At 60.9% G+C, this 57,671-nt stretch carries 39 protein-coding genes (1 of these 39 running past the window's edge); 27 read left to right on the top strand and 12 right to left on the bottom strand.

What is annotated here, in order from left to right:
• Positions 1–252 carry the beginning of a M14 family metallopeptidase gene (locus tag AC3RLQ_RS19300; protein ID WP_493030274.1) on the bottom strand. The gene continues 435 nt to the left of window position 1, outside the view, so only the first 252 of its 687 coding nucleotides appear in the window; it begins with the start codon at positions 250–252; its stop codon lies beyond the left edge, outside the window.
• A 209-nt stretch (positions 253–461) separates the two neighbouring features.
• Here AC3RLQ_RS19300 and AC3RLQ_RS19295 point away from each other — a divergent pair, with 209 nt between their 5' ends.
• From AC3RLQ_RS19295 to AC3RLQ_RS19285, 3 genes are all read left to right on the top strand, one after another.
• A complete protein-coding gene (locus AC3RLQ_RS19295; protein ID WP_422319637.1) occupies positions 462–848 on the top strand; it encodes a BlaI/MecI/CopY family transcriptional regulator in 387 nt (128 codons plus the stop codon).
• On the top strand, positions 845–3,007 hold the full coding sequence (locus AC3RLQ_RS19290) for a M56 family metallopeptidase (RefSeq protein ID WP_493030273.1): 2,163 nt from the start codon (positions 845–847) through the stop codon (positions 3,005–3,007). The genes AC3RLQ_RS19295 and AC3RLQ_RS19290 overlap by 4 nt, the downstream gene beginning before the upstream one ends.
• Before the next feature lie 115 nt (positions 3,008–3,122).
• Positions 3,123–4,685, top strand: a complete 1,563-nt coding sequence (locus AC3RLQ_RS19285; protein WP_493030272.1) for a sialate O-acetylesterase — start codon at positions 3,123–3,125, stop codon at positions 4,683–4,685.
• Positions 4,686–4,829: 144 nt separating this feature from the next.
• Here the strand turns inward: AC3RLQ_RS19285 and AC3RLQ_RS19280 are convergent, their stop codons facing one another.
• The 4 genes from AC3RLQ_RS19280 to AC3RLQ_RS19265 form a co-directional block, all read right to left on the bottom strand.
• Positions 4,830–5,711, bottom strand: a complete 882-nt coding sequence (locus AC3RLQ_RS19280; RefSeq protein ID WP_493030271.1) for a TerC family protein — start codon at positions 5,709–5,711, stop codon at positions 4,830–4,832.
• A 117-nt stretch (positions 5,712–5,828) separates the two neighbouring features.
• The gene (locus AC3RLQ_RS19275; protein ID WP_493030270.1) at positions 5,829–7,202 is read right to left on the bottom strand and encodes a tetratricopeptide repeat protein; all 1,374 of its coding nucleotides are present in this window, start codon (positions 7,200–7,202) and stop codon (positions 5,829–5,831) included.
• Between the two features lie 44 nt (positions 7,203–7,246).
• The gene (locus tag AC3RLQ_RS19270) at positions 7,247–7,408 is read right to left on the bottom strand and encodes a hypothetical protein (RefSeq protein WP_184339791.1); all 162 of its coding nucleotides are present in this window, start codon (positions 7,406–7,408) and stop codon (positions 7,247–7,249) included.
• Positions 7,409–7,489: 81 nt separating this feature from the next.
• Entirely contained in the window at positions 7,490–9,742 is a 2,253-nt protein-coding gene (locus tag AC3RLQ_RS19265) for a heavy metal translocating P-type ATPase (protein ID WP_493030269.1), read from the bottom strand.
• 72 nt (positions 9,743–9,814) lie between these two features.
• Between AC3RLQ_RS19265 and AC3RLQ_RS19260 the strand changes: the two genes are divergently transcribed.
• Positions 9,815–10,417: a lysophospholipid acyltransferase family protein gene (locus tag AC3RLQ_RS19260; RefSeq protein ID WP_493030268.1), complete on the top strand. Its 603-nt coding sequence runs from the start codon at positions 9,815–9,817 to the stop codon at positions 10,415–10,417.
• Between the two features lie 122 nt (positions 10,418–10,539).
• Here AC3RLQ_RS19260 and AC3RLQ_RS19255 read toward each other — a convergent pair whose 3' ends face one another.
• Both AC3RLQ_RS19255 and AC3RLQ_RS19250 read right to left on the bottom strand, forming a co-directional pair.
• The gene (locus tag AC3RLQ_RS19255; protein WP_493030267.1) at positions 10,540–11,970 is read right to left on the bottom strand and encodes a sulfatase; all 1,431 of its coding nucleotides are present in this window, start codon (positions 11,968–11,970) and stop codon (positions 10,540–10,542) included.
• 37 nt (positions 11,971–12,007) lie between these two features.
• Entirely contained in the window at positions 12,008–12,646 is a 639-nt protein-coding gene (locus tag AC3RLQ_RS19250; RefSeq protein ID WP_493030266.1) for a 3-keto-disaccharide hydrolase, read from the bottom strand.
• A gap of 141 nt (positions 12,647–12,787) precedes the next feature.
• Between AC3RLQ_RS19250 and ahcY the strand changes: the two genes are divergently transcribed.
• From ahcY to AC3RLQ_RS19230, 4 genes are all read left to right on the top strand, one after another.
• On the top strand, positions 12,788–14,191 hold the full coding sequence (ahcY, locus tag AC3RLQ_RS19245; protein ID WP_422319654.1) for an adenosylhomocysteinase: 1,404 nt from the start codon (positions 12,788–12,790) through the stop codon (positions 14,189–14,191).
• Positions 14,192–14,933: 742 nt separating this feature from the next.
• On the top strand, positions 14,934–18,125 hold the full coding sequence (locus AC3RLQ_RS19240; RefSeq protein ID WP_493030265.1) for a PAS domain S-box protein: 3,192 nt from the start codon (positions 14,934–14,936) through the stop codon (positions 18,123–18,125).
• A complete protein-coding gene (locus tag AC3RLQ_RS19235) occupies positions 18,122–18,574 on the top strand; it encodes a response regulator (RefSeq protein ID WP_493030264.1) in 453 nt (150 codons plus the stop codon). Before AC3RLQ_RS19240 ends, AC3RLQ_RS19235 begins: the two co-directional genes overlap by 4 nt.
• 1 nt (position 18,575) lies before the next feature.
• A complete protein-coding gene (locus AC3RLQ_RS19230; RefSeq protein WP_493030263.1) occupies positions 18,576–22,079 on the top strand; it encodes a PAS domain-containing hybrid sensor histidine kinase/response regulator in 3,504 nt (1,167 codons plus the stop codon).
• A 194-nt stretch (positions 22,080–22,273) separates the two neighbouring features.
• Here AC3RLQ_RS19230 and AC3RLQ_RS19225 read toward each other — a convergent pair whose 3' ends face one another.
• Together AC3RLQ_RS19225 and AC3RLQ_RS19220 are read right to left on the bottom strand one after the other, a co-directional pair.
• Positions 22,274–23,350 carry a zinc-binding metallopeptidase family protein gene (locus AC3RLQ_RS19225; RefSeq protein WP_493030262.1) on the bottom strand — a complete coding sequence of 359 codons (1,077 nt, stop codon included), beginning with the start codon at positions 23,348–23,350 and terminating at the stop codon, positions 22,274–22,276.
• A 746-nt stretch (positions 23,351–24,096) separates the two neighbouring features.
• Positions 24,097–25,641, bottom strand: a complete 1,545-nt coding sequence (locus AC3RLQ_RS19220; RefSeq protein ID WP_493030261.1) for a serine hydrolase domain-containing protein — start codon at positions 25,639–25,641, stop codon at positions 24,097–24,099.
• A 171-nt stretch (positions 25,642–25,812) separates the two neighbouring features.
• On the opposite strand from AC3RLQ_RS19220, the gene AC3RLQ_RS19215 reads away from it, so the two are divergent.
• The 12 genes from AC3RLQ_RS19215 (at position 25,813) to rpmB (ending at position 40,916) form a co-directional block, all read left to right on the top strand.
• The gene (locus AC3RLQ_RS19215) at positions 25,813–27,429 is read left to right on the top strand and encodes a formate--tetrahydrofolate ligase (protein ID WP_493030260.1); all 1,617 of its coding nucleotides are present in this window, start codon (positions 25,813–25,815) and stop codon (positions 27,427–27,429) included.
• A gap of 45 nt (positions 27,430–27,474) precedes the next feature.
• A complete protein-coding gene (locus AC3RLQ_RS19210; RefSeq protein ID WP_493030259.1) occupies positions 27,475–29,595 on the top strand; it encodes an ABC transporter substrate-binding protein in 2,121 nt (706 codons plus the stop codon).
• Between the two features lie 41 nt (positions 29,596–29,636).
• Positions 29,637–30,902, top strand: a complete 1,266-nt coding sequence (locus AC3RLQ_RS19205) for a hypothetical protein (protein ID WP_493030258.1) — start codon at positions 29,637–29,639, stop codon at positions 30,900–30,902.
• 4 nt (positions 30,903–30,906) lie between these two features.
• Positions 30,907–31,779: an ABC transporter ATP-binding protein gene (locus AC3RLQ_RS19200; protein ID WP_493030257.1), complete on the top strand. Its 873-nt coding sequence runs from the start codon at positions 30,907–30,909 to the stop codon at positions 31,777–31,779.
• A 42-nt stretch (positions 31,780–31,821) separates the two neighbouring features.
• Entirely contained in the window at positions 31,822–32,292 is a 471-nt protein-coding gene (locus tag AC3RLQ_RS19195; RefSeq protein ID WP_493030256.1) for a hypothetical protein, read from the top strand.
• A gap of 8 nt (positions 32,293–32,300) precedes the next feature.
• Positions 32,301–32,501, top strand: coding sequence for a hypothetical protein (locus AC3RLQ_RS19190; protein WP_461524952.1), 201 nt, complete (start codon positions 32,301–32,303; stop codon positions 32,499–32,501).
• Between the two features lie 318 nt (positions 32,502–32,819).
• The gene (locus AC3RLQ_RS19185; protein WP_493030255.1) at positions 32,820–35,507 is read left to right on the top strand and encodes a valine--tRNA ligase; all 2,688 of its coding nucleotides are present in this window, start codon (positions 32,820–32,822) and stop codon (positions 35,505–35,507) included.
• 994 nt (positions 35,508–36,501) lie between these two features.
• Positions 36,502–36,909, top strand: coding sequence for a DoxX family protein (locus AC3RLQ_RS19180; protein WP_493030254.1), 408 nt, complete (start codon positions 36,502–36,504; stop codon positions 36,907–36,909).
• Between the two features lie 357 nt (positions 36,910–37,266).
• Positions 37,267–38,133 (top strand): carbon-nitrogen hydrolase, encoded by an 867-nt coding sequence (locus tag AC3RLQ_RS19175; protein WP_493030253.1) that lies wholly within the window; start codon positions 37,267–37,269, stop codon positions 38,131–38,133.
• Positions 38,126–39,178, top strand: coding sequence for an agmatine deiminase family protein (locus AC3RLQ_RS19170; protein WP_422319688.1), 1,053 nt, complete (start codon positions 38,126–38,128; stop codon positions 39,176–39,178). The genes AC3RLQ_RS19175 and AC3RLQ_RS19170 overlap by 8 nt, the downstream gene beginning before the upstream one ends.
• 150 nt (positions 39,179–39,328) lie before the next feature.
• Entirely contained in the window at positions 39,329–40,573 is a 1,245-nt protein-coding gene (locus AC3RLQ_RS19165; RefSeq protein ID WP_493030252.1) for a hypothetical protein, read from the top strand.
• Between the two features lie 79 nt (positions 40,574–40,652).
• Complete coding sequence (gene rpmB / locus AC3RLQ_RS19160; protein WP_395732180.1) at positions 40,653–40,916, top strand: 50S ribosomal protein L28; 264 nt, start codon at positions 40,653–40,655, stop codon at positions 40,914–40,916.
• Between the two features lie 430 nt (positions 40,917–41,346).
• On the opposite strand, the gene AC3RLQ_RS19155 is transcribed toward rpmB, so the two are convergent.
• From AC3RLQ_RS19155 to AC3RLQ_RS19145, 3 genes are all read right to left on the bottom strand, one after another.
• Positions 41,347–41,952 (bottom strand): hypothetical protein, encoded by a 606-nt coding sequence (locus AC3RLQ_RS19155; RefSeq protein ID WP_493030251.1) that lies wholly within the window; start codon positions 41,950–41,952, stop codon positions 41,347–41,349.
• 193 nt (positions 41,953–42,145) lie between these two features.
• Positions 42,146–42,895 (bottom strand): hypothetical protein, encoded by a 750-nt coding sequence (locus AC3RLQ_RS19150; protein ID WP_493030250.1) that lies wholly within the window; start codon positions 42,893–42,895, stop codon positions 42,146–42,148.
• A 102-nt stretch (positions 42,896–42,997) separates the two neighbouring features.
• The gene (locus tag AC3RLQ_RS19145) at positions 42,998–43,720 is read right to left on the bottom strand and encodes a sensor histidine kinase (protein ID WP_493030249.1); all 723 of its coding nucleotides are present in this window, start codon (positions 43,718–43,720) and stop codon (positions 42,998–43,000) included.
• 302 nt (positions 43,721–44,022) lie between these two features.
• On the opposite strand from AC3RLQ_RS19145, the gene AC3RLQ_RS19140 reads away from it, so the two are divergent.
• From AC3RLQ_RS19140 to AC3RLQ_RS19110, 7 genes are all read left to right on the top strand, one after another.
• The gene (locus tag AC3RLQ_RS19140; RefSeq protein WP_493030248.1) at positions 44,023–44,916 is read left to right on the top strand and encodes an ABC transporter ATP-binding protein; all 894 of its coding nucleotides are present in this window, start codon (positions 44,023–44,025) and stop codon (positions 44,914–44,916) included.
• Complete coding sequence (locus AC3RLQ_RS19135; RefSeq protein WP_493030247.1) at positions 44,913–45,758, top strand: ABC transporter permease; 846 nt, start codon at positions 44,913–44,915, stop codon at positions 45,756–45,758. The genes AC3RLQ_RS19140 and AC3RLQ_RS19135 overlap by 4 nt, the downstream gene beginning before the upstream one ends.
• Complete coding sequence (gene panC, locus AC3RLQ_RS19130; protein WP_493030246.1) at positions 45,755–46,603, top strand: pantoate--beta-alanine ligase; 849 nt, start codon at positions 45,755–45,757, stop codon at positions 46,601–46,603. Before AC3RLQ_RS19135 ends, panC begins: the two co-directional genes overlap by 4 nt.
• A 130-nt stretch (positions 46,604–46,733) precedes the next feature.
• The gene (locus AC3RLQ_RS19125; protein ID WP_493030245.1) at positions 46,734–47,063 is read left to right on the top strand and encodes a hypothetical protein; all 330 of its coding nucleotides are present in this window, start codon (positions 46,734–46,736) and stop codon (positions 47,061–47,063) included.
• A 909-nt stretch (positions 47,064–47,972) separates the two neighbouring features.
• Entirely contained in the window at positions 47,973–51,029 is a 3,057-nt protein-coding gene (locus AC3RLQ_RS19120; protein WP_493030244.1) for a DUF1553 domain-containing protein, read from the top strand.
• A gap of 411 nt (positions 51,030–51,440) precedes the next feature.
• Positions 51,441–53,648: a copper-transporting P-type ATPase gene (locus AC3RLQ_RS19115; RefSeq protein WP_493030243.1), complete on the top strand. Its 2,208-nt coding sequence runs from the start codon at positions 51,441–51,443 to the stop codon at positions 53,646–53,648.
• An 84-nt stretch (positions 53,649–53,732) separates the two neighbouring features.
• Positions 53,733–57,488, top strand: a complete 3,756-nt coding sequence (locus AC3RLQ_RS19110; RefSeq protein ID WP_493030242.1) for a protein kinase domain-containing protein — start codon at positions 53,733–53,735, stop codon at positions 57,486–57,488.
• Positions 57,489–57,671: the final 183 nt, after the last annotated feature.

Here is a 57,671-nt window from a genome sequence, read left to right as displayed (position 1 = left end):
CAGCCCGCTGTGGCTGTGCCGCGTGCCCAGCGTGCGTCCCGAGGGGTTGCAAATTGGAAAAAAATGCAGCTCATAGTCATGCAGTTCCTCCGGCCTCTCAGCAGCCCACTCGATGAGTTCATGCGTGGCCAGCGTGCCCGCCTCTTCATCCCCATGAATGCCCGCGAAGATGCCGATCTTCATGCCATGGCCCGTTTTCACGGGCTTGCTGACACTCTTGGGGAGGAAGCTGCCTTGTTCTCTGGAATCCATTTCAATCATCAGTCATGAGGCCGGAAGCGCATGGTCCACGCTGAATCGCATGCCTGCCCGCGACCTGCAAATGGGATGAAAGCGTCAGGGTTTCAAGCGCTGACTTCCATCATCATCCAGCACCCCAGTCATCGGTCGTCCGGCATGGCCTGCTGAAATTTCAACATCACCCTTGACGAATCGCCAAAGGTGTTGAAAAATCAACACTCATGTGGGACGAAAAACATTCCAATGAGTTGAGCCGCCGCGAGCGGCAGGTGATTGAAATCGTGATGAAGCACGAACGGGTTTCCGCTCGTGAGATCGAGGAGAAGCTGCCGGACGCGCCGACTTACTCGGCGGTAAGATCGATCTTGCGCCTGCTCGTCGAAAGAGACCTGCTGGTGAAGACCCAGGAAAACGGACGGGATTGGTTCTCGCTTCCTGTCTCGACCAAGAAGGCCAGGGCGGGCGTGCTGACTCGAATGGTGAATCAGCTGTTCGACAATTCTGTCGGCGAGGCCGCACTGGCCCTTCTTGGACAGCGAAATGTGAAACTCAGCGCTGAAGAGGCGCAAAAGCTTATTCAACTCATCGAGGAGGCACGCAAGCCATGAACACTTTCATCAATCATGCTCTGCTGACGCTGTCTCTGCATAAAGGTCTGGCTCTCCTCGTTTCCGCCTTCATCACCAGCGCTGCAGTCTTCTGCGTGGCAGCGGCGGCTGCCATGGGGCTGCGACACCGCTCCGCCCGGTCACGCAGCGCGGTTTGGCGGCTGGGTGTCGTGGCGCTGTTGATTGTCGGCGCATGGAGGCTGATGCCCGATCTGACGCCGCCAGTGGCTGTCATGGAATGGCAGGTGGACGTGACTCCGGTGCTTCAGCTCGAAACGACCGTGGTGGACCTGCCGCTCTTCGAACTTCCGGAGAAAAGTGCATGGGAAAAGATCGCAGATGGTTTTGACAGATGGGCGGTGTGTTTCTGGCTGGGCATGGCGGCACTGTGGTTCTGTCTCCGTGTAGTTGGGGTGTTGTTGGGTCTGCGTGCCCTCAGCCGGCGCTGCAGTGCCGCATCGCGAATGATGCAGAAAATCGGCAGCGAAGCCGGACTGCCAGACGGGACGGCATATCGGTTGGCGAGTGAGCTGACGTCACCCATGCTCACAGGCTGGCGCAAACCCGTCATCTGGCTGCCCGCCGAATCCGCCTCGTGGGATGAGAGCCGCCTTAGCGCAGTGCTTCGACACGAGGCCGCGCACTGGCAGCGCGGTGATTGGCTGTGGCAGTGGCTCTCTCAGGCCGTGCTCTGCCTCTGGTGGTGGCAGCCACTGGCCTGGCTGGCGCGGAAACAACTCCGCATCGAAACAGAGCACGCGGCGGATGACCTGGCTGTGAGCGACGCCGAGCATGCGCCGGAGTATGCACGCACTCTCGTCGAAATCGCCGCAGGCCTGCCCTCACGCATGAAAAGCGGTCTCGGCGTGACCATGTTCGGCAACGACGGTGTGAAGCAGCGCGTGCAGGCCCTCATCAAGACAAACCGCTGGCGCGGTCGCATTGGCATGGGCGCTCTGAGCGTGCTTGCAGTCGTTGTTGTTTTGCTGGCGGTGCTGGCGGCCACGAAGGTGGAATTCGTGCCGCAGCAGCCGGTGTATCGCAGCACGGCAAAGCTGGTCTCGGGCATAAAATTGGAGGCGAATGATTCCCTCAGTTGGCAGGAGCAAATGCAGGACTTTTACGGCACGATCATCGAAACGCTCGAAAGCTCGCAAATGCAGCACAGAGCGGCGGAGCGTGTGCGCGTTTTGAATCCCAAGCTGGCGGATCACAAAGTGGAAATCCACGCATCCCAGACCAAGGGCAGCGGCATCATTCAAGTCATGGGGACGGGTGATGATGCGAAGTATACGCATGTTTATCTCGATGCGCTGCTGGATGAGTTCATCGCCTTTAGACAAAGTGTTCGCGAGCAGGCGCAAGGGAAGGTCTTGAAGACGTTCTTGGAGGAGACGGTGAAAAAGCGGAAGATGATGGAGGATAAAATGGAGGCCCTGGAAGTTTTTCAGCGTGAAAACAACCTGACCGCCGTCACCAATGGCAACGACAAGGCGGCGCAGCTTCTAGGGACTCTCCAATTGCAGCGGGAGCAGGTGCGCACCGAAATTCTGGATCTGGAACTCGCCGAGACGGACATCTCGGCCTTCTATCAGTCCCTGGGCAGGACTTCGGAACGTCATTTATCGGAGATGGACCAGATTTATCTCAAGACGCAGGCGGAGATCTTTGTGCTGCAAAACGATCGCGACTATCTGCTGAAGAGCCACAAGGCGGATCATCCCGAAGTGGTCGCTGTCGATGAAAAAATAGCCAGGGCGAAGCATCTGATCGAGTCAGCTTCGCAGCAAATTCAGCAGGGCCTGCAGGCAGGCATCCTCTCCCTGAAACGCAAGCTGGATATTCTCGACAAAAAAATCGAGGAAGAGCGTGCCGTTGCTTTGGATCTGGGATCCAAGATAGCGAATCATGACAAACTCAAAACTCAGGCCGATACGGCCCGGGAGGCCTATCAAAAGGTCTCTGAACGTTTGGAGCAATTAGCAGCGATGCCTGTCAATCAGTCCGATTACGTCACCATCATGGAGCGTGCCTCACCCGCCACCGCCCAGACCACCAGCAGCATGCTCCCCATCTGGAAGCTGTGGACGCCGGAGAAAAAAGCTGAAAAACAGATGGATGTGAAGAAAGCCAGGACGGCGCAGGCCACCGTGAAATGAACCATGCCTCCGAAGCTGGTTCAAGCGGGTGGCTCAGGCCTGACTCAGGAAGATGGAAACTTTGTTGAAACCCAGCCTCGGGCTGCGTTTGTTCCGTCCTGCTTTTTACCCATCCATGAGACTCCTCTCACTTACCACTCTCCTTGCTGCGCTGGCATGTACTGCCCGCGCTGAACTCAAACTCCCCGCCATCATTGGCGACAACATGGTTCTGCAGCAGAAGCAGACCAATCCGCTCTGGGGCTGGGATGCTCCCGGCACCGAAGTGACGGTGAAATTTGGGGATCAAACCAAGACCGCCAAGGCCGGCGCCGATGGCAAATGGACCGTGAAACTCGATCCCGTGCCTGCCAACGCGAAACCCGCGACGATTTCGATCAAAGGCACCACCGCCAAGGAGCTCAAAAACGTGCTCGTCGGCGAGGTGTGGATCTGCTCCGGGCAGTCCAACATGCAGTGGAATGTCGGTTCCAGCTGGGATTCTGATCTGGAGATCGCCACCGCGAAGTACCCGAACATCCGCCTCATCACCGTGCCCAACGTGGGCACTCAGGAGCCGCAAAAGGACTTCAAGGGCGAGTGGAAAGAGTGCTCGCCTGCAACAGTCGGCGGCTTCAGCGCCGTCGGCTTCTTCTATGGCCGCGTCCTGCACAACATGCTCGACGTGCCGGTGGGCCTGATCAACAACGCCTGGGGCGGCAGTGCTGCCGAAGCCTGGGTGAATCGCGGCGAACTCGAAAAAGACGCCCGCTTCAAGCTGCTGATGGAAAACACGAAGAAGAACGAGGCCTTCCTCATTTCCCCCGCAGCCAAGACCAAGTATGACGCCGATCTCGCCAACTGGAAGAAGCAGGCGGATGAAGCCAGGAAAGCCGGCAAACCCTTCACCGCCCGCGCTCCTGCCCCACCTGATGCCTGGCTGCGCGGCAATGCCCGCCCCGGCAACATCTACAACGGCGCACTCCTCCCCACCATCGGCTACGGCATCAAAGGAGCCATCTGGTATCAGGGCGAAAGCAATGCCGGACGTGCCTACGAGTACGCCAGCCTCTTCCCCTTCATGATCCAGAACTGGCGCAATGAGTGGAAGCAGGGAGATTTCCCCTTCTACTGGGTGCAGCTGGCCGACTTCATGGCCGAAAAAACCGACGCCGAGCAGGCCACCGCCAGCTCATGGGCCGAATTGCGCGAGAGCCAGACGAAAACCCAGAACGCCATCAAAAACGGCGGCCAGGCCGTCATCATCGACCTCGGTGAAGCCAATGACATTCACCCGAAGAACAAGCGTGACGTGGCCGAGCGTCTCGCCCGTCTGGCGCTCGTGAAGGACTACGGCATGAAGCTGCCTTATCGCAGCCCCGAGTTCAAAGCCGCCGAGTTCGCGGGAGACAAAGCCATCGTGACCCTCGACACCTTCGGCAGCAGCCTGCGCACGGTGGATGTTCCGGAAGTGAAGGGTTTTGTGGTCTGCGGCGAAGACAAAAAATGGGTCTGGGCCCAGGCGAAAATCACCGGCAAAGACAAGCTCGAAGTCAGCGCCAAGGGCGTCGCCAAACCCGTGGCTGTCCGCTACGCATGGTCCGACAATCCTGTCTGCAATCTCTACAGCATCGACGGCCTGCCAGTGACACCCTTCCGCAGCGACGACTTCGAAATGCTCACCAAGCCGAAGCAGTAACTGACAGGCTTCGCCCACCGCGAGGTAGGGCGGCTTGTCCTCAAGCCGCCTCCGAGCGTCTCCACGCTCGCTTTCCGTAAATCTGTAACGGAAAACGCTATCACATGATTCACGGAGTCCCCCGGCCTCAAAGCCGGGGGATTCTTATTTTCGGGTCACCGCTGACCACACGGCACGAAACGGCCAGGAGATCACAGAAAAGACAGCCCCGACCACACCAGAAATCAATCGTGCAGGCAGCAGCAGCAGGCGCATCACCGGGCGCACCACGCCTTTGACCGCTGCATTTTTCTCATAAGCCAGGTGCACCAGGATGATGCCAATGATGCCGGCAAATTTAACCGCCTTCGCAATGTGGTAATGTCCACCCGCCTCGCTGATGAGGCTGACACCCCCGATTTCAACGACCTGTTTGACGCTCTGGTCCCAAAAGAGTTCCATCCCCAGCAGCAGACCCACAAAGCCCACGAGCAGAAACGCCGTGTGTTCCAGCCAGGGCTGCCGTGCCAGCAGTTTGATGCAGTAACCGGCCACCAGTCGAAGTGTGATGATGCCGAGTGTCACGCCGACATAAACCAGCACCTTGCTGTCACGTGCGAAGGCCACGGCGGCAACGACGTTGTCAAAGCTCAGGCTCAGATCGAGAAAAGCGATCATCGCAATCGTTTTGCCAAAGCTGTGCTGGGCTGCCTTCACCGTCCCGTCCTCATCACCTTCCTCCTGCTCCGCAAAATGCGCGCACATCAGCCACACGAGGTAGAGCGCACCCACCAGCATCAGCCAGTGGTTGTCCATGATGATGCTGGCGGTGAGCAGCGCCACGATGCGAAAGCCATAGGCCCCGATGTAGCCGATGTTCATCGCCGTCTTGCGCTGCTTTTCATCCAGATGGGATGCCATCGCGGCGATCGCCAGCGCGTTGTCCACGGAGAGCAGCCCCTCGATCAGAATCAGGGCGAGTACGACGGGCGCACCGTCTTTGATTGTGGTCCAGACGTCGGTGGCAGCGAGAAATTCGAATATCATCAGCCCGCAAGATGGCGGACGCATCCCGGCTTTCCAGTACCAATTGGAGGCAAACAAAAAACACCCCGTTTCGGAATGCGAAACGGGGTGTCAGCAGGGGTGACCTGAAATGATCAGTTATGAGTAGGAGGACTCTACTCGGTGCGCCACATCCCGGTAGCCGTAGTCGGCGTTGTAGATTTCCTTCAGCGCGTCGAGGCTTCCCGCCTTGTCGCCCATTTTTTCCAGCACGTTGGCCAGCTCGTAGAGCACCTCTTTTTTGGTGGCGTCCATGACGAGAAGCTCCTTGGAGGCCTCCAGCAGCGAGGTTTTGGCCAGGTCGTTCATGTTTTTGCGCTCAAAGCAGCGTCCCAGCATGAGGATCGCCTTGATGCGCATGTTGGGGTTCGACTTCGCCTGCTGCAGCTCCGGCAGCGCCTCGCCGTACATGCCTGCGTTGAAATAGGCCTGACCCAGTTCGTAGCGCAGTCCTTTGTCGGTCGGGTTGCGGTCCACACGGGTCTTGGCCTCGCTGATGACCACGCTCGCACGCTGGCGGCGGATTTCGGCCAGCTGCGCGCGTTTGTCGTCAATGTCGGGCGCATCAGGATCGTTTTCGATCTCGCGCTCATAATCCGCGATCTTCTGTTCCTGCACCTTGTCGCGCAGGATTTCCACCTTGCGCTGCAGGGCCACGTCACCGGCGTTCAGAGTCAGGGCGTAATCGTAGAACATCAGCGCTGTATCAAGCTGGCCGAGGCGCTCATACAGATCCGACATGCGCTTGACGATGACGATGTTCCCCTGGTCGGCGTTGTACTGCTCGATGGTTTCTGCCAGGAACTGCTCCATCTGCTCCTGCGTCATGCCCTGGCGGCTGAGCATTTCCAGCTTGGCGGCCTCGCCGGAGTCCTTCATCGCATCCTTGAAGTTCGCGGAGCCCCAGCCCTGATTTTTGATGGAGCTTTGCGCGGCGGCGTTCTTTTCCCCCTGCTTGGCTTCCATGTCACGTGGATTGACCACGGAGATCAGGCGGTACACCTCGGCGGCCAGCTCCGGCTGCTTGTGCTCCATGTAGTGCTGCGCCAGCTTGTGCATGTGCTTGGTGTTCTCAGGATGGCCTGCGCGGATGGTCTCCAGGGCAAACGCGGCCAGATCCGGGAAATTCATCTTCATCGCGATTTCATAGAGCTGCTCGTTCGCGTTGAGGTTGAAGGGGTCCTTGCGGAACACGTTCTCTTCCATGTCCGCGATGGCCTCGGCCGGCTCTTTTTTGGAGCTGGGCTTGAAGCCGCCCAGGCCAAAACTGAACTTCTTGCCGCCGCTGCCACCGGTGGCTTCGCCTTCAGCGCTGCGCAGCAGTTTGCGGCCGTCCAGAAATCCGACGTTGGCCGTCACGATGGGCAGCACCTGGTCGATCACATAATCCCAGTTTTTCCGCTCGGCGGAGATAAGGGCTTTCTTCCAAAGGGCTTGGTACTTGGGGTCGAGTTCTGCTTCCTGAACGATCATAATGCTTGGGGTTCTTGACGTGTTTGAATGAAAGTGGGCGGCGGTTATTTTTTCCCGCCGCCAAACCATGCGGCGATGCCACGCAGCTCCGCACCCGTTCCTTCTGTCAGACCCTTCATGCTGAATCCGTGCTCAAAGAGCACCATCCAGACAAAAGTGGCGACGAGGAAAGCGAGGGTCCAGAGGACTTTGGAGAGAATGCGCATGCCAGAATTTTGAATACTCTATGAAGAAAAGGGGGGAATCGTCCAGCACGGAGTTACGCAGATGAAAAATGGCAGGCGGCTTCATTCCTTCTCAAACAATAGCCGCAGGCTGTTTAAGCATACCACCACCGTGCTGCCCTCATGCGTCAATACGCCCAGCGTGAGGGGCACGATGCCGAACAAGGACGCCACCGCCATCACGATCACGCTGCCCAGGGAAATGACCAGATTTTGCTGAATGATGCGCCGTGCTTGCTGGCTGATGCGCCGTGCGGACAGCAGTTTTTCGATCTTGTCCTGCATCAGCACCACGTCGCTCTGCTCCAGCGCGGCGTCGCTGCCTCGCGCACCCATCGCCACGGATACGTAGGCGGCCGCCAGGCTCGGTGCGTCGTTCACACCATCCCCGATCATCGCCACCTTGTGGCCGGCCAGCGTCAGTTCCCGGATCGCGGCCACCTTGTCCTCCGGGTGCAATCCGGCGCGCACCTCGGCGATGCCGAGTTTCTCCCCCACCTCGATCGCCGCCGCCCGGCGGTCTCCGGTCAGCATGATCGTGCGCACGCCATCGGCAGCCAGTTTTTCCAGCACGGCCCGGCTCCCGGCCCGGATCTCATCCTTCAGCAGCACCCGTCCCACGATCTGTTCATGCACCACCCAGACCTCGCTGAAGCCCAGCGGTGCGTCCGGCACCCCGGCCAGCACCTCCCCCAGGGCGCTGTCTTTGACGAGTTCGCGCCTTCCCACGTAGCTCAGCCCTGCGGCGGTGCGCCCACGCAGCCCCTGGCCTGCGATGGATTGAAACTCGGCCAGTTTTTCCATCACGATGCCCTGCGCCTCGGCATATTGCGTGACCGCACGCGCGATGGGATGGTTCGAATTCGCCTCCAGGCTCGCGGCGATCCGCAGCACGTCCTGCTCCCGGCCTGCGGGAAAGCTTTCGATCTTCGTCACCTTCAGCTCGCCTTCCGTCAGCGTCCCCGTCTTGTCCATGGCGATGACGTCCACCTCCGCCAGCTTTTCAATCGCAGCACCGCCACGAAACAGCACGCCGCGCCGCGCCCCCCAGGCGATCGCCGCCAAAATGGCCGAAGGTATCGAAAGCACCAGCGCGCACGGGCTCATCACCACCAGCAGTGTCATGGCGCGGTAAAACGAGGACTTGGATGCCGCGGTGTTTTCCAGCGGCGAAATGCCAAAGCCCAGCCACCACACGAAAAACATCAGCGCCACCACCCCCAGCGTGAGCAGCGTGTACCGCGTGCCAAAGCGGTCCGTGAACCGCTGGCTCGGCGCGCGCAGATGCTGCGCGGTCTGGATCATCGTGATGATTTTTGCCAGCGCGCTTTGCGTGGCCAGTCGGTCCACACGCACCTGCACCATCCCCCATTGGTTCAAAGTGCCCCCGTAGATGGAGGCACCCTTCTCCTTGGCAATGGGCAGCGCCTCACCGGTCAGCGTCGACTCATCCGCCGCCGTCGAGCCCTCGATCACCGTGCCATCCACGGCGAAGAGCTCGTCCGGCTTCACCACGATCACATCGCCCACCTGCAGCGTCTGCACGCCACGGTCAGCCGTCGTCCCGTCGGGTTGCAGCACATGCGCAAATTTGGGGGCCGCCTTCGTCAGCGCATTGATCTCCCGGTGCGTGCGGAACATCACAAAATGCTCCAGCGCACCCGAGGTCGAAAACAGGAACAGCAGCAGCGCGCCTTCCTCCCACGCGCCGATCGACACCGCACCTGTGGCCACGGCCAGCATCAGGAAATGCACATCGAGCCGTCCCTCGCGCATGTTTTCCCAGGTGTCCTTCGCCGCATCCCAGCCGCCGGAAATCAGCGAGATGGCGAACAAACTTTTTGGCAGCCAGGCCGGTGCGGAAAAGAAACGCTCGGTGATGTAGCCCGCCACCAGCGTCACGGCACACAGTCCCGCCTGCAGCGCCAGCACGCGCCACTCATTGTCGCTCTCCTGCTCCATCTCATCCGGCTCCGGCCAGGCAAAGTCGCGCCATTTCCAGAACTTCGGCGCCGTCGGGCAGGAAGGTTTTTCGAGCACAAAGGCCCCGTCCGCCTTCTGCTGCACATCCAGCATGCCGCTGCTCGGTGGCACCTGCCCGTTTTGCTTCAGCCACCGGGCGTCCACCGCCCGCAGCACCTCGGAGAGCTTCGCCTGCAGCAGTTCGCCATCCACCTGACCCAGGGTGGCCATCTCGACTCGTTTCGACTCTGGATTCAACCGGATCGATTCAATAGCCGGCTCTTCCATCAGGAACTCGGCCAGCGCTGTCATCCAGGTGGATGAGTCGGGAGGGGCAGGTGTGGAATTAGGCATGCGCGTGAAAGTGAATCACTACGAACAAGCAAGCCGCGTGACAACCTCTACTTCTTCGCACATCTTCTGCACATGATTCGCAGTCTCATCGCCGGATCGCTGCGTGTGTTCTCCGGTTCCGTCGCCCGCTGGCAGGGTTGCGCGCCGGAGCTGGTGCAGCGGGTTTACTTTGCCAATCACACCAGCAACCTCGACGGGCCAGTGCTCTGGGCCTCGCTGCCTGCCCCCGTCCGCGCAGTCACGCGCATGGTCGGTGCCAAAGACTACTGGTCGGTCGGCCGCGTGCGTCCCTTCCTGGCCTGCCATGTGTTCAATGCCGTGCTCATCGAGCGCAAAAAGCCCACACCAGAGGCCAATCCGCTGCTCGAAATGGTCCAGGCCATGGGAGACCGCCACTCCCTCATCCTCTTTCCCGAAGGCGGCCGCCAGAACACTCCCGAGCCGCAGCCCTTCAAGCCCGGACTCTTCCACCTCGCCAAAAAGCGGCCCGATGTGCAGCTCGTCCCCGTGTGGATGGAAAACCTCAACCGCATCCTCCCCAAAGGCGAAGTCCTGCCCGTCCCCGTTCTCGGCAGCGTCACCTTCGGCGAGCCCATCCGCCTTCAAGAGGACGAATCAAAGCCCGACTTCCTCATCCGCGCCCGCGAAGCCGTACTGAAACTGCGCCAGCATTAATCCCGTACGTTGGGTGTGTTTGGCGCGCATGGCATTCCTACGCTCCACGAGTCTCTCCGCCAAACCGCCCGACTCTGGAGGTGCCGAGTCGCTGTGTCGCTCCCACACGTCCCCAGAAGCAATCACCTCTTGGCGATCGGCGGCAGCCTCTCCGCCAGCCGCGCCCGCAAATCCTTCAGCACCTCCGCATGCTGCGGATCACTCGCCAGGTTCGCGTACTCTTGAGGATCATTCTCGTGATCGTATAGTTCAACGCCGCTCTTGCCCTCATCCCACTCCGTGCAGCGCCAGCGCGCCGTGCGGACCGTCCGCCCCCAAAATTCAGCATTCGCACCCCGCCGCGCCTGAGTGAAAGCCCCCTCATGGATCGCCCCAGCGGGATCATTCAACAACGGACGCAAACTCAGCCCCTGCACCTGTTTGGGCGCAGGAACCCCACAGAGTTCACAAAGCGTGGGATAGACATCCAGCAGCTCGATCAGCCCCTGGCTCTGCCGCCCGCCCGTCTTCATGCCGGGCGTGTGCATAATAAACGGAACGCGAGCACTCTCTTCAAACAGACTGCGTTTGTGCCATAGGCCGTGCTCACCCAGATGCCAGCCGTGGTCGCTGGTGAAAAGGATGATCGTGTTGTCATCCAGCCCCATCTGCTTGATCGCCTCCAGCAGCCGTCCGGCCTGCGCATCGACGTAGCTCACACAGGCCAGATATGCACGGATGGCCGCCCGTCTCTGCTCCGGCGTGGTGGTCAGCGCATAACCCGGCACCGCCCCATTCCGCGCCGGCGCAGGGATGTCCGCCTCGTCATCGGCCGGAGCCTCCGGCAGCGTGATGCTCTCCAGCGGATACAGGTCAAAATACTTCGCCGGAGCCACCAGCGGCAGGTGCGGGCGATGAAATCCGACCGCAAGAAAGAACGGTTTGTCTTTATCACGTTTGCCCAGCCATTCGATGGCCGTCTTGGCGAAGTTGCCATCCACTAGCTGATCATCTTCGCCAGGAATTTCCTGCCAGCCGAGTCCCTGCTTCTTGCCACTCTTAACCTTCACGCTGCTTTCACGCTTCGGTGGATACGGCAGCTCGTTCTTGAACGGCGTCCCAAAGTCCCACGCCTGCGGATCGTCCATGCTTTCCAGGCCAGTGGGCACCCCGAGATGGAAAATTTTCCCGCAGCGCGCCGTGGCATAGCCGTTGTTGCGGAAATGGTGCGGCAGCGTCAGCACCTCGGGAATGTTCGTGTACAGATTGTCCTCGTTGTTCGTGACCCGCGTCGTGTTCGGCCGCAGCCCGCTCATCATCGACGAGCGCGAAGGATTGCAGTGCGGAAACTGGCAGTAGGCCCGGCTGAACAGCACGCTGCGCTTCGCCAGCGCATCCAGATTCGGCGTCTTCGCCTGCGGATGCCCATAACAGCTCAGCGTCGCCGCCAGATCGTCCGCCATGAGCAGCAGGACGTTCGGGCGCTTGGTTTCAGCGGAAACTGACCACGTCGTGCACAGCAGGCATGAAAAGATCAGCAGCAGAGGTTTCAAGGAGGATTGGCTCGGGCGCATGCCTCGCTAAACGCTGCGCTGGCTTCCGCCTATCGGCCTACTTCAGCTCCTTGATCCGCACATTCCGATACCACACACGCAGCGCTTCATCTTGAAAAGCGATGTGACCCACGTTCGGCCGGTCCGCCATCTTGATGTCGTCCAGGCTGGCATCGATGACCTGCTCCCCATTGAACACCACCTTCACGCTGCGGCCTTTGACCGTGATCGTATATCGGTTCCACTCACCAGCGGGTTTGACCATGTTCTTGGAAGGGCCAATGCCACCCACAATTCCGCCGCAGTCATGATGCCCCGGTTTTTCGAGACCATAGGTGTCCAAAATCTGCACCTCAAAGCCCGTTTTCACCGGCTCCTTCATGTCGCCCACGCGCATGAACACGCCGCTGTTGCCCTTGGCGTTGATCTTGAATTCCAGGTCCAGCACGAAGTCGCCGTACAACTTCTCCGTGGCGATGTAGGCATCATACCGCTGCCAGCCTTTCTCTCCCTCACGCGGGTGCAGCGAGACACTGCCATCAGCCTCCACGACCCAGTTCCCCGTCGTTTTCCAGCCCGCGAGGTCCTTGCCATTGAAGAGCGGGACGAAACCAGCCGCGTCCGCCGCAGGGTGAAGATCTTCAGCGTGGACGGAGGCAGCAAGGCAAAGGCAGGCAAAGAGAGAGGCAAGTTTCATGGTGGTCAGCTTCAAACGGTCCGTCTCAGCCAGATAAATCCCCGTTTGACATCAAGGCATCCATTTGGAACATATCAACGTATCCTGATACGTTGATCCGTTCTATTTCACCCTAACCCGAACCCACGACACCCACACCTCATGTCCGACTATAAAGTAAAAGACATCGCCCTCGCCGACTTCGGCCGCAAAGAACTCGACATCGCCGAGAGCGAAATGCCAGGCCTCATGGCCACCCGCGAGAAGTACGGCCCCAAGAAGCCCCTCGCTGGCGTCCGCATCACCGGCTCCCTGCACATGACCATCCAGACCGGCGTGCTCATCGAGACGCTCAAGGAACTCGGTGCTGATGTCCGCTGGGCCTCTTGCAACATCTTCTCCACTCAGGACCACGCCGCCGCTGGCATCGCCGCCACTGGCACCCCTGTCTTTGCCTGGAAAGGTGAGACCCTCGAAGAATACTGGTGGTGCACCTGGAAGGCCATCATCTTCCCAGGAGACAAAGGCCCTCAGCTCATCGTCGACGACGGTGGCGACGTCACCCTCCTCATCCACAAAGGCTATGAAATGGAAAACGGCGACAAATGGGTCGATACTCCTTCCGACAACCACGAAGTGAAGGTCATCAAGGACCTCCTCAAGGACATCGCCAAGAACCAGCCCGGCATCTTCCACACGATCGTCAAAGATCTGAAGGGCGTCTCCGAAGAGACCACCACCGGCGTCCATCGCCTCTATGAAATGGCCAAGGCAGGCAAGCTGCTCTTCCCAGCCATCAACGTGAACGACAGCGTCACCAAGTCCAAGTTCGACAACCTCTACGGCTGCCGCGAATCCCTCCTCGACGGCATCAAGCGTGCCACCGACGTCATGATCGCCGGCAAAGTCGGCGTCGTCTGCGGCTACGGCGACGTGGGCAAAGGCTGCGCCGCCGCTCTTCGCGGCATGGGCGCCCAGGTCATCGTCACCGAAATCGACCCTGTGTGTGCCCTTCAGGCCGCCATGGAAGGCCATCGCGTGATGCCCATCGAAGACACCCTCGGCTACGGCGACATCTACGTCACCACCACCGGCAACAAGGACATCATCACCCTCGCCCACATGGAGAAGATGAAGGACCAGGCCATCGTGTGTAACATCGGTCACTTCGACAACGAGATCCAGGTCGACAAGCTCAACGCCCGCACGGACGTCAAGCGCCTCAACATCAAGCCCCAGGTGGACAAGTACACCTTCCCGGCTGGCAACAGCATCTTCATGCTGGCTGAAGGCCGCCTCGTGAACCTCGGCTGCGCCACCGGCCATCCGAGCTTCGTGATGAGCAACAGCTTCACCAACCAGACCCTCGCTCAGATCGAACTCTGGGAAACCAAGGACACCCGCCCCGTCGGCGTGACCGTGCTTCCGAAGAAACTCGACGAAGAAGTCGCCCGCCTCCACCTCGCCAAGATCGGTGTCAAACTCACCGTCCTCTCCAAGGAACAGGCCGACTATATCGGCGTCCCCGTTGAAGGCCCCTACAAGACCGATCACTACCGCTACTAAAGTAGCCCGGTTGCGCCGCAACTGGCGCAAGACACATCACAACCCCAAAACCACGAGGGCGGCCAGCAATGGCCGCTCTTTTTTTGTCCTCAGGTTTTACACTCCATGAACTTCTGGATGCATGCGCCAGTGCACAGAAAACCCTCTCATTGCCTGCATGGCAACGATTCCTCCTTCATGATAAAACCGAGCAGCGCGTCATCCACTGCTCCTCAGGCTGCCAATCCTAGCTCTTGCGGCCTGCGGGCGCCGGCTTGGGCTTTTCCTTCTTCGGCTTTTTGACTTCCTTTTTGTGAGCGTTGTTGCCTTTGGCCATAATGATATGCGTGTTGTTGGGCGCTCATGATTGTGGCCGATCCGCATGCGTCTTGCAAGATGTGGCTGGCGACATTTTGCCACCTTTGGCTAAAGGACGGAATGAGGGCGCAGGCATCCATGGCGCTGCCAGCGTCCTGGCTGTTGTTAACTATTTCTCGTCGCTCCCGCTAACCTTCGCATTCACTTAAGATGCGGATGTTCATACTTGGGGATTGCTTGTTGTAATGACTGGCTGAGAATAGATGTATCGCCCATGACACATTAATCATCCTTGCCTCAGCTCGGTCATGAAGATACCTCTGCTCTCTCAATGTCCAGGCACCCACCCCGCTGGCGGCTCTCATGAGTTAAATCCGCCACTGCTCTCTCGTCAGCGTGAAGAAAACAGCCTGAAGGCACGGTGGCAATGAAACTCTCCCGTTGCATGCCACCATGGTCAGCGGTGTTGTTCCCGCTGGCGGCGCTTGGCATGCAGTGGCTGTGCTGGTCTTGGCTTCAGCCATTTGTGTGGTTCTTGTTCTATCCGGCCGTTTTTTTCAGTGCTTGGAGGGGGGGCTTGCGTGGCGGACTCTGGGCGACGGCCTTCTCCGCGCTCATCGTGTGGTATTTTTTCATTCCAACGCAGCGCTCATTCATCTTCCAAGACTCCCGCGCCTTCCTTTCTGTGGTCATGTTTGCAGGCATGGGCGTGCTTTTCGCGCTGGTGCATGAACGACTGAAGCAGTCCGGCCGGCAGGTGACGGATGCGCTGGCTGCCGTCCGCGCTGCCAACGAACAATTGGAGTCCCGCGTCCAGGCGCGCACGCTGGAACTCACGGCCAGTCGTGAATCAAACCTTCTCAGTGAAGCGCGCATGCGGGGCATTGTGAGCTCGGCGATGGATACGATCATCAGCGTGGACAGCACCCACTCCATCATGCTCTTCAATGAAGCAGCCGAGGAGATGTTTCGCTGCCCTGCGGCGGAGTCCATGGGACGGCCTCTGAGCAGGTTCATTCCTCACATGCCCGTGCTTCAAGTGGATAAGGCCGGACACTCAGCTCCTGTCGCCCCCTCCAAACGCCTTCTGGAACCATTGGAAGGTGTTCGCGCAAATGGGGAAACGTTTCCGATCGAGGGTTCCATTTCACAGGTCGAAGTGGCAGGACAGACAATCTTCACCGTCATTCTCCGCGACATCAGTGAACGTCAAAAGGATGAAGAAGCGACCGCGCTGCTCGCCGCCATCGTCGAGTCCTCGGCCGATGCCATCATCGGCAAAGATTTAAACAGCATCGTGACCAGTTGGAACAAAGGTGCTGAAGCCATGTTCGGCTTCCCGGCCAGTGAGATGCTGGGGCATTCGATCACGAAAATCATCCCACCGGACCGGCACAACGAAGAAGACCTGATTCTGTCCCGCATCAAGAGTGGCAGGCGGATGGAGCATTTTGAGACCATGCGGCTGACCAGGTCGGGTGAGCAGATCGCGGTCTCCGTCACTGTGTCGCCCATCAAAGATTCCCATGGCAATGTCATTGGGGCTTCCAAGATCGCACGTAACATCACAGAGCAGCAGATGGCGAAGGCTGCGCTGCGCCAGAGTGAAGCACGCTTCGCGAAGGCCTTTCAGTCCAATCCTGCGGCCATGTGCATCACCACCATCCGCGATGGCCGCTTCATCGAAGTCAACGAGCGCTACTGCCAGCTCTTCGATTTCACGCGCGAAGAGCTCATCGGCCAGACTTCTGTGTCCCTGGAGCTCTGGGGTGAGTCCGCAATACGTTCCGCAGTGATTGAGCAGTTGCGGGCCCAAGGCAGAGTTCGTGATTATGAGACACATTTCTGGCGCAAGGGCCGGCAACGTCTGGAGGCCCTGATTTCGATGGAGCAGATCGACTTTCCCGGTGAAAACGAACCCGTGGTCATTTCCATGTTTGCGGACATCACAGAACGCAAGCGCGCCGAATCGGCGCTGCGGGCCAGCGAGGAATGGCTGCGCCTGATCACCAACCTCGTCCCGCATGGCATCTTTGCCAAGAATGCCGCAGGTCGTTACATCTTTGCCAATCCTGCCTTGGCCGAGGCCTGCGGCCTTTCCCTCGAAGATGTTCTGGGCAAGGACGATTTTGCCCTCGTGTCTGACCAGGCGCAGGCGGAGGCTTACCAGGCGGATGACCGTGCTGTCATGGAGTCTGGCGTCACAAAGTTTATTGCCGAAGAGTACAACACGGATTTGGCAGGTCGTACGCGCGTTCTTCAAACCATCAAGATGCCCTTCACCGTGCCCGAAACGGGCGAGCGCGCGGTCTTTGGTGCATGGGTGGACATCACCGCGCGCAAGCGTGCCGAGGAAGAGGTCCAGCGCTTGAATGCAGAACTGGAGCAGCGGGTGGTCGAGCGAACCGCACAGCTTGAAACAGCCAATCGCGAGCTGTGCCAGAGCCGCGCAGAGCTCAAAAGCCTCTTTGAATCGCTGCCGGGTTTGTACCTCGTGCTCACGCCGGAATTTAAAATCGTGGCCGCAAGCGACGCCTATTTGGCGGCCACTCTGACCACCCGTGAAGGCATCGTGGGACGAGGACTTTTCGAGGTGTTCCCAGACAACCCGGATGATCCGGAGGCCAACGGAGAGTCAAATCTGCGGGCCTCGCTCAACCGTGTGCTGGCCAACGGTGTCGTCGACACGATGGCCATCCAGAAATACGATGTCCGGCGCCCGGATGGCGTGTTTGAGGAGCGTTACTGGAGTCCTATCAACTCTCCCGTGGTCGGTGCCGACCACAAGGTCCAGTACATCATCCATCGCGTGGAGGAGGTGACCGAGTTTGTGCTCAGCAAGTCACGGGCCGCCAGCAGAGACACGGAATTTAACGCCCGCATGGAGCAGATGGAGGCGGAGATCTTCCAGAGTTCTCAAAAGGTGCAGGCGGCCAACCAGCAGCTCGAAGCCGCCAACAAGGAGCTCGAGTCCTTCTCCTACTCCGTGTCTCACGATCTGCGCGCTCCGCTGCGTGCCATGGATGGCTTTTCCCGCGCGGTGCTGGAGGACTATGGCTCTCAGCTGCCTCCCGATGGTCTGCGCTATCTTCAGGTCATCCGCACCAGCGCCCAGCGCATGGGCAATCTGATCGACGACCTGCTGAGCTTTTCGCGGCTGAGCCGGGCGACTCTGAGCAAACGAACCATTGATGCCCGCAGACTCGTTCAGGACGCTCTGGAGGATCTCAACGCTCAGCGGGTCGGGCGGGACATCCAGCTGATCATGGGCGAACTTCCCCCGTGCGAGGGAGATCCTGCCCTGCTGAAACAAGTGTGGATCAATCTGCTGTCCAATGCCATCAAGTACACCCAGAAGCGCGAATCCGCAGTGATCGAAGTCGGTTGCAAAACGGACGGCCCCGTCAGCATCTATTTCGTGCGTGACAACGGCACCGGCTTTGACATGCGCTACGCCCATAAACTGTTCGGCGTCTTCCAGCGCCTGCACCGTGCGGAGGACTACGACGGCACCGGTGTCGGACTCGCCATCGTACAGCGCGTCATCCACCGCCACGGCGGCAGGGTCTGGGCGGAATCTGCAGTGGATCAGGGAGCCACATTTTATTTCACTCTAGAAAGAACCACCCCACCATGAATGCAACACACATCGTCGAAATCCTGTTGGTCGAGGACAGCCCGGAAGATCTGGAACTGACCCAGCGCGCTTTGCGCAATGCCAACCTTGGCAATCGCATCCAGATCGCCCGCGATGGGGCGGAGGCGCTGGACTTCATCTTCTGCGAAGGCCCTCATGTGGAGCGGAGGATTGAGGACACGCCCAGACTGATCCTGCTCGACCTGAAGCTGCCCAAGGTGGACGGGCTGGAGGTGCTGGAGCGCATCAAAGGCGACCCTCGCACCAAGCACATTCCCGTCGTTGTTCTCACCTCTTCCAAAGAGCAGGTGGATGTCGTCAAAAGCTACCAGCTCGGGGTCAACAGCTACATTGTCAAACCGGTGAACTTTGAAGGCTTTACCGCCGCCGTGCAGGAGCTTGGCATGTACTGGCTCCTGCTCAACCAGCCTCCCAAGTTGGAAAAATAGCATGAACCAGCCATTACGTGTTCTCCTCGCAGAGGACAATCCCAACGACTCCGAGCTGGTGCTCCGCGCCTTGCGCCAGGCCGGCTTCGATCCGGACTGGACCCGCGTTGAAACGGAGGCGGACTTTCTGGACCGGCTGATGCCTGATCTGGACATCATCCTCTCAGATTACGAAATGCCGACCTTCAACGGGCCGCGCGCCTTGGAACTGCTGAAGCAAAGCGGCTATGACATTCCCTTCATCATCATCTCCGGCACCATCGGTGAGGATGTGGCGGTGGAGATGATGCGGCTCGGAGCCACCGATTATCTGCTCAAAGACCGCCTTGTCAGGCTCGAAATCTCAGTCAGGCAGGCCTTGGAGCAATGGCGTTTGCGCAGAGAACGCTCTAAGGCTGCCGAGGCGCTGAAGCAAAGTGAGCAGGAACTGCGGAAACTGACGGCGGAATTGGAAATCGAACGAGCCCATCTCACTGCGGCGCAGACCGTGGCCAAAATGGGCAGCTGGGACACCGATCTCTCCACGCTCGCCGTGACCTGGTCTGCCGAAACCTATCGCATCTTTGAAGTCACGCCCGGTCAGTTTCAGCCGACTCACCAGAACTTTTTGGAGCTCGTCCATCCTGACGACCGCGAAAGGCTGGATCAGGCTTTCAATGAGTCGCTCAATCAGCAGTCCGTGAACTCGCTCGAGCACCGCCTCCTCATGCCCGACGGCCGGATCAAGTTCGTTGAGGAACAATGGCAGGTTTTCCATGATGACCAGGGCAGGGGGCGCCGCGCACTCGGCACCTGCCGGGACATCACCGAACGCAAACAAGCGGAGGAGGAGCTTCGTTGGAAAACCGCGTTTCTCGAAGCCCAGGTCTGCGCCTCCATTGATGGCATCCTCGTGGTGGACCAGCAGGGCCGGAAGCTCCTGCAAAACCAGCGCATGGTCGATATTTTCCAAATCCCCCGGCAATTTGCGGACGACAAAGATGACAGCGGCCAGCTGCAGTGGGTCACCGCGAGGACAGTCAACCCCGAGGCCTTTGCCGCACGTGTGCATCATCTCTTCACTCATCCTGAGGAGATCGGCCGTGATGAGGTGGAGCTCACAGACGGCACTGTGCTGGACCGCTACTCATCCCCGGTGGTCGGCAAAGAGGGCCAGTACTACGGCAGAATCTGGGCCTTCCATGACATCACCGCGCGCAAGAAAAACGCCACCGCACTCCTGGAATCCAAACGTTTCCTCCAGTCCACGCTCAATGCCCTGACCTCCCATATCGCCATCCTGGACGAGCATGGTACCATCATCGAAGTCAATGAGGCCTGGAACCGGTTTGCCAGCGAAAACGACTTCAGGGGGGCGCACCGTGGCGTCGGAGACAATTACCTTCATCTGTGCGATGGTTCTTCCGGCAGATTCTCCGAAGAAGCCGCCCAGGTGGCCTCCGGCATCCGTGCCGTCATGGCCGGGAGGCAGGCGGAGTTCCACCTCGAATACCCCTGCCACAGTGCCAGGGAGCAGCGCTGGTTTGTTGTGCGCGTCACCCAGTTCGGCGGCGAAGGCCCGGTGCGCGTCGTCGTGGCGCATGAAAATGTCACCGAGCGCAAGCTGGCCGAAGATGCGCTGCGCGAGAGCGAGGAGCGCTTCCGCCAGATCGCCGAAACCATCCAGGAAGTTTTCTGGATCACGGACACGACGAAGCAGCAGATGCTTTACATCAGCCCGGCCTATGAGCGCATTTGGGGCCGTTCCTGCGCCAGCCTGCAAAGCAATCCGCACAACTGGCTGGAGGCCATTCATCCGGACGACAGGAAGCGCGTACTGCAGGCGGCCACCACCCAGCAGGCGGCTGGCACCTACGATGAGGAATACCGCGTCATCCGTCCCGATGGGGCGCTGCGTTGGATACGCGACCGCGCCTTTCCCTTGAGCAATGGCGCAGGGGAGGTGTACCGCGTGGTCGGTGTGGCGCAGGACATCACCGAGCGCAAACGCTCCAGAGATCAGCTGCGTGAGCAGGCATCGCTGCTGGACAAGGCTCGTGACGCCATCCTGGTGCGCCATCTCGAACATGGCATCACCTACTGGAACAAAAGCGCCGAGTTGCTCTACGGCTGGACGGCTGAAGAGGTCAGAGGCCGTCAGACCGGCGAACTCCTCTACCGCGATCAGGCCGCCTATGAACAGGCCATCGCTGCCGTGCTCAGTCATGGCGAATGGAACGGTGAGATTCAGCAGATCACCAAGGCAGGCGGTTTGCTTTTAGTCGAAGCACGCTGGACGCTGGTGCGTGATGAGGCGGGTCGTCCGCAGGCCGTTCTGGCCATCAACTGTGACATCACGGAGAAGAAAAAGCTCGAGCAGCAGTTCTTCCGCGCCCAGCGCATGGAAAGCATCGGCACGCTCGCCGGCGGCATCGCCCACGATCTCAACAACGTCCTCGCTCCGATCCTGATGTCCATCGAGCTGCTGCGCATGACCAGCCGCGATGAGCGCGCTAAATCAGTGCTTTCCACCATTGAGACCAGCGCCAAACGCGGTGCGGACATGGTGAAGCAGATCCTTTCCTTTGCCCGCGGCGTGGAGGGAGAGCGCATGGTCATCAATATCCGCCATATCATCCAGGACATGCAGCATCTCGTTCAGGACACCTTCCCGAAGCAGATCGTCTTTCGTGCGGAGCTGGACAAGGAGCTGCCCTTGTTCTCCGGCGATCACACCCAGGTGCATCAGGTGCTGCTGAACCTCTGCGTCAACGCCCGCGATGCCATGCCCAACGGCGGCACCCTCACCGTCACCGCCACCACTCTGCAGCTCGATGACAACTACGCCGGCATGTCTCCAGGCGCCATCCCGGGGCGCTACCTCAGGGTCAAGGTGACGGACACCGGCACCGGCATCCCCCCGGAAGTGGTGGACAAGATATTCGATCCCTTCTTCACCACCAAGGAGCATGGCAAAGGCACCGGGCTAGGGCTCTCTACCGTGCTCTCCATCGTCAAAAGCCACGGCGGCTTTCTCAACGTCTACAGCGAGCCCGGCAACGGCACCACCTTCAGCATCTGTTTTCCTGCCATGGATGCCCCGGAAGGTGCGGCCACGGGAATCCAGGAAGACACGCACCCTCGTGGAAACGACGAACTGATCCTCATCGTGGATGATGAAGCCGCTGTGCGTACCATCACCCAGCAGACACTGGAGACCTACGGCTACCGCGTCCTGGTCGCCGCAGACGGTACTGAGGCGGTCGCGCTCTATTCGATTCATCGCTCAGACATCGCCGTCGTCGTGACGGACATGATGATGCCCGTCATGGGAGGGCAGGCCACCATCCAGGTTCTTCAAAGGCTCAATCCCAATGTCAAAATCATCGCAGCCAGCGGACTCGCCAACGATGGCAGTTCAGCTCGGTCCGCTGCCATGGGGGTGAAGCACTTCCTGCCCAAGCCTTTCACGGCCCAGACCATTCTGACAGCCCTGCATCAGGTTCTTAACGAGCACCTCTCTTGAAGCTTGATCAATAGACTGACACGCTCAGTCTGGGGTGTTAATGCGGCCTGAAGGGCCGACGGACTCAGCCCAGGGCGCAGCGGAGCAAGCCCTGGGTCATGCACGATGGATCCTTTCTACCGAAGTTCGCGCCCTGGAGGGGCGCGGGAGATTGCCCGCCAATCCCAGACATGCTTCTAATCATGCCGACTTCCTCAGGCCCCGCCCGTCTTCCTGCCTCCCAGACCCCATGCCTGGGCATAATGATGCGCCAGCCGCAGCTTCTGCGCTGCCTTCACCGAAATGACAAAGGGATACAGCGCCGGCTCGCCAAGGCTGAATGAGATCTCGTTGAGCACCGAGGAAAGGCACATCCAGCGCTGCAGCCACGCCAGAAATTCACCATCCTCGGCAGGCGTGGCAGGCAGCATGGCTGGAAGTGCTCCCGATTCCGCCGGCAGGATCACCAGTGGCAGCGCGATGAACTGTACCTGGATGCCCAGGCTCTCACAGGTCTCAAGCCCGTCGATGATTTGCAAATAATGCGCCCAGGTCTCCGCCCAGTCTTCCCACGGATGTGAGGAGGCATAGGCGGTGATGTAGTTCTGCCCCCAGTCCCCGGGAGCACCGTTTTGATAATAAGTGCTCAGTGCTGCTGCGTAATCGATCCACTCATCCCCGAAGCGTTCACGAAACGCCAGCCTCAGCGGGTCATCCCACGCCAGCTCAGACAAATTTCGCTGCCACAGGTAGTGCGCACTTTCATGACGGAAGTGTCCCAGCAAGGTGCGGCTGCTTTCGCCCAGCTGCTGCCGGTTGAACTGACGGTACGTGTCATCCGCTTCTTCCAGGTTCACCGTGATCACCCCATTGAGATGCCCCGTGGTCACCGCAGGATTGGACAGCGTGCTCACGATGTCAAAAGCCAGCCCGTTCTTGGGATCGTCCTTCTTCGAAGGCAGGCCGATCCCCAGGCGCAGTAAAGTGTAGATCAGCCGCCGCTTCGCCATCTCCATCCGCGCCCACAGCATGCGGTTCCTGTCCGCGCTCAGATCGGGGATCGTACGGTTCATGCGGCAGGCCACACAGAGCACCGCCGTGGCGCTGGCCGGCAGCAGCCAGTTGCAGACATTGTGCTTCACGCCGTTCTGGCAGCGCTTCATCGCGCTGTCGGGCCGCACACGTTGCATCGCACCCCGTTGCGGATCATAACCCACATCGCTGCTGCACTTCAAACAGCGTGAGCTGCCGAAGAAAAGCACATTGCCGCACTCACAGGTAAATCGTTGCATTAAAGTGAGTCTCTCCTCGACGCGAATGGGGCGATTGTCATGTGAAGGTTCATCGCCCCTGCTTCTTTGCACGGATGTGAAAAAGCTGCTCCGTCTTGTTTTGGATTTTTCTTCACGGGAAGATGACCACCACTCTTGATTTTCCCCCAGCGTGTTCTCAGCGGATTTAACTATTCTCCCAACGGCGAATCTTGGATCAAAGGCATCGAGTTCCGTCGTCTGAACGTGCCGTAATAAGGGGTCACGCAAGAATGGCACTCAGTTATGGCGTTTTCCAAAAACTGATTTCCAGAAAGCGAGCGTGGAGACGCTCGACGGCGGCTTGAGGACAAGCCGCCCAACCTCGCGCCGGGCGTTCGCATGCCCAGCGCAGGTGGGGCTGGCTGTCCTCAGCCAGCCGCCGTCGAAGCTCATGATCCTCGATCAAGAAACAGCCCGCTAAACGGAAATGTGTTTTGCGAACCGCTATAAGGCGAAGTGTCGTCTGTCCGGGATACTGGACACTCTCTTTCACCACCCCGCCACCTTGCCCGCACCAGCCCCAAAGGGGCTGCGGAGTCAGCCCAGGGTCAGCCGAGCCGAGGCGAGGCGACCCTGGGTATGGCAACACGCATCAGGAAGCAAATCCAGCGCTTTCGCCACACACCACGGCCACCAGCAGCGTCTTCCATAAGCTCCGCCTCGCGAATAGCGCGCCGCCAGCTCCAAAACTCACAATCAACACCATTAACTAAGTGCCATTCGGATCACGCAACGACACGTCCCTTCAGCGGCGCCCTTGCATCCTTTGCCTTCGGATTCATCGCCGTGATGCTGCTGAGGAAGCTGATCGTCACACTATCCCCGTCGAACTCACACTTCACAGTATCACTATGCGGTGTCTCATAGTAGCGCCACCGCATGACCAGCGTTTTGTCATCCGTCCACGCCGCGCTCGCGGCAATCTTGGAAGGCACGGGCTTCTTCGGCATCCCGCCAGAAATCAGACGCGGCGGCGTCCCCGGGAAGGCCGCTTCGCCACGCTGCCAGGACTCAATCCCGCACGTGATCGTCTGATCGTCGGCGGAGAAGGTGCAGGCCCCGTCACCAAAACTGAAAGCTGCGGTGTTGAGGCCAAGCGCGTTGCCTTCGAGTTTGAATTTCTTGCCGATCGCCGCCGGTGAAGTCTTGCTGCCCTGCTGCGGCGCCAGTGCCAGCGTCTTGAGCTTGCTCAAATCACCAGCCTTCGGCTCCTTGGCATTGATCGCAGGCAGCAGGTGCTTCCACACCAGATCCAGCTGGCCCTGCATGTTTTTGTTCTCACTCGTCATCACGATCACCGCATCCTGCTCCGGCAGCACAATCGTGAACTGGCCAAACGCTCCATCGCCACGGAAGGCCGTGCCCTGGCAGCGCCAGAACTGGTAGCCATAGCCCTGCAGCCAGTCGTTCTGCGCCTTCGGCCGGTCCTTCTTGTCCCCGCCCGGCTGCTGAATATGGAAACGTGTGGCCTCTTCAATCCACGCCGCAGGCAGCAGTTGCTTGCCGTTCCACTGACCCTTTTGCAGCAGAAACTGGCCAAACTTCGCCAGCCCCTCCGTCTGAATGCTCAGCCCCCAGCCGCCCGTGTTGATGCCATGCGGACACGTCTCCCATTTCATTCCTATGATGCCCAGCGGCGCAAACAAGCGCGGCGTGAGGTAGTCGAGCACCGTCTGGTGCGTGACCCGCTGCACGATGGCCGAGCACATGTACGTCGCCGCACTATTGTACATGAACTGCGTCCCCGGCTTGTGCGCGAAGTTCTGCGCCAGAAAGGTCCGCGCCCAGTTCTCCTCTTTGACCACCACGCCCGTCGGCTCCTTCTCATTGCCGGTGGACATCGTCAGCAGATCCTTCACCCGCATCGCCGCTAGGTTCTCGCTGATCGTCGCTGGCAGGTCATCGGCAAAAAACGACACCACCTTGTCCTCCACACTCAGCTTCCCTTCAGCCACCGCAAAGCCCACCGCCGTGGAGGTGAAGCTCTTGCTCATCGAGTACATCGTGTGCACGAATTCCGGCCCATACGGCTTCCACCACCCTTCCGCGATCACCTTGCCATGCCGCAGCATCATGAAGCTGTGCAGTTCAAACTTCTCCCGCTCGATGGCATCAATGAAATCAAGAATGCCCTTGGCCGCGACACCCTGCTCCTCCGGCACGCTGCGTGCGAGCTGGAGCGTTTTCTCCTCGGCGAAAGCCTGCGGTATCCACAGGCTGAACGGAGCAAGGCTGGCGTGTTTGAGAAAAGAGCGGCGTGAGGTGGTCATGGGCGGAGACTACAACGGTGTGTGTGAAAATGACAAGCACTCCTCAAGCCGACGGCTTGGCCGCCTCCGTCTTCACCCCGCTCATCGGTCGAAAGGACCCGTCTGCATTTTGGCGTTGGAAAACCCTTTGCTTCACAGCAGCCCTTGCCATTCTGCGCGCTTCCATCCCGCATGCATCCGGACATCTCCCCCATCGCCGCTGATCTTGGCATTGCGCCAGAGCATCTCATTCTGCACGGCCGACACATGGCCAAGGTCAGTCTCAAGGCCCTGCACAATAAACCGCAGCGCGGCAGGCTGATCCTCGTCTCCGCCATCACACCCACACCGGCGGGCGAGGGCAAAACAACGGTCTCCATCGGCCTCTCGCAGGGTTTGAAAAAGATCGGGCAAAGCGTGGCCTTGGCGCTGCGCCAGCCTTCGATGGGTCCGGTGTTCGGCCGCAAAGGCGGTGCCACCGGCGGCGGCAAAAGCACCGTGCTGCCCGCCCATTCCATCAATCTGCACTTCACCGGAGACTTCCACGCCATCACCTGCGCGCACAACCTGCTCTCCGCCGTCATCGACAATCAGCTCTTCCTCGGCGAAACGCGGCTCTCGCCCGACCGTGTCCTCTGGAAACGTGTCATGGACATGAACGACCGTGCCCTGCGCATCGTGCGCACCGCCGTGGGCAAACCCACCGAACGCGTCACCGGTTTCGACATCACCGCCGCCTCCGAAATCATGGCCATCATGTGCCTCGCCGAGTCGCTGCCGGATCTGCGCCATCGTCTCGAACGCATCGTCGTCGGCTTCACCGCCGAGGGCGATCCCGTCTATGCCAAGGAATTCCGCGTCACCGGCGCCATGATGGCCCTGCTGCGCGAGGCGCTGCCGCCCAATCTGGTGCAGAGCGTCGAAGGCGTGCCCGCCTTCCTCCATGGCGGCCCCTTTGCCAACATCGCCCACGGCTGCAACTCCGTGCTCGCCACCCGCATGGCCCTCGCCCATGCCGACTTCGCCGTCACCGAGGCCGGATTCGCCTTCGATCTCGGCGGGGAAAAATTCATGCACATCAAGTGCCGCCAGAGCGGTCTCGCACCTGGCGCCATTGTCATCGTCGCCACCGTGCGTGCGCTCAAGATGCACGGCGGAGCCGCCCTGGACCAGCTCACGCAGACCGACACCGCCGCCCTGAGCCGCGGACTGGAAAATCTCGCCGCACACCTCGACAGCGCCGCGCAGTTTCAGCGCCCCGTCATCGTCGCGGTCAACCAATTCACCAACGATTCCCCGGAAGAACTCGCCTTGGTTCATGAATTCTGCCGGTCTCGCGGCGTTCCCAGCGCCACGGCCAATGTCTTCGGGGAAGGGGGCGCAGGCGCGGTCGAGCTCGCCGAAAAAGTGCTCGCAGCTCTGACGCCGGAAGTCCCGCAGCTGCCCTTCCTCTACCAGCCAGACGACAGTGTCGAAACCAAGCTCACCGCCATCGCCACCAAGATCTACGGCGCCGATGGCGTGCTGCTCACCGATGAAGCGCGGGCCAAGCTGGCGCTCTTTGCCCGCAGCGGCTTCGACAAACTGCCGCTCTGCATGGCCAAAACCCAGGACTCCCTCTCCGACGACGCGAAAAAGCGCGGACGCCCGCGCGGCTTCACCATCACCGTGCGCGATTTCGAAATCGCCAACGGCGCCGGATTCCTCGTCGCCCTTACCGGAACCATGATGCGCATGCCCGCGCTGCCAAAGATCCCCGCCGCCGAGCGCATCCAGGTCACGGATGACGGCATCATGAGCGGCATCTAGCGATGTCTTGCCGTCCCGGGGCGCACGCTCTAGTTTGCACTGCGCATGATTTTGGCCCGCACGTTCATCATTGGTTTTCCGTTGCTCATTGCAGCGGTGGCTGCGTGGGCGGTGCATGAGTCCAGACTCAGCCGCACGGATCGTGCCGGCGGTGTGGTCGTCATGCTCTCGCAGAATGAGCCGGCTCTGAATCCTTTTCTCCCCGCCACGGAGATTGAGCGGGAGATCACCGATCTCGTGCATGAACCCCTCATCCGGCTGGGCCCAGACGGCACCTTGCAGCCCGGGCTGGCGGAGTTCTGGCGCTGGACGCAGGACGTGACCTGCTGGTTTGCGGATGAAGCCACCGCCAAGCGCGCACAGGAGCTGCTCCAAGCCCAGATCGGTGAAAAAAACCGCTGGCCCGAGTGGCATCTCAGCTCGGCCCGCGTCCTGCAAAACCGGCTCCTGCTGAGTTTCTCGGAGCCCAACGCCGCTGGCGTCCGTCAGGCATTTGAAGTCGTCGCCGGCCTGGATCTCAAGCCCGTCGTGTTCTGGCGCATCGAGCGCCGCACCCCGCTGCGCAAGTCTTGGGACCGCTTCATGGCAGGCTCCTCGCAGGCAGGCCTGATCCAGCGCGTCTGGTTCGATGGGGCAAACGCCTGTGAGATCGTCGTGGCGGGGGATTCGCACCGGCTGCTCGAAGACCTGCATCGTTTCCTCGACGCCAGTGAAAAAGAACCCGCCTCCATCAATCCGCTCGCTGAAGTTGGTGCCTTGAGCGAGCCCGTGCTCGACCTCGACATCCGCCCCGGCCAGCTCTGGCATGATGGCAAACCCGCGACGGCAGAAGATGCCAAAGCCACGCTCGAATTCCTCCGCGCCAACGACTGGTCGCTGCCCAATCGTGAAGCCCTCAGCAACATCCAGACCCTCGAGTCACAGAACAACGGTTCCCGCCTGCATGTGTCATTCCGCCGCCGTCAGGGCACCGCTCTCTGCGTTTTTGTAAATCTGCCCATCTTGCCCGCTGAGTGGCTGCGTGCTCATCCCGCAGCTCAGGAGTCTGATTTCGCGCAGCATGCACCGCCAGGGGCGGGCACCCACCGCATCGCTCTGCGGGACCCCCGCTCGCTTCTGCTCAAGCCAGTGCAGGAGGACAAATCGGTGCCGGGATTCTTGTTCAACTTCTCCGCTTCACCGTTGGTGACGCAGATTGGCATGCGCACTCATACCGTGGATCTGGTATGGCCCGCGGCTGATCGCACCCAGCTGGAACGGCTGCGTTTCACCCCGCCCCGGCAGCGCCTGGTCGTGCTTTGGAACACCCGCCACGAAGTTTTGCAGCACCAGCGCTGCCGTGAGGCGCTGGCCCTGGCCACGGACACGGATGAACTCATCCGCACCCTGCCAGGGCGGCTTGGCCACGTGGATGCCAGCCTGTTCGCTCCCGGCCTGTGGTTCAGCACCCGCGCAAAGAGCCCGCCGTTTCAGTTGGAGCAGGCACGTCACATCCTCGCCGAGGCAGGTTGGAAGCGTGATGACAAGGGTGTGGCGCGCAATGCTGAGCATCCGTTTCGATTCACCCTGCTCGTTCCGGCTGGCGACACTCTGCACACGCGTACCGCAGACCTGCTCGTGGCCCAGTGGCGGCAGCTCGGAGCCGAAGTGAAGATCGAGCACGCCCCTGAAGCCCAATCTCTCTCGCAGCGTCTGCACGAGCACCGCTTTGACGCCGTGCTGCTGGACCAGCGTTTCGAAGTTTCCTGGGACCAGCTCCCCTGGTGGCATTCCTCACAGGCCAAAACCGGAGGCAGCAATTTCTGCGGCATTGCAGATCCGCAGATCGATCTCCTCCTCGAAGCTCTCTCCGCTGAATTCGATCCCGATCAGGTGCCAAAACGCGTGCGGGAGCTTGAGTCAAAGCTGCTTCCTCTTCATCCCTTGCTCACCTTGTTCACCACCCATGACGAAGCTGCCGCCATGCCGGGCCTTCATGCGCAGGCTTCCACGGGCGGCCCTGTCTCCAACTGGACGCTGCAAAGTCTCATGCTCCCACCGAAGCACACGCAGCCCGCTCCGGCACTCAAGCTCCAGCTGCGCTCCCGTGATGAAGAGCCGGAGGTCCAGCGGCCCAAAACGCCGGCAGATCCCATCAGCAAACTCCAAATGCGTCTTCCGGAATGATGAGTCTGCAGCCATTCTCATTGCCGCCCCGGTGGCTGCCATTGCGCCTGCTCCTCGGCGGCATGATCGCCGCAGGGCTGGTGCTGCTCTGCATGCGCCACTTCCCGGTGGCACCCTCTGCGGACTTCTGGGCGCGCTGCGGCTCCAGCCTCATCGTGCTCGCCATCGCGCTGCTGCTGGCGCTGTGCATCGGAGTCTTCGTCGGGCTGCGCGCCCGCCAGATGGGCCCGCGCATGGAGCGTTTCACCGCGCTGCTGGGCCGTGCTCTCGCCTGTGTCCCCGTGGTCGTACTGGTCTGGGGCTTCATCAGCGGCTGGATCGGCCGTCTGGGCTGGCCGGTCGAATCGCTGATGCCTGCACAGTTCCCAGGCGGGCAGGACTCCCGGCAGATGCTGCTCGCCCATGCCCTCTGGGAATTTCTCGCCCCGTCGCTGATCCTGGCGCTGCCCCTGTGTGGTGAAATGATTCACGCAGTCATCATGAATGGCAGCGCCGTGTTGGATCTCGATTTCTCACTGCGCGCTCGCGGAGTCCCCACAGCATCGCGACTGTGGCTTCATCATCTCAGCCAGTTGCGGCCCCTGCTGCGGGTGCGCCTGCAGTCCTTGTGCCTCATCGCCCCGGTTTATCTCATCATCATCGAGGACGCCCTTCACTTCATGGGCTGGGGAGATGGGATGGCCCAAAGCCTCCGTGCCGCTGATGCCCCCGGCATCGCTCTGGGATTCGCCAGCATCGGAGTCATGCTGGCCCTCTTATGCGCGTGTCTGCGCCCGCTTCCGGGCAGGCTAAAATCCGCCGACGCCTTCGTGGCCACGCTCGCGTGGCAGCCATGGCTCCTCTGGGCGCTCGGCCTGCTCGCGCTTCTTCCTTCCTCCTTCATCGCATGGATCATTCTCTGGATGGCCGTGCTCCTGTCCGGCTGCGCAGGCTGGCATCAGGCCTGGAACCGCATCGAGTCAGAGCTGCCCATCGATGCCGCCCGCGTCTGCGGCGCTACGGACTCCATGATCTGGCGCAATCACATCGCGTTCATCCTCTTTCGCATGCTCACCGCCTGGCTCTGCACCGTGCTTGCACACACCCTGCTGGGCATGGCCGCCGCCTGCGCCCTGCTCCCCCGGCTGATCGATGCCTTGAGCGCGCCTCTCGCCAAAATCTACCGTCCGCTCGCCATCGCCTCGGCGCAATCGGCCATGCAGACGCTGGCAGATCCCACCGCGCTGCTCCAGTCCGGCGCCTGCATCGCTCTTGCCGCCTTGTGTTTGATCCAAGTCAGCCGCATCGTACAACCTCGACTCTCCTGAGCCCATGTCCGCCGAAGCCACTCCTCCCAAAGATGCCCCGCTGCTCTGCATCCGCGATTTGCAGATCGAGTTCAGCCGCCATGACGCCGCGCCCGTGAAAGCCGTCAAAGGCATCAGCCTCGAGCTCAAGCGCGGCGAATCCATCGCCCTCGTCGGTGAAAGCGGCAGCGGCAAAAGCGCCACCGCTCTCTCCTTCGCCCGCCTCCTCCCTGAGCCGCCCGCCAGCATCTCCGCACGGCAGATGACATTGAACGGCCACGAAATTCTCGAGATGAACGAGCGCGAGCTGCGCGCCATCCGTGGCAAGGAGATCGCCTACATCTTCCAGGAGCCCACCACCTCCCTCAATCCCGTCCTCACCATCCGCACCCAGATCGGCGAGGCCCTCGCCCTCCATCGCCCCGATGTCCCCAAAGCCGGACGCGATGACGAAATCGTCAAGTGGCTCGACAAAGTCGGCATCGTCGATTCCCGCAAACGTCTCCACGCCTACCCGCACGAGCTCAGCGGCGGCATGCAGCAGCGCGTCATGATCGCCATGGCCCTCTGCACCCAGCCCAAGCTCCTCATCGCCGACGAGCCCACCACCGCGCTCGACGTCACCATTCAAAAGCAGATCATGGACCTCCTCGCCCAGCTCCGCCGGGATCTCGACATGTCCATCATCCTCATCACCCACAATCTCGGCATCATCCGCAGCGTCGTGGACCGCGTCGCCGTCATGTTCCGTGGCGAGATCGTCGAAACCGGCCCCGTCGATGAAGTCCTGCGCAATCCGCAGCACGCATACACAAAAGCCCTCCTCGCCTGCGTCCCCCGCATGGGCCCCAAGCAGCCCCGCCTCAAGGCCATCGACTACACCCTGCTCGACGCATAATCAGCATTGCACCCCACCGTAGGCTCATGCTAGCCTCCGGCCATGAAAGCCTGGCTCATCCTCTTTGCGATGGCAGCGCCGCTCAGCGCGCAGGTGGTCCTGCCGTCCACCGGCAAGAAGTTTGAGACCCGCACCATCAATGGCAGCGGCGGCACCAGCGGCGTCAGTGTCAACGCCACCACCAAGCCCGCGCCCCCCACCAAGACCAGGCTCACCTCCTACTTTCGCCTCGGCGAGCCCCGCCAGTGGAAGAGCACCGATGGGAAATCCCTGCTCGGCGCCATCATCATTTTTGAGGATGCCGTGATCGAATTTGAAGCCGCCACTCCCGCCGCCGCCCGTGAAGCCGCAGGCAAAGCGCCACCACCCAAGATGCCCGAAAAGCCCACCCTCATCCGCGAGGGCAAAATCCGCCTGCTGGTGAACCAAAAACCCGTCGAAGTTCCTCTCGAACGACTGAGCGATGAGGACCGCAAGTACGTCGAAGATCTGAACGCCCGGCTCCCCAAGTGATCCATTTTATGAAACACACCACCACCACCCTCATTCTCCTCACGGCGGCTCTGCTGCCCGCCTGCAGCGTTCTGACCGACAAATCACCCCCCAAAACCGAGCGTGAAATGGAGGAAGAAGCCCGCCGCACCCACACCGTCCCCGACACCCTCCGCGATCCCCGCCCCGAAATGCCCCCCATGGGCCCCCTCTCCATGCCCATGCGCTGATCCCCCGTAGGAGGATGTGCTCGCGGGCCTGAAGGGCCGCTGGACTCAGCCCAGGGCGCAGCGCAGCAAGCCCTGGGTCATGCCGTTTAACCCCTCTTCAGCGAAGGTCGCACCCTGAAGGGGTGCGGGAGATCGTTCGCCCCTCCCCAAACTCACTTCTCGAATCCTAGGCCTTTCAGACCTCATGCTGTGCGGCAGCGTGAGGGAAGACAAGAGGCATTGATGACCGCCCCCCCGGCAGTCAGCCCTCCCTGTGTCAGGTAAGAAACGCCTCCCCATTTGCAAAGCGGCCGCTTTCCCCCATCTTGGCCGCCCTTTATGCCCGAACTCGACAAGACCTACACGCCCGCGGAAGTCGAAGCCCGCTGGTATCAGCGCTGGCTGGACGACAAATGCTTTGAAGCCGACCCCGCTCGTGTGAGCGCGGCCCGCCCGGCCTACTCCATCGTCATCCCCCCGCCAAACGTCACGGGCATCCTCACGCTCGGCCACGTCCTGAACAACACCATCCAGGACATCCTCGCCCGCCGCGCCCGCATGCTCGGGAAAGAAGTCCTCTGGCTCCCCGGCACCGACCACGCCGGCATCGCCACCCAGAACGTCGTCGAAAAGACTCTCAAAAAGCAGGGCGTCATCAAGCACCGCGATGACCTCGGCCGCGAAGCCCTTGTCGCCAAAATCTGGGAGTGGAAGGAAAAGCACGGCGGCATCATCATCGAGCAGCTCAAAAAGCTCGGCGCCTCCTGCGACTGGTCCCGCGAGCGCTTCACCTTTGACGACGACTACAACGCCTGTGTCATGCGCGTGTTCGTGGACCTCTACAAAAAAGGCCTCATCTACCGCGGCAAACGCATGGTCAACTGGTGCCCCTCCTCCCTCACCGCCCTTAGCGATGAAGAGGTCGTCATGAAGCCCCAGAACGCCATCATGTATCACTTCAAAGTCGAAGTGGTCGAAGCACCCGGCACCTGGCTCACCATCGCCACCACCCGCCCCGAAGTCATCCCTGGCGACACCGCCATCGCCGTGAATCCCAAGGACGAGCGCTACACCCACCTCATCGGCAAGCACGTCCGCCGCCCGCTCCCCGTCGAAAATCAGGAACTCCTCCCCATCATCGCGGATGAGCACGTCGATTTCACCTTCGGCACCGGCGTCCTCAAGGTCACCCCCGCGCACGACAAAGCCGACTTCGAAATCGGCCAGCGCCACAGCCTGCCCGTCATCGACGTCATGCACCCGAACGGCGTGCTCAATGACCTCGCCGGCAAAGACCTCGCCGGCATGGAGCGCTTCGCCGCCCGCAAACGCGCCGCCGAGCTCCTCACCGAAATCGGCAGCCTCGTCAAAGAAGAGCCCTATCAAAACAATCTCGGCTTTTCCGAGCGCGCCGACGTGCCCATCGAGTCACGCCTCAGTGAACAGTGGTTCCTCAAATACCCCAGCGTCAAAGAATCACAGGAAGTCGTCGCCAACGGCGAAATGAAATTCCACCCCGAGCGCTGGGCCAAAACCTACGACCACTGGATGACTGGCCTCCAAGACTGGTGCATCAGCCGCCAGGTCTGGTGGGGCCATCGCATTCCCGTCTGGTACAAAAAAGGATCCGACCGATCCGCCCTGTCCGACGGCACCGTTCACTGCGGCACCGAGCCACCTTCCGATCTCGAAAACTGGGAGCAAGACCCCGACGTCCTCGACACCTGGTTCTCCTCCTGGCTCTGGCCCTTCGCCACCATGGGCTGGCCCGAAAAAACCGCCACGCTCAAAGCCTTCTACCCCACCACCGACCTCGTCACCGGCCCTGACATCATCTTCTTCTGGGTCGCCCGCATGATCATGGCCGGCTTCGAGTGGATGGGCGAGCTGCCCTTCAAGAACGTCTATTTCACCGGCATCATCCGCGACAAACAAGGTCGCAAAATGTCGAAGTCCCTCGGCAATTCCCCCGACCCTCTGGAACTCATCGCCAGCTTCAGCGCCGACGCCCTGCGCTTCGGCATCATGCGCAGTGCACCATTGGGCCAGGACATCTGCTTCGACGAAAAGAACGTCGAGCTCGGCCGCAACTTCTGCACCAAGCTCTGGAACGCCGCACGATTCCGCCAGATGCAGGGTGGCGAAACCGAAACAGAGATCAGCGCCGCTCTCCTCAGCAGCGACGACAAGTGGATCCTCCTCCGCCTCAACACCGCCATCGCCGAAGTCACCGCCGCCCTCGAAGACTACCGCTTCAGCGACGCCACCGCCACCCTTTACCGCTTCTTCTGGAGCGAGTACTGCGACTGGTACATCGAGGCCTCCAAAGCCGTGCTGCAAGGCACCGACGACAAGCGCAAGGCCAACACCCTCGCCGTCATCGACTTCGTCCTCAGCAACACCCTGCGCCTCTTCCATCCCTTCATGCCCTTCATCACCGAAGAGCTCTGGCACGGCATGGCCTTCAACACCGATCTGCCCGCAGACCAGGGCGGCAACAGCATCATGTTCGCCAAATGGCCCAAGCCGCTCGATGCCGATGAGCTCGCCTACTTCGGCATCCTTCCCGAAGACGAAAAAGCCGCCAACGACAAATACGAAGCCGTCAATCTCGGCCGCGGCCTCAAGAGCACCTTCAACATCAACAAGCGCGTCCGCTTCGTCCTCAAGCCGAACGCAGAACTCCCCGCCCACGAGATCGAAGTCCTCCGCATCCTCCTCAATGCCGAGCCGCTCGATGTTGACGCCTCCTTCTCCCCAACGCAAGGCACCCCCAGCGCCCTCACCCCGCTCGGCACTCTCTTCCTCCCCCTCGATGGCCTCATCGACGTCGAAGCCGAGCGCGCCCGCATTGGCAAGGAAGTCGCCAAAGCCGAGTCCGAACTGGAAAAAGTCACCGCCAAGCTCGCCGACGAAAAATTCACCTCCAAGGTCCCGCAAAAAGTGCTCGACGAGCACCAGCAGCGCAAAACCGACTGGCAGGAGAAGCTCGCCAAGCTCAAGGAGATGATGTCCGCACTCGGCTGACCTCAAAGTTCCCATTTCAGCCTCTAGTGCACGTGAACCCATCCAGGTTCATATGCAGAGGCGCACATCAAAGGCGTCAGCAAAGTGGTCCGCACACTCCGTGTGCGGTTCTGGGCAGTCGCACATGCAGGAAGCCTGACAGAGTGTACCCCGTAGGCGACTACCTGCGCCAGCCTTCGGCATGTACGCCTTCTGCGAATCCAGGGCAGCCCAAGCGGCTCTCCCTCTCCCCGCCCCTATCATACGACGGCAATAGAATTTTGCTTCGGGGAGAGGGCCGGGGTGAGGGGACGACGCAGCCCCTTCCTCAGCATAGGACGACCCCTCACCCTGACCTTTGACTTCGTCTATCTTCGCTTGGCAAGGGTTCCCCCCCAAGATCGTCTTGGGCATCGCCCTACCAGCGCCTTTCACCACCATCAGAGCGGCACATCTTTCATCTCACGACGCCCCAGCGGCTCTTTGCCATCCACGCAGAAAAAGTCGGCCCGCAGCCCAATAGCTGGTTAGGGACACGTTGTGCGCGTCCCTAGAATCCATCGTCCCAGCTCCACCTGCCGCCCAAGCCGCTCCCCCTTTCCTCAAGCCTTCGCCTCTCACGCCCATGCTGGCAAACCATCCCTCCAAAGCCGCGTCGATGGAAAATGCATCTCTCGCGTCTTCTTCCTCATAAAGCGCGTAGCGCTGACACAACGGTAGCCGTGGGCGCCAGCCCACGGTACACGGCATCATAAGAAGACACCATTCGCGGAACCGCGTAGCGGTGACACAACCCGCCGCAACGCCTCCGCGATGACGTTCATCGGCCGACCTCTGAGCTCGTAGTTCGGGCTTCAGCCCGTTCCGGAAGATTGGCCACTGCAAACGCAGGAGCCTCACGCTCCGCGCCGCCCCTCCATTTCCTGCATTCACAGGTTAAATTTTAGGCTTGCTACGCAGTTAAGGCATGATCATGCTCGGATAAATCCCCGATTAACTCGAACCCAACACACTCATGCTCAAGCTCCTGAAACTGTCCTTCCTGCCCAAGTCTCCCGATTACGGCCTGCTCATCCTGCGCGTCGCCCTCGGTTTTTCCATGCTGCTTCTCCATGGTCGCGGCAAGCTGCTGAACTTCTCCGCCACCGTGGAAAAATTCCCCGCCTTGTTCGGACTCCCCGCCAACGTGAATCTCGACCTGGCCATCTTCGCGGAGGTGGTTTGCTCCACCTTGCTGATCGCCGGTCTGTTCACCCGTCTCGCAGCCCTGGTGCTGGCCGCCACCATGGGCTCCGCCTTCTTCTTCGTGCACAAGTCAGCGCTGGTGGGAGAGCACAGCGGCGAACTCGCCATGGTCTACCTCATCGCCTACGTCACCCTTCTCTTCACAGGAGCCGGCAAATTCTCCGTGGATCGCGAATAATCACCTCTTGAATCCCACCAGCCCACCAGCCCACCAGCCCACCAGCCCGGCAGCCCGGCAGCCCGGCAGCCCACGCTGCCGGGCCCTGGGGGGGCGTAGGATGGGTATGGCGATAGCCCGCCCGTCCCTCAGCGCAAGGCAAGCGTCTTGCACACACGCACGCCCCCGGCGCTGGTAGGGAACCGCTGCTGCGGGTCCCAAATTTCGGGTCTGCAACATGGCAGGCTCCAAAAAAGGTTCGCCGTCCATGCCGCCATCAAAGGCATGCCGCTCGCGTGGCATGAAGCCCCTCGCGCGCCACTCTCGACCCCCATCTTTTCTTGCATTCCCCGGCAGGCGGTGAACCGTCACCCTCTTATGGCAAAGGTGACTCTCGGCCTGGTGCAAAGCCGGGCATTTTCAAGCAAGGAAGAAAGCGTGCAGCAGCATGAACGTCTCATTCGTGATGCCGCAGCCCGTGGCGCGCAGATCATCTGCCTGCAGGAACTCTTCAATACTCCCTACTTCTGCATCACGCAGGACACGGAACTCTTCAATCTCGCCGAAGCCGTCCCCGGCCCCACCACAGACAGACTCGCCCCCCTCGCCAAGGAACTCGGCGTTGTCATCATCGTCCCCCTCTTCGAAAAACGCGGTCCCGGCCTTTACCACAACACCGCCGCCGTCATCGACGCCGACGGCACCGTGATGGGCAAGTACCGCAAGATGCACATCCCCCAGGACCCCGGCTTCGAAGAGAAGTTTTATTTCACCCCCGGAGACCTCGGCTACCGCGTCTGGGACACCAAATTCGGCCGCATCGGCGTCCTCATCTGCTGGGACCAGTGGTACCCGGAAGCTGCACGCCTCACCGCCCTCATGGGCGCAGAGATCCTCTTCTACCCCACCGCCATCGGCTGGCTGCCCAGTGAAAAGGCCGAACTCGGCAAGGCCCAGCACTGCGCCTGGGAGACCGTCCAGCGCGGCCATGCCGTGGCCAACGGCTGCTACCTCGCTGCTGTGAACCGCGTCGGCACCGAGCAGCAGAGCGAATTCTGGGGCCAGAGCTTTGTTGCAAATCCTTATGGAGAAATCGTTGCAAAGGCCTCCGTGAGCGATGAAGAGATTTTGATCGTGCCGTGTGACCTTTCTGCGGTGGAAGATTTCCGCCGCATCTGGCCTTTTTTCCGTGATCGCCGCATTGACACCTACGCTCCCCTGACCAAACGCTACATCGATGAGTAACGCCTCCTATCCCCAAAACTACCGTCTGCCCGCCGAATTCGAGCCGCAGGAGGCAATCTGGCTCTCCTGGCCCTCCAACAAGGAAAGCTGCCCCAAGACCTACCACAAGCTGCAGGACAAGTTCGGCGAGATCGCCAGCGTCATCTCCCGCTATGAGCGCGTGCGCATCAATGCCCCGATGCTCAGCCACATGAACATCCGCCTCAGCATCGCCGACAACGAAGGCGATCTCAGCCAGGTGGATCTCTACGAGAACGCCACCAACGACGTCTGGTGCCGTGACCATGGCCCGATCTTCATCAAGCACAACGAAACCGGCAAGGTCGCCATCACCGACTGGGAATTCAACGCCTGGGGCGGCAAGTTCCCGCCATGGGACCTCGACAACGCCATCCCTGAGAAAGCGGCCGCCGCTCTCAAGATGGAGCGTTTCACCTCCAAGATGATCCTCGAAGGCGGAGCCATCGAAACCAACGGCAAAGGCACCCTCCTCACCACCGAGGCCGTCCTCCTTAATCCCAACCGCCATGGCGGCAAGCCCGGCAACAAGGCCGAAGTTGAAAAAGAACTCAAGGCCATGCTCGGTGTCAAAGACATCGTCTGGTTCAAGAAAGGCATCGAAGGCGACGACACCGACGGCCACATCGACGACATCGTGCGCTTCATCCGTGAAGACGCTGTCATCTGCATGGTCGAGCCCCGTGACTCCGACCCGAACCACCGTGTGCTCAAGGACATCCGCGAGCGTCTCGACGACGTCAAAGCCCCCGATGGCGGCAAGCTCGAGATCATCGAAATCGAAATGCCCCAGGCCATCGAAATGAAGGACTGGCGCCTCAGCCGTCTCCCCGCCAGCTACGCGAACTTCATGATCATGAACAACGCCGTGCTCGTCCCCCTCTTCGGTCACAAGAAGAAGGACGCCGCCGCCGAAGACAAGATCTCCGAATGCTTCCCCGGCCGCGAAATCATCTCCATGATGGCCAAGGATCTCGTCACCGAAGGTGGCGCTTTCCATTGCATCGGCATGCATCAGCCGAAGTAAGCAGTCAGGCCCGCAAATTCTTGAATATTCAGCGCCCTAAAACAGTGGCGCTGAATATTCATAATGAATAAAAAAGACCCTAAATAAAGCGGCTTCTCCTTACAAAGACTTACTTGGAGGTCGTTTTCGGTCGGGTACGTTCGTGGCTCTATGATGGCTCCACGAAATCATGACCTCTCCACCTTCTGCCGGGTGACAGCTGCGCTGTCGGCGCTGCTGCTGCTCGCGGCCTGTGCACTGCCTGAGGACGCCTTTAAAAATTACTCGGCAGCCACCAAGGTCAGCCAGTGGAACAGCGTACTGGATGCCCTGGGCGGCGGTAGTGTGAAACGTGCGGAGAGCGCCAGCAACGTTCCGCTCTTCAATGGGGCCGTGTCCATGAATGTGCCCACTCATTCGGGCTCCATCAATGACATCTCCCGCTTGTTCGCCGGCATGGACTCGTCCTACAGCCAGACTGCTGCGGTCACCGCGCACAAGCAGCGCATGGACAGCCTGTGGGCCGCCCACCAAAACCTCCGCCGCGGCCCCTTGCAGTCTTGGGCCAGTGAAGAGATTGGCGACATCAGGAATGCCAACGCCATGTTCTACCCCTTCAGCGGGCCGGACTTCCTCTTTGCCAGTGCCCTCTTTCCGTCAGCAGAAACCTACGTTCTCTGCGGTCTGGAGCCTGCCGAACCCCTTCCTCGGCTGAGCGATTTGTCCCAGTCCGAAATCGACTCCGGCCTCACCGGTCTCCACAACGCCGTCGCCAACATCATGCAAAACGGCTACTTCATTACCACCGAGATGCGCAGCAATCTGCAGGCCACCCGCTTTCGCGGCGTGCTGCCCCTGCTGATGGCCTTCATGTCACGCACGGGTCACACGGTGGACTCCGTGGATACCGTTCGTCTCGATGGCGCGGGCAATGTCACGCTCTCCGGTTCCTCAGGAAACACCGGCCTCATGATTCGCTGCCGCAGCGGTTTCGGTTCCTCCAAGCGCGTTTTTTACTTCCGCCAGGATCTCTCCAATGGCGGCGTCACCCCCAGCGGACCGTTCCTGACCTTCGTTTCTCGCCTGGGCCGCGTCCCGGCCTTCTTGAAAAGCGCCTCCTACCTCATGCACGAAAGCGGCTTCTCCAACATCCGCGACTACCTCCTGCGCCACAGCAGCGCCATCGTGCAGGATCCCTCCGGCATCCCTTTCCGTGACTTCGGCCGCTATGGCTGGAATCTCTGGCTCTACGGCAACTATCGCGGCACCCTGGAGATATTCTCCGGCCACCAGCAGCCGGATTTGGTCGCCGCCTACTCCTCCGGAAGATACCCTGTGAAGCCGCTGAACTTCGGCATCGGCTACCTCATGAACCCCCAAATGACCAGCCTCATGGTGGGCCGTCCGACCCGCTGAAGCCGGAAAGGCAGACTTTTGGTTGACGTCACTCTCTCCTCGGCTAGTATCGCGCCCCAATTTTTCCCCAGAACTCATCATGGCTACCATCTGTCAAATCACCGGCGTCGGCGTTACTCGCGGCCACCACATCCATCGCAGCGGTAAAGCCAAGAAAGAAGGCGGTATCGGTCGTCACATCACCAAGCGTGTGAAGCGCGTGATCCTCCCTAACCTTCGCAAGAAGCGCATCTTCGTTCCTGAGCTCAACAAGTTCATCGACGTCAAGCTCAGCGCCCGCGCCCTCAAGACCATCGACAAGAACGGCGCTTACAACGTCCTCAAAGGTGCCGGCCTGATCTAATCAGTCACCCTTAATTTTTCCCACGGGCGGATCTGGCAACAGATCCGCCCTTTTTCGTGCCCCCGTAGGATGGCTGCAGCGTGCAGTTGTGTGACCAGGCGCACATGAAGCATGCCTCGGCCGTAAGATGGGTGTGGCGACAGCCCGCGTGTCCTTCGAAGCACGCAGTGCGAAGAATGGGCCCGTCTGTCAGCGCATGATAAACCGCCAAGGCATCAATCCTCCCCAGCCTCAGGTGGCAGTGAACTAGAGCGTTTTAGTTTATGACGTGTCCGCTGAATCAAGTGCAGCCAAAGCGGGTCTCCCTCTCCCCGCCCCTGGCACACGAAGAAACCGAATACTTTACTTCGGGGAGAGGGCTGGGGTGAGGGGCTCGGTTTTATGCCCATCACGATGGCATCAGTTAAGACCGCTATAAGATTTAAAACGCTTAACGATGATGCCCAATCGAGGTGCTTCCATGAATCCCCACACCCGGAACCACGCCCGTACGCGTGCTCGATTGTCCGAGCGGCCCGAAGATCACCGGCAGATGGTTGTTCAGATCCGTATACCCCAGCGTCGGGCTCCAGCTCACGTTGGGGGAGCCATAGAAGTTAAGTCCATGCCCCTGCGGCACATACACGCCACCGCTGCCTGCACCAATGTTGGTAGTGCTGGGGCTCCAGCCGCGATTCCGGTACATCCCATGTCCATGATAGCCCCCGCCATAATAATACGCTCCCATCTGCCCTAGCCCCAGCACGGGTGCCAGGCTCTGCATGTAGCCGCCATTCGGCTGCTGCACATACACCACCGGCTGTTGCGCCGCATACTTGGCCTGCGCAGCGATCATGGCCTCGGCCATCTTGGTTTCGCGTTCGCGTCTGGCCTGCACCGCCGCCTTGCGTGCCTCCGCCTGCTCTTTCTCATACGCATCGGCTTTGTAGGCGTCATACCCCAGCGCATGGCGCATCGGTTCGGACAGATCCGAAAACAGCACCTTCGCCACGCCCTTGCTGTGCGAAAACAACACCCCGTCCGGATCACGTTTCATGATCTTGCAACGCTCATACGTTTTCCCTTGAGCCGTTTCGATCGTGGTTGGCTCTCCTGCACTCGCACAAATCGCGAATCCCAATTGAAGCGTGACAATCAGAAGTGAGAACGTTTTCATAATAGTTGTGGATTTGACTCCAAAACGCCACTTTTGCCAGCTTTTAATGCTTCATATAACTGAAGCAAATCTCTCAATGGTGGTGATGCATGCCACCGAAGCCAAAGCCCCCGCCGCCTATCCCGATGTGAATCCCGTGCCCGATATTCCATTGGCCGCTGATTATGGGACCATAGCTGCCTCCATAATAACCGCCGTAGCTCGGGTAGTAGCCCCCAGAAGGATAGCCGCTGTAGTACGGGTAGCTCCCATACGAATAGCCGCCATAAGGGTAGCCATAGCCATAGCCGTACCCGGAATAATACCCGCTGCCCGAGTACCCATACGGGTAGCCAAAGCGCGAATAGCTGCTCCCACTGTAGGATCGCCCACCCACCGCCGGACCCGTGATAGTCGTCCCCACCCACGAAGGAGATGCAGTGCCCCCGGCCGAACCTGACGTCGCCGCGATACGGCTCGCGGTCGCCAGATAGCTCGCCTCCGCCATCTTCGCCTCCATCAGTTGCTCCTGCATCGCGATCTCCCGCAGCTTCTGCCGCTCCTGCTCCGCTTTGCGCAGCGCAGCCTGCTCCTTCTGATATTCGGCCTCCGCCTTCGGATCGTAGCGGAATTCACTCCTCAGGCTCTCAGGAAGCTCTGCGAAGGGGATTTTAGCCGCGCCATTCTTGTGTGAGAAACTCACCCCGTCCGGGTAGATGTGCAGCACCCGGCACTCGTAGAATGACCTGCCATCACGTGTCGTGATCGTGCCGTAGTTCTTCGGAGCAGCGCTGGCCGGAAGCACGCTGAGCAACAGGGCGGCGAACAGAACAGATCGTTTCATGAGAGACCTCCAAAAAGGGATGTTCAATACGACAACGAAGGCCGTGCCGCCGTTGCATCTAAATTAAACGTCAAAACTCAAAAAACATTCAGCCCCGAGGTCCTAGACCATCGGGCAGCTCAGCCAAAACGTGGTCGTGTTGTTCTCAGAGGCCACGCCCAGCTGTATGTTCATCTGATGGCTCAGCATCGCCGCAATCGTCAGCCCCAGGCCGAGGTGATTGCTGTTCTTGGAACCATGAAATGGACGGAAAACCTCCTGAATCTTCTCCGGGGCGATCTGGGATCCCGTGTTGCTCACCAGAATGTCCACCCGGCGCTGTTCAGCCGGGGTGATCGTGCCCGGGCCGCAAATCTTCAGCGCACAGCGGCCACCACCCTTGGCGGCGGCTTCAGCGGCGTTTTTCAGCAGCTCGGTCAGGATGTCCTTAAACTTCGTCGGATCCACCAGGATCGGCGGCAGTCCCGCCTGCACATCCGCCTCAAGCTGCACGCCCTCCTTCTGAAACGGTTCCATCACCGCACCTTCGATGACCGGCAGGTACTCGTTCAAACCAAGCGACTGCGGCGTGATCTTCGCACAGCCGCCGGCGGAGCGAATGCGCTCGCTCAGATTGGTCACACCCAGGGATGCCTCACGGATGTGCTGCATGTTTTCGCTCACTCCCGCATCCAGATCGTCCGTCATCAAAATCAGGCTGCTGAAGCCCTGGATCACCGCCAGCAGGTTGTTCAGCTTGTGGGTCAGCCCACGCAGCAGTTCCTGGTGAAAGCCTTCGCTGTGTTCTTGGCCGAGATTGAGAGTCGTGGGGAAATAAAACTGCATGGCAAAAAGGGGGCGTGGACAGGCCGGAGTAATGCAGTCGGGCAGCCGCGGTGTAAACGCGAATTTGGCGACTTCTTCTGCGCCGAAGGCGCTCTTTGCTGGGAGCGCCAGTATTTTACTGGCCGAACAGGAAACGGTTGGCAGCGCGCAGCCCCGGCCGTCAGCGTGTGCATGCGTCGTTCTGGCTGGGCGCATGGCATAGGGGGTGCAGCATTGCACTGGCCACCCCACTCCACAAATCCTCCCCCGAATTCGCTATAAAAACTCGCATCCGCAGCGGCATCTCGCCACTGTCTCACCCCATGGCACTCCTCGAAGTACGACACCTCACCAAGCGCTGGCCCACCGGGCGGCTCGCTTTGGATGACGTCGGCTTCGAAGTCCGCGAAGGCGAGATCCTCGGCCTCCTCGGCCACAACGGCGCCGGCAAGAGCACCATCATGGGCATCACCCTCGGCATGGTGCGGCCAGACATCGGCGAAGTCCGCATCGGCGGCCGCAGCGTTCAGCAAAATCGCGGCGCAGCCCTCCAGCAAATCGGCGCCATCTATGAGGCCGCCGTGTTTTACGATTACCTCAGCGGCTGGCAAAACCTCCGCGTCCTCTGCTCCCTCTCCGGCTGGTGGGATGAGGCCGAGGTGAAACGCGTCGTTCAGATGGTCAATCTCACTCGCGCCATCCAGCAAAAAACCGCCACCTACAGCCACGGCATGCGCCAGCGCCTCGCCTTGGCCCAGGCCCTGCTGCCCCAGCCCAAGATCCTCCTCCTCGACGAGCCCACCGACGGCCTCGATCCCGAAGGCATCCGCGAGTTCCGCGAGCTCATCCTCCACCTGCGCAAGCACCACGGCATGACCATCATGCTCAATTCCCACCTCCTCGGCGAAGTCGAGCAGATGTGCGATCGCTGCGTCATCCTCAAGGACGGCAAAAAAGTCTTCGAAGGCCCCGTCCCCTCGCAGGAAAAATCCCGCCGCATCTTCCAGCTCGACACCAACGACATCGGCCTCGCCCGCGAAGTTCTCGACCGCTGCGGCGCCACCATGGACAAACACGGCATAGTCGAAGTCCCGCTCAACATGGAGCCGCATGAACTCGTCACCGCCCTCGTGAATGGCAAAGTGCAGGTCAACACCTGGCAGGCGCACCGCCGCACCCTCGAAGACCTCTACATGGGCCTCTCCTCCAAATCATGACGCTCTTCTTCCAGCAGTGGTATGGCGAGCTCCTGAAGCTCTTCGCACGCCGGCGCACCTACATCGGCTTCGGTGCCTTCATAGCACTCGAGATCCTCATCCTGCTCCTCATCAAAAAATTCGGCATGGGGCCGATCCAGAAAGCCATCGTCGGTTCGGGTCAGAGCTTCGAGTACTACTTTTCCGCGCTCACCGTGGCCAGCACCATCATGGGCTTCGCCATCTTCCTCCTCGGGGCCTTGTTCCTCACACTCGTGGCCGGCGACATCGTCGCCAAGGAAGGGGAGGATGGTCACATGCGGCTGCTGCTCGCACGGCCTGTCAGCCGCTTCCGCCTGCTGCTTCTGAAATACCTCACCTGCAGCGCCTACGCGTTCTTCCTCGTGCAGTTCTTCGCATGGACTTCATTCCTCCTCGGCCTCATCCTCCGCGGCTGGGGCGGTGGTTACTTCGCCATCGTGCCCGAAGTTTCCGTCGTCGCATTTTACGACTGGGGCCCCGGCTTGCAGCGCTACGCACTGAGTTCTCTCTATCTCGGACTCAGCATGACGGCGGTCAGCAGCATCGCGTTTTTTCTCTCCTGCTTCCGCATCAAGCCCGCCGCCGCCACCATCGGCGCTTTGACCTACATCCTGGTGGACTTCATCATGCGCAACAGCGGCTTCATGGACAACTACCAGCATCTGCTGGTCACCAAGCACATGGCCTCATGGGGACGCATCCTCGCGGAAAACATCGACTGGCCCCTCATCTGGCGTGGCTACGCCGTCATCTTCGCCGTAAACGTTACGCTCTTTACCCTGGGCTACGCCGTATTTGAATCCAGAGACTTAAAATCATGAATGTCATCAACAACATCCGCCAGCTTCGTTCCTGGAGCACCATCAACAAAGGCGCCCGCTGCGTCTTTGTGCCCACTATGGGCGCTTTGCATGATGGCCACGCCGCGCTCATCCGCGCCGCACGCGAGATCGCCGGCCAGAACGGCAATGTCGCCGTCAGCATCTTCGTCAATCCTCTCCAGTTCGGTCCCGGCGAAGACTTTAGCAAATACCCGCGCACCCTCATCGAGGACCTCAGCATCTGCCGTGACAACGGCGCGGACATGATCTTCGCACCCAAGGCCGATGAACTGTATCCCGCAGATCGCAGCATCGCCCTCTACGAGACCAGCCTCTCGCAGCGCCTCTGCGGTGCCAGCCGCCCGGGCCATTTCGAAGGCGTCTGCACCATCGTCGCCAAGCTCTTCAACCTCGTTCAGTGTGACGACGCCGTCTTCGGAAAAAAAGACTACCAGCAGTTCGCCATCATCCGCCGCCTCGTGCGCGACCTCGATTTCAATGTCGTGCTGCATGCCATCGACACCGTGCGTGAAGCAGACGGCCTCGCCATGAGCAGTCGCAATCGCTATCTCAGCCCCGAAGAACGCGCACAAGCCCCCGCACTCCGCACCGCGCTCGTGGCCGCCCGTGATGCCTGGAAAAACGGCGAGCGTGAACCCGCAGCTCTGGAGCGCCTCATCACCCAGACCATCCAGGAAAAAGCCCCCACCAGTCGCATCGATTACGTGGCCGCCGTGGATGCCACGACTCTCCAGCCCGTCTCCGCCACCACCGAGCTCGTCGTCATTGCCGTCGCCGTCTACTTCGGCACCACACGTCTCATCGACAACATCGAATTGAAGTAAGCAACGAATCGCTGAATAACACCATGCACCTCAGTTCCCTTCAGGATAATCTCTGCGGCGTTCCAGCCTCTGCGGTGTAAATCAGTATCTCAGTAAGGCGGCCCTCCAGTCCGTCGGTTCTCCATTCTCCATGTCCGAACCCCATTCCAGCCACAGCGCCGAAGGCTACGACCTCGAAGTCGTCCGTAGCGTCTGGAGTCTCGCCCAGGTCATTCCCGGCAATGACCCCGAAGTCTGGCGCAAAGACGAATTCGGCGCCTGGATTCACCGCACCGACTACTGCAACCGCCATTCCGACTTCGGCTGGGAAATCGCCGACTACGGCTACAGCCGCCGCAGCATGGGCCTCGCCTCCCTGCGCCCCATGCAGTGGCAAAACTATCTCGACTTCATGGTCGCTGCCCGCAATCAAGCCGTCGTCACCGCCGACGGCCTCCGCAACGCCCGCCGCCTCTTGTAGTAGAACCATCGAGAAACGGTATCTGGGTGACATGAACAGCATTCGTTTAATGATATGCATCGTGTGCAGTGAACACTGAGCCGCCAGCGCCCGTGCCAGCTTTTTGGAACCGAAGCGAAGCGGAGGTAGACAGCCGCAGGCTGCCCGAAGGGTGAGCGCAGCGAATCAATGCGGTCGCGCAGATGCAAGGCGCAAGCCTGCATCGGAGCCACCGCTTTCGCGGGGTAAAGAATGCGCTTCGTCCTTAACCCGCCCTCCAGTTTGCGAAAGCGACTTCGCGCCCAACTTTACCGCACACATACCCGCTGTGCTTCGTTTCCCAGACGCTGTCGCATTCGTATCAGTGCCACGCCATAATGCCCAGCTTCAGGCGATCAAAGCGCATCGTGCCCTGCACACTGGCTTCCTTGTCTGACTAACGCATCTTCCCACACTTCGCTCCGCATTACACCAGCTCCAACGGAGCTGCGGATTACAGCCCAGGGTCAGCCGAGCCTCAGCGAGGCGACCCTGGGTAGTGCCAAAACCACCCGGGAAGCAAACCCAGCACTTCACCGCACCCAGAGCTCACCAGCAGCGTCTGCAACCAGTGCCGCCGCAGATTGGCTCCGCTGTCTGACGACGTTCCAATGCCACCCCAGCCTCCGATAACCACCCATCACGGAATGGCATTCCAGCATGCCATGCTTTTCACCTGAGGATGCATCACGCCAAACACGCTCTCATTAGGCCGTGATCGATACTTCAAAAATCAACAATCGATTGTTCGACAATCGTCAATCACTCACGCCCGCAGAACTCCTGAGCGCCGCAGATTGACGATTCATCCTGCGCACTCTTGCTGTAGCACACGCTCCCGCCTCTACAGATCCCGAAAGTCCGCCCCCCGCGCCTCGTTCATACAGCAGCATGCTCCGTCCCGCCTTCATCGCGCTGCTCACCACAGCCACCCTTCACGCCGCAGGCACCGACTTCTCCAAGGACGTCTATCCCGTCCTCCAGCGCGCCTGCTTCGAATGCCACGGCCCCGAACACCACAAAGCCGATCTCCGCCTCGACACCGCTTCTCCGCAACACCTCAAAATCGGCTCCGATCTCCTCCGCCGCGTCGCCCTGCCCAAGGAAGACAAAGACGCCATGCCCAAACGCGGCGACCGCCTCACCGCCGCCGAAATCTCCCACCTCCGCGACTGGATCACCGCCGGTGCCCACTGGCCCAACAAACTCGAAACCCTCAAACACTGGAGCTACATCCCGCCCCAGCGCTCCGCCTTGCCCGCCGTCAAAAACCAGGCATGGCCCAAGAACGAAATCGACCGCTTCATCCTCGCCAAACTCGAAGCCAGCAACCTCACTCCCTCGCCCCCCGCCTCTCCCGAAACCCTCATCCGCCGCCTCTCCCTCGACCTCACCGGCCTCCCACCCACCCCTGACGAAGTCGCCACCTTCACTCAGGAGTACATCCAGCATCCAGAATCTAGTATCGAGCATCTAGCCGATCGCCTCCTCGCCTCCGATCAGTTCGGCGTCCGCTGGGCCCGCCCCTGGCTCGATCTCGCCCGCTATGCCGACTCCCACGGCTTCCAGCGCGATGACCTGCGCGAAGTCTGGGCCTGGCGTGATTGGGTCGTGAACGCCCTCAATGCCAACATGCCCTTCGATCAGTTCACCCTCGAACAAATCGCCGGCGATCTCCTCCCCAACGCCACGCCCTCACAAATCATCGCCACCGGCTTTCACCGCTGCACTCCCACCAACGTCGAAGCCGGCACCGAGCCCGAAGAAAGCCGCATCAACCAAGTCATCGACCGCGTCAACACCACAGGCGCCGTCTGGCTCGGCACCACGCTCGAATGCGCCCAGTGCCACAATCACAAATACGATCCCTTCTCCCAGCGCGACTACTACTCGCTCCTCGCCTACTACAACAACACCGAGAAAGAAGCTGAACGCACCAATCCCACCACACCTGGCTCCATTCAGTTCAAAGGCTCGCCGTTCAAAATCAGCGACCCCGGCGGCGATGCGCAGCGCGCACAGCTCGCCGCGCAGATGAAGACCTTGAATGCTCAGCTCGCCGCTTATCAAAAGCAGGTCGCCAGCACCGGCAAACCTGTCGACAAAAACGCCTCATCAAATGCCCTCAAAGCCCTCAAGCCTACCGCCTTCATCACCGAGAGCGATGCCGAATCCGAACTCCAGCCCGACGGCAGCGTCCTGCTCACCGGCCCCGCCCCCGACAAAGACACCTACACCTTCGAAACTGACCTCACCGCCGGCGAGCTCAGCGGCCTCATGCTCGAAACCCTCACCCACGCCTCCATACCCGGAGAGGGGCCGGGCAGGGGAGGGGTCAATCGCCCCAATTTCGTCCTCCACTCCTTCGACTGCACCCTCACCACGCCCGATGGAAAAACGCAGCCGCTGACCTTCAAGACCGCCTACGCCGACTACTCGCAGAAAGGTTACGATGTCACCAGCCTCGTCACCAAGACCGGCAAAAGCGCTTGGGCCATCGGCCAGCGCTTCCACGAACCGCACTGGGCCGCCTTTGAACTCCAGCAGCCCGTGGCCATCACCCCTGGCACCAAGCTCAGCATCCGCATGGCGCAAAATTTCGGCAATGGCCTCGTCATCGGCTGCCTGCGCATTTCCAGCATCGCAGGCAGTGTCGCCGCCTGCCTCCCCGAAGTCGAAGAGCCCGCGCCAGTCGTTCAAAAGGGCCGCAAAGGCAAAGCCGCCCCCGCACCACTCTCCAAAGACCCCGCACTCGCCAAACTCGAAAAACAAAAGATCGCCCTGCAAAAGCAGATCACCGCCCTCGCCGCTCCCACCACCGAGGTCATGCGCGAACTCTCCCAGCCGCGCATGAGCACCATTTTCAAACGCGGCGTTTACACCGATCCCGCCGATCCCGTCACCGCCTCCGTCCCGGCCATCTTCAACATCAAACTCAGCGGCCCGCCCAACCGCATCACTCTCGGCAAATGGCTCGCCAGCCGCGACAATCCCCTCGTCGCCCGCGTCACCGTCAACCGCTGGTGGGCCGAACTCTTCGGCACTGGCATCGTCTCCACCCTAGAAGACTTCGGCATTAAAGGCGCCGTTCCAAGCCACCCCGAACTCCTCGACTGGCTCGCCACCGAGTTCATCGACAGCCGCTGGAACATGAAGCACCTCCTCAAGAAGATCGTCACAAGCGCCACCTACCAACAGACCAGCTCCATCCACGCTCTGGCCACCCAGTCTCCGTCTCCGGAAATCATAAATCATAAATCAAAAATCATAAATCCCTCCGCCTCCTCCATCGACCCCTCAAACTCCCTCCTCTGGCACGGCCCCCGCTTCCGCCTCGACGCCGAAGCCATCCGCGACAACGCCCTCGCCATCTCCGGCCTCCTCAATCTCAAGCAAGGCGGCACCCCTATTCGCCCGCCCCAGCCCGACGGCCTCTGGCAGAAAGTCGGCGGCCAGCAGTACAACTACGTCGTCAGCCCCGGAGCCGAGCAGTACCGCCGCGGTCTCTACGTCGTGCTCAAGCGCGGCTCACCCTATCCCAGCTTCATGAATTTCGACGCCAGCGCCCGCATGGCCTGCGTCGTCCGCCGCTCCCGCAGCAACACCCCCCTCCAGGCCCTCACCCTCCTCAACGATCCCGTTTACGTCGGTGCCACCCGCGCCTTCGCCAAACGCATCATCGCCGAATCCTCCAGCACCGACCTCGACTCCCGCCTCCAGCACGCCTTCCGCCTCGCCCTCGCGCGCGCACCGCAACCGCGTGAACTCACCGTCCTCAAAACCCTCTGGGAAACCCAGTTCGAAACCGCCAAAACAGACCCCAAAGCCACCCAGGAACTCAGCTCCGGCGTCGAACTCCCCAAAAACCTCCCCCCCGCCGAATTCGCCGCTTGGTACGCCGTCGCCAGCGCCATCCTCAATCTCGACGAGTGCATCACCAAAGGCTGACGCCAAGGTTGAACGACCCTCAGCCCATCAAAGACCATTCATCGTCCGTTTGGGAGATTAGCTGCACAAGGCCACGCGCCAGCTTTTGGAGTGCGGTCGCGCAGATGCAAGGCGCAAGCCTGCATCGTAGCTACCGCTTTCGCAGGCTATTAAATGGCCTCCGTCCTCAACCCTCCATCCAGCCACCCAAAGCGGCGTCCCGCCAAATCTGCCGCACGCACCACACGCACCGCAGTCCGCAGCGTACGTATTGTAGTCCCGGCTTTAGCCGGTTCCGGACGCGCCACCCAGCACCTCCTGTCACACCATATCCCCCACGCTCTCCCCACACCCGCAAACCCCGGGCATGAGCACCTTTCGCCAAAAATCGGCTGGTGATGGCGTTCTTTGTGCGGCTACCTTACCACCGCGATGCTTCCCAACGCACCCACACCCTGCCCGCACTGCTCCTCGCACGAGGCGCAGCCCGCCGCTGCGGCCGTGAAGGAAACCCTGCCTCCCGCCGCCTACATTTGCCCCATGTGCGAGGGCGTCCGTTCCGACAAACCGGGTGCTTGTCCGATGTGCGGCATGGCTCTGGAAAAAAATCCGCTCGCCCATCGCAACGAGCCCGAATGCTGTGGCGATGGCGGTGACGATGAAGTCAACGACCTCTGGTGGCGCGTCCGCTGGAGCACCGCCATGACCGCCCCGGTCGTCCTGCTTTCCATGGGCATGGACCTCCCGTTCATCCGCGACATCCCCCACGAAGCCTCCGGCTGGATGCAGTTCGTCTGGGCCACGCCCGTCGTCTTCTGGGTCGGCTGGCCGCTGCTGGTGCGTTTTGCCAGTTCGCTGCGCACCCTGCGCTTCAACATGTTCACGCTCATCGGCCTCGGCGTGCTCGCCGCATGGCTTTATAGCACCGTGGCCTTGGCGCTGCCGAACCTGCTTCCCCACAGTGCCACCCACGGCGGCATGGTGCTCTACTTTGAAAGCGCCGCCGTCATCACCGTCCTCGTGCTGATCGGCCAGCTCCTCGAACTCCGCGCCCGCAAGGCCACCGGCTCCGCCATTCGCGCCTTGATGAATCTCGCGCCCAAAACCGCCCTGCTCATTCGCAACGGCGAGGAAATCGAGACCCCCGTGGATGACATCCAGATCGGCGATGTCCTCCGCATCAAACCCGGCTCACGCATTCCCGTCGATGGCAGCGTGACCGAAGGCAGCTCCACCGTGGATGAGTCCATGCTCACCGGCGAATCCATGCCGCAGAAAAAGGAGGCAAACGCCGCAGTCACTGGCGGCACGGTGAACGGCAGCGGCACCTTCCTCATGCGTGCGGATCGCGTCGGCGCAAACACCCTCCTGAGTCAGATCGTGGAAATGACCGCCAAGGCGCAGTCCAGTCGTGCGCCCGTGCAGCGTCTCGCAGACCGCGTCTCCTCCTGGTTCGTTCCCGCAGTCGTCGGCGTGGCAGTCCTCACCTTCCTCCTTTGGTGGCAGTTCGGCCCCCAGCCCTCCTTTGCCTTTGCCGTGGTGAATGCCGTCGCAGTCCTCATCATCGCCTGCCCCTGCGCCCTCGGCCTCGCCACACCCATGGCCGTCACCGTCGGCCTCGGTCGCGGCGCTCAACTCGGCGTGCTCATCAAGAACGCCGAAACACTCGAGCGCCTGCACGAGATCGACATCGTGATGCTCGACAAAACCGGCACTCTCACCGAGGGCAAACCCTCAGTCACAGAAGTCTTCCCACTCCCCGGTCTCTCCGCCCGCGATCTCCTTGCCTGCGCCGCCGCCGTCGAATCCATGAGCGAGCACCCCCTCGCCACCGCCATCGTCAACGCCGCGAAGGAACGCAACATCCCCATCGCTGCTGTCACCGATTTCCAGTCAGTCACCGGTGGCGGCGTGCTGGGAAATGTCGGTGACAGCGAAGTCTTCATCGGTCAGGAGTCCTTCTTGAAAAAGAACGGCGTCTTCGTCAGTGCCGAATGCCATGCCCAATCGGTGAAAATGCAGGAGGAAGGCTGCACCGTCGTGGTCGTCGTGCTCAACGAGAAGCCCCTCGGCCTCATCGCCATCAAGGACAAGATCAAAGACTCCGCCCCGGCAGCCATCGCGGCGCTGCACGCGCTCAATTTGAAATTGCAGATGATCACCGGAGACGCCCTCGCCACCGCGCAGCGCGTCGCCAAAGATCTGAACATCGACGAAGTCGCCGCCGAGGTCTCGCCCAAGGAAAAACTGCTCCACGTCTATCAGGCACGCGGCAAGGACCGCCATGTCGCCTTCGCCGGAGACGGCATCAATGACGCTCCCGCCCTGGCCGCCGCCGATGTCGGCATCGCCATGGGCAGCGGCACCGAAGTCGCCATTCAAAGCGCCGGCGTCACACTGGTGAAGGGAGACCTCCGCGCCCTCCATCAGGCCTTCGCCCTCAGCCACGCCACCATGAAGGTCATCCGCCAGAACCTCATGTTCGCGTTTCTATACAACGGCCTCGGCATCCCCCTCGCCGCTGGTATCCTCTATCCCTTCACCGGCTGGCTGCTCAATCCCATGATCGCCAGTGTCGCCATGTCCTTGAGCAGCGTGTCAGTGATTCTCAACAGCCTGCGCCTGCGCCAGTTCAAGTGAGAATGATTTCTGCCTTGCTGGCATCACAAGGCTTGCCCGTATCGTCGTTCTCTGAAACATTGCCCCCGTATTTCCTCTCCACTCGTGAACCCTGATCCGGCCAAGCCAGCTCCACCCTCCTCCTCAAACGAGGATGCGAAGTTCATGCCACCCGCTGAGGCACCGACAGGAATGATCACTCTGGGCCCGGAGGACATGACCATCGCGATTCCCAATCTCAAGCCAGTGACCCCGCCGGTCACACCCAGGCCTCCCGTTCCCGAGCCACCCACCGGCAATATCACCCTGGGCCCCGAAGACCAGACCATCGCCATCCCCAATCCCAGCCGCAGCCTGCCAGCGGCCACGATGGGCAGCGGATCGAATCAAAAGTTTTCGGCCCCCTTGGACACCGGCAGCATCACGCTCGGTCCGGAGGATCAGACCATTGCCATCCACACCGGCAAACCGGGTACACTGCCCGGTGCCGCCACCCTACCCGGCGCGTCCACCATGCCCAGCCACGGCGGCCTCCCTGCCGCCACCGCGGGTTCCATGGCCTCCATGGGCACCACGTCCAGGCCGCGCTCCCACATGGAGTCCCTCACCGGCAATGACGGCTGGATCGGCGATCGCTACCGTTTGCTCGACAAACTGGGCGAAGGCGGCTTCGGCGTCGTCTATCGTGCCGAGCAGGTGAAGCCCATCCACCGCATCGTCGCCATCAAGATCGTCAAGGCCGGCGTCACCTCCTCAGACATCCTCGGCCGCTTCGCCATTGAGCAGCGCACGCTCGCCATCATGGAGCACCCAAACATCGCCCGCATTCTGGACGCGGGCGAGACAGACATCGGCGCTCCCTTCTTCGTCATGGAGATGGTCAAAGGCCGCTCCATCACCAGCTACTGCAAGCAGAACGATCTCAATCTGCGCCAGCGCCTCGCCCTCTTCATTCCGGTCTGCCGCGCCGTGAATCACGCCCATCAAAAAGGCATTATCCATCGCGACATCAAGCCCGGCAACATCATGGTCATGGACGAAGCCGGCAAGGCCGTCCCCAAAGTCATCGACTTCGGCATCGCCAAGGTTCTCGAAGGCGAAGGCTCCGGCCACACCATCGCCACCGGTGTCGATCAACTCGTCGGCACCCCCGGCTACATCAGCCCGGAGCAGATCGAAAACGGCAGCTCGCATGTCGATACCCGCTCAGACGTCTATGCCCTCGGCGGCGTCTTCTTCGAGCTCGTTTGCGGCCGCGCCCTCATCACCCCTTCGGACATCGCCGCAAAGCCCATCCACGTGCTCCTGCGCGATCTCGCGGAGAAAGATCCCCCCAAGCCCTCCACCATCGAGCCCTCCGTCCAGGGAGACCTCGACTGGATCGCCCTCAAGGCCCTCGAACGCGACCCCAACCGCCGCTACGGCAGCGCCGACGATCTCGCAGACGACATCACGCGCTACCTCAGCTTCGAGCCCATCACCGCGCGTCCGCCCAGCAGAAGTTATCTCATCGCCCGGTTCGTTCGCCGTCACCGTGTCGGCGTCGCCGCCGCCATCGCCATCTCCCTCGCCGTCCTCATCGGTGGCATCACCAGCACCGCCTTGTACTTCAAAGCGGAGCGCAACCGCATCGAAGCCGAGCTCGGCCGCGAAAACCTCAAAAAATCCTTCAGCCGCTCCGACGAGCAGATGGCCCGCCAGTTCACCGAGCGCGGTCAGTACAACGACGCCGTCGCCTATCTCACGCGCTCCTTGCGCACCGATCCCACGAACGAGCTTTCCTCCACCAATCTCCTCTCGCTCCTGGCAAACGTTCACCTCATTCGTCCAGACACCGCCCCGCTGGCCCTGCCCGAAGGAACCGTGGAAGCCGCCAAGGTGGCCGTCAGTCGTGAGACAAACAAGGTCATCGCCGCCGCCTTCATCAAGCCCAAGGCCACCCCTGGCCAGGTAGCCGTGCGCGCACCCCGCCGTGAAATCATCTCCATCTGGGACATGAAAACCGGGGAGCGCACCGATCACCCCGTCCCGCCCGGCATGGAAATCACCTGCCTCGATGTCACCCCAGACGGCCAGCAGGTCGTCGTTGCACGCGACGATGGCAACGTCGAGCTCTGGACCCTCAAAGACGGCAAGCGCCGCACTCTCCAGCCCCGCCTGCCCAGCCTCGTCACCTGCATCGCCTTCTCCGGCAATGGAACCAAGCTCCTCGCCGGCAGCGAAGTCGATCCCGCCGACATGGGCTCCATCCACCTCTGGGATCTCCGCCAGCCGCAGGACCCCGCCGTCGTCATGCAGCAAAAAGGCGCCGTCGGCGAGATCGCCGTGGACAACGACGGCGTCTTCGCCGCCTCCATCTTCAGCGGCAGCCTCATCGACCCCAAAGGTCCCGATGGCGCCGCCACCACCTGGGATCTCCGCCTCGGCAAGGCCGTCGGCGATCCCATCGAGGTGGACAAAGGACTCCTCCATGTCGCCATCGAGCCCGTGCAGGAGTTGGTCGCCCTCGGCATGAGCAAAGGCGAAGTCTTTGTCGGCAGCTTCCGCAATACGGGCGAGGTCCTGCCACCTCTGGTGCATCCATCCTCCGTGACTTCTCTCGCCTTCAGCGCCGATGGCCAGTCCGTCGTCGTCGGCGACGGCGGCGGTTACGTCCACGTCTGGAATCTCAGCAATGGCCAGCTCCGCTTCCCCATCCGCAAGCATGACGGCGAAATCATCAAGGCCATGCCTGCCACAGACACCAGCCTCATCACCACCGTCTCAAGACATGGCGATGTCAGCGTCTTCGACGTTCAAACCGGAGCCCTCCTCTCCTCCCACATCGATCACACCGTCAAGGACGCCAAATTCACCCGCGACGGCTCCCTGCTCGTGATGGCGCCCGGGGGCAATTCCTTCGTTCAGGCTTGGGACGTTCATGAGCGCATGTCCGGGCGCAAATTCGTCGATGTCCTCGACAAAAATCTCATCACCCGCATCAAAGGCCCGGACAATTCGCCCGAGCAGCTCCGCTACTCCGAAGCCGGCGGCGCCAACCGCAAAAAGACCATGTACGCCGCCGCAGATCCAGACGGCACGGTCTTCATCTACGACGCCAAAACGCTCAAGCCCCTCGGCAAGCCCTTCCACCATCCGCCGGCCGTCGGTGCCGTCACCCTGAGCCAGGATGAAAAACTCCTCATCACCTCCGGCCGCGATCGCGCCGTGCGCGTCTGGGACATCGCCACCCGCCAAAACATCGTCACCATGCAGCACCACTCCTATGTGCCGGTGCTCGCCCTCAGTCCCGATGATCAGCGCCTCGTCACCGTGACCGATGAAGGCGAACTCCGCGTCTGGGAGCTCCGCACCGGAGACTGCCTCACCCCCGGCATCCGCGATACCCCCCGCACTAGCGATGACGAAGAAGGCATCGTCGTCGCCCGCGTTTCAGATGACGGCAGCAGCGTCCTCTTCCGCGTCGCCGGCCACGGCTTCTTCAGCGCCGCCATGCCCCCCAAAGGCACCGCCTTGCCCGAGTGGTTCCTGCAGCTCGCCGAAGGCCTCGCCCGCCTTCGCCTCACCCCGGCAGGCAACATGGAAGAATTGTCCTTGGAGGACTACGAAGCCGCCGTCGCCGCCATTCCCAAAACGCCCGCCAAAGGCGAAGAAACCGCCGTCACCTGGGCTCGCTGGCTCCTCGCCACCGCCTCCACCCGCCCCCTCTCCCCCTTCGAGCGCCAGTCCTTCGACGACTACCTCGCCTCCCTCAAGCAGCAGGGCTCCCCCGCCGCCGCCCGCGAGCTCCTCCGCTTCCGCCCCAAAGACCGCGACGCCGCCGACCGCGCCAAACTCCTCGTCCCCGCCCTCCCAAAGTAGTCCAGTTGCGCCGCAACTGGTCCGGAATCCGCTCATCCGCTCATCACGCTCCCGCCCACCCAGCGTGAAGTAGTCCGCACTCTCCGAGTGCGGTTCCCTGCAGTCAGCAGACAGCCCGCGTGTCCTTCGAAGCACGCAGTGCGAAGAATGGGCCCGTCCCCGAGCGTGTCAAAAACACTCAAA

This window comes from Prosthecobacter sp. GW821-HT29F12, assembly GCF_058803405.1.
The sequence above is the reverse complement of the archived record's forward strand: the minus strand, read 5'-3'. Positions and strand labels throughout refer to the sequence as shown.

Excerpts from the sequence above, each read along its gene's own strand:
- AC3RLQ_RS19295 (WP_422319637.1), top strand. The coding sequence starts at position 462 with ATGTGGGACGAAAAACATTCCAATGAGTTGAGCCGCCGCGAGCGGCAG.
- AC3RLQ_RS19290 (WP_493030273.1), top strand. The coding sequence starts at position 845 with ATGAACACTTTCATCAATCATGCTCTGCTGACGCTGTCTCTGCATAAA.
- AC3RLQ_RS19285 (WP_493030272.1), top strand. The coding sequence starts at position 3,123 with ATGAGACTCCTCTCACTTACCACTCTCCTTGCTGCGCTGGCATGTACT.
- AC3RLQ_RS19280 (WP_493030271.1), bottom strand. The coding sequence starts at position 5,711 with ATGATATTCGAATTTCTCGCTGCCACCGACGTCTGGACCACAATCAAA.
- AC3RLQ_RS19275 (WP_493030270.1), bottom strand. The coding sequence starts at position 7,202 with ATGATCGTTCAGGAAGCAGAACTCGACCCCAAGTACCAAGCCCTTTGG.
- AC3RLQ_RS19270 (WP_184339791.1), bottom strand. The coding sequence starts at position 7,408 with ATGCGCATTCTCTCCAAAGTCCTCTGGACCCTCGCTTTCCTCGTCGCC.
- AC3RLQ_RS19265 (WP_493030269.1), bottom strand. The coding sequence starts at position 9,742 with ATGCCTAATTCCACACCTGCCCCTCCCGACTCATCCACCTGGATGACA.
- AC3RLQ_RS19260 (WP_493030268.1), top strand. The coding sequence starts at position 9,815 with ATGATTCGCAGTCTCATCGCCGGATCGCTGCGTGTGTTCTCCGGTTCC.
- AC3RLQ_RS19255 (WP_493030267.1), bottom strand. The coding sequence starts at position 11,970 with ATGCGCCCGAGCCAATCCTCCTTGAAACCTCTGCTGCTGATCTTTTCA.
- AC3RLQ_RS19250 (WP_493030266.1), bottom strand. The coding sequence starts at position 12,646 with ATGAAACTTGCCTCTCTCTTTGCCTGCCTTTGCCTTGCTGCCTCCGTC.
- ahcY (WP_422319654.1), top strand. The coding sequence starts at position 12,788 with ATGTCCGACTATAAAGTAAAAGACATCGCCCTCGCCGACTTCGGCCGC.
- AC3RLQ_RS19240 (WP_493030265.1), top strand. The coding sequence starts at position 14,934 with ATGCCACCATGGTCAGCGGTGTTGTTCCCGCTGGCGGCGCTTGGCATG.
- AC3RLQ_RS19235 (WP_493030264.1), top strand. The coding sequence starts at position 18,122 with ATGAATGCAACACACATCGTCGAAATCCTGTTGGTCGAGGACAGCCCG.
- AC3RLQ_RS19230 (WP_493030263.1), top strand. The coding sequence starts at position 18,576 with ATGAACCAGCCATTACGTGTTCTCCTCGCAGAGGACAATCCCAACGAC.
- AC3RLQ_RS19225 (WP_493030262.1), bottom strand. The coding sequence starts at position 23,350 with ATGCAACGATTTACCTGTGAGTGCGGCAATGTGCTTTTCTTCGGCAGC.
- AC3RLQ_RS19220 (WP_493030261.1), bottom strand. The coding sequence starts at position 25,641 with ATGACCACCTCACGCCGCTCTTTTCTCAAACACGCCAGCCTTGCTCCG.
- AC3RLQ_RS19215 (WP_493030260.1), top strand. The coding sequence starts at position 25,813 with ATGCATCCGGACATCTCCCCCATCGCCGCTGATCTTGGCATTGCGCCA.
- AC3RLQ_RS19210 (WP_493030259.1), top strand. The coding sequence starts at position 27,475 with ATGATTTTGGCCCGCACGTTCATCATTGGTTTTCCGTTGCTCATTGCA.
- AC3RLQ_RS19200 (WP_493030257.1), top strand. The coding sequence starts at position 30,907 with ATGTCCGCCGAAGCCACTCCTCCCAAAGATGCCCCGCTGCTCTGCATC.
- AC3RLQ_RS19195 (WP_493030256.1), top strand. The coding sequence starts at position 31,822 with ATGAAAGCCTGGCTCATCCTCTTTGCGATGGCAGCGCCGCTCAGCGCG.
- AC3RLQ_RS19190 (WP_461524952.1), top strand. The coding sequence starts at position 32,301 with ATGAAACACACCACCACCACCCTCATTCTCCTCACGGCGGCTCTGCTG.
- AC3RLQ_RS19185 (WP_493030255.1), top strand. The coding sequence starts at position 32,820 with ATGCCCGAACTCGACAAGACCTACACGCCCGCGGAAGTCGAAGCCCGC.
- AC3RLQ_RS19180 (WP_493030254.1), top strand. The coding sequence starts at position 36,502 with ATGCTCAAGCTCCTGAAACTGTCCTTCCTGCCCAAGTCTCCCGATTAC.
- AC3RLQ_RS19175 (WP_493030253.1), top strand. The coding sequence starts at position 37,267 with ATGGCAAAGGTGACTCTCGGCCTGGTGCAAAGCCGGGCATTTTCAAGC.
- AC3RLQ_RS19170 (WP_422319688.1), top strand. The coding sequence starts at position 38,126 with ATGAGTAACGCCTCCTATCCCCAAAACTACCGTCTGCCCGCCGAATTC.
- AC3RLQ_RS19165 (WP_493030252.1), top strand. The coding sequence starts at position 39,329 with ATGATGGCTCCACGAAATCATGACCTCTCCACCTTCTGCCGGGTGACA.
- rpmB (WP_395732180.1), top strand. The coding sequence starts at position 40,653 with ATGGCTACCATCTGTCAAATCACCGGCGTCGGCGTTACTCGCGGCCAC.
- AC3RLQ_RS19155 (WP_493030251.1), bottom strand. The coding sequence starts at position 41,952 with ATGAAACGTGATCCGGACGGGGTGTTGTTTTCGCACAGCAAGGGCGTG.
- AC3RLQ_RS19150 (WP_493030250.1), bottom strand. The coding sequence starts at position 42,895 with ATGAAACGATCTGTTCTGTTCGCCGCCCTGTTGCTCAGCGTGCTTCCG.
- AC3RLQ_RS19145 (WP_493030249.1), bottom strand. The coding sequence starts at position 43,720 with ATGCAGTTTTATTTCCCCACGACTCTCAATCTCGGCCAAGAACACAGC.
- AC3RLQ_RS19140 (WP_493030248.1), top strand. The coding sequence starts at position 44,023 with ATGGCACTCCTCGAAGTACGACACCTCACCAAGCGCTGGCCCACCGGG.
- AC3RLQ_RS19135 (WP_493030247.1), top strand. The coding sequence starts at position 44,913 with ATGACGCTCTTCTTCCAGCAGTGGTATGGCGAGCTCCTGAAGCTCTTC.
- panC (WP_493030246.1), top strand. The coding sequence starts at position 45,755 with ATGAATGTCATCAACAACATCCGCCAGCTTCGTTCCTGGAGCACCATC.
- AC3RLQ_RS19125 (WP_493030245.1), top strand. The coding sequence starts at position 46,734 with ATGTCCGAACCCCATTCCAGCCACAGCGCCGAAGGCTACGACCTCGAA.
- AC3RLQ_RS19120 (WP_493030244.1), top strand. The coding sequence starts at position 47,973 with ATGCTCCGTCCCGCCTTCATCGCGCTGCTCACCACAGCCACCCTTCAC.
- AC3RLQ_RS19115 (WP_493030243.1), top strand. The coding sequence starts at position 51,441 with ATGCTTCCCAACGCACCCACACCCTGCCCGCACTGCTCCTCGCACGAG.